A 57,671-nucleotide genomic window follows, 5' to 3' on the forward strand; every position below is an offset into this window, starting at 1 on the left:
GACTCTCCTATGCAGAGCCTGAGATAGAACTCTCAGCAGATTCCTGTTTTACGGCACAGGAACAGGAGTTTCTTGATCATCGGATAATCCGTCTTGAAGGGAAAACCCAAAAGCAGAAAAACCCATATCAGGCAAAAGACCTAAAGAGGTATGTATGGGCAATAGCCAGACTTGGGGGATGGAAAGGCTACGAAAGTAAAAGACACCCAGGAATTACAACCCTTTGGATAGGCATCAAGTATTTTAAAGCATCAATGCAGGGCTGGGATATCCACAGAGATGTGTCCACACGATAGGCGCAGGCGGGAATCTTAACGGGATAGACTTTTAGGATTATTCATAAGTGGTCCTTTTTTTCAAAGGCATTCATGAGCACTACGTGGTTCCCAATCGACCCGATAGCCATCGGGTTGAGAATGACGATCTCTAGCAACTTACTATTCTCAAATGGCGTAACTAAGATTGACCTGCTGCCTTATGCAAATTACTTAGATCTGTTCCCCTAAAAGTGCTTTCGGCATTTGGGTGCAGGTTTTCGGGGTCCAGTAAAAAAGTAGCTATCCCTAGTTCCAACCCAAATTTAATTTCCGATTCCGCATCATCACCTATAATTAAAATATCATCCGTGTTTAAGGCGTATTTATCAATCAGTAGTTTAAAAGCTTCCTTTTTATTGGTGGTTGAAACATCCACAACATGTACGGCTTCAAAATCATCGGCAATGCCCAACATCTTTACTTTTGAGGTTTGCTGTTTTGGGAAACCTGCTGTTACAATAAATTTCCGGCCTTTAAGACTTTTAATGTAATGATAATCATCACTTGGTTTTAATGGTTTCGTTACCTGGCGGTTTTGCAGGTAAGCAAGTATATCGGGCATTAATTCTTCGCTAAAGCCATATTTTTTGGCCACTTTTTGAAAAGGCGTTCTAAGCATGTCTTGTTTTGCAAGCTGAAAATCTTCTTTACTGATCCCTAAATCCAAACTTTCCAGGAAATTGTATAACTCACCCATTAACTGTTCTTCATTTGGTTTGGTAAAATAGATGGTATTGTCTAGATCGATAAAAAAAATATGCTTCATTTAAATGGAATGATTTATGTTGTAATAAAAGCAAAACAACAAGTGCTAATTAATGTTTAATTATTTAAAGAATAAAGTTATGACAAAGGAAACAAAAATTATTGTAGGCGTATTAGCTGGAGCAGCACTTGGTGCAACAATCGCATTGGCATTATCTTCAGATTCGACAAGCGATTTAAAAGGTAAAGTATCAGATTTTTTTGCTGATCTATTAGACGCTTCAAAAGATAAATTAGCGGGTTTAGCAGATAAAGCTACAGGTGTAGCCGATAAGGTGAAAGATAAAATAGCAGAAATAAATGCATAAAGAATTGGAAGTGCCGGAAATATCCGGCATTTTTATTCTATATATTTTCTAACCACCATCTCAATGAACATTGCTTTTCATGGTGCCGCCCGTACAGTTACGGGGAGTAAGCACCTTATTACCTTAAAAAACGGCACTCAGATTTTATTAGATTGTGGCTTATTCCAGGGAATGGGCCATGTTACCGATAAATTAAACGATTTTTTCGGCTTTGATGCCAAAAAGGTTACTTACCTGGTTTTATCACATGCACATATAGATCATTGTGGCTTATTGCCCAAATTGGTTGCGGAAGGATTTGAAGGTAAGATTTTCTGTACTTCGGCAACTATGGATCTGGCCCGCATTTTAATGATGGATTCTGCCAAAATCCAGATGCAGGATGCAGAATTTTCTAACCGCCATCTGCGTGAAGGCGAAGAAATGGAAGAACCGCTTTACACCGATGAAGACGTTACCAAAACGCTTGGTCAGATGAAGATTGTGGAGTATGAAGAAGATTTCGAGATTGAGGCGGGAATTCGGTTAAGGTTTACTGATGCAGGGCACATTTTAGGTAGTGCTGCGGTACATCTTACCATTGCAGAAGAAGGAAAACCTACACGGATTACCTTTTCTGGTGATGTTGGCCGTTATGGCGACCTGCTTTTAAAAAGTCCTCAGCAGTTTGATCAGGCCGATTATATCTTAATGGAATCTACCTACGGCGATTCGCTACATAAAGACCTCGATCCGATCGAAAACATGCTTTTAGAGATCATAAATAATACCTGCAAAATAAAAAAAGGCAAAGTAATTATTCCTGCCTTTGCCGTTGGCCGTACTCAGGAGTTACTTTATGCTTTAAATGGACTTGAGTTAAAAGGTAAACTGCCTGATGTATCTTATTATGTAGATAGTCCTTTATCATCAAAAGCGACTGAAATTCTTAAAAACCACCCTGAAGTATACAATAATGGGGTTAAAGAAACTTTAAAGGTAGATCATGATATATTTGGTTTTAAAGGGCTGCGTTTTATCGAAAGTGTAGAAGAATCGAAAGCTTTAAATGCCGATCCCAGGCCATGTGTAATTATCTCTGCATCAGGCATGGCAGAGGCTGGTCGTGTAAAACATCATATTAGGAACAATATTGGTAACCATAAAAATACCATTCTAATGGTGGGATATTGCGAACCTAACTCGCTTGGCGGTAAATTAATCGCCGGACAAAAAGTTGTAGAGATTTTCCGCGATGAATATGAAGTTAAAGCCGAAGTAAGATCGATAAAATCGATGAGCGCACATGGCGATTACGAAGATTTACTGCAATTTTTATCCGGTCAGGACCCAGCGAAAGTAAAACAGCTGTTTTTGGTGCATGGAGAATACGAAGTACAGCAACATTTCGCCAGCAAATTGAAAGATGCAGGTTTTAAACATGTAGCTATCCCCGAATATCATCAGGTATTTGAGATTGAGTAACGATTAAGCGTTGGTCTGGATTTGTATTCCAGACCTTCATTCTCCAGATTTGTAATCTAGTTTTTTTGATTCCTCATTTTCTTTAAGCTTTAGTCTTTCAGCTTTCCTCCCTATCTTTGCCCACATGGATGTTTTTGGTAAAGCGTTAACAGATATTTATAGAACCGGCGAGGCTGATACGCTTTGGTTGCACAATTCGTATGGCGAGCCAGAAGAAATGCCTTTAGAATTTTTCTTCCGTGATGATGAAGATATGCCCGTTCTAGAACTTCAGGCGTTACACATGTGCAGCGGAAAGGTATTGGATATTGGTGCCGGTGTAGGTAGTCATGCTTTACTTTTACAGGCTTTTAATATCGATGTAACGGCTATTGATATTTCGGAAGCAGCTGTTGATATTATGAAAGCGCGTGGTGTAAAAAAAGCATTCATACAGGATGTTTTTACCTATCAGGAAAAATTCGATACGATTATCATGCTCATGAACGGCATCGGTTTAACCGGAACTTTGCCCGGTTTTAAGGATTTCCTGATCAAGCTAAAAGACCTCATCAATCCCAATGGACAGGTTATTTTCGATTCTTCTGATATTGCTTATTTATACGAAGATATGCCGAAACCGCAAGACCAATATTATGGTGAGGTATCTTATCAGTATGAATATAAGGGCGAAAAAGGCAATTGGTTTAATTGGATTTATATAGATGAAGAAACCATTAAACAGATTGCTAAAGAGACAGGATGGAATGCTGAATTGATTTTTGATGATGGCGAAGATCAGTATTTAGTCAAATTGACTTTGATGCAATAATCTAAAAGTCATAAAGCTTTTCGAACTCACGTTTTAAATGAGCAGGCTCATAAATTTGTTAGGATACGAATATGAGCAATACGAAAATTAAACTAAGTGTGTTAGATCAATCACCCGTTCGCAAGGGTGTTACCGCCCGCCGTGCCATTGAAGAAACCACTATACTTGCACAAGAAACCGAAAGATTGGGATATCACCGTTTCTGGGTTTCAGAACATCATAATACCACCAGTTTAGCGGGGTCAACGCCCGAAATCTTAATTGCCCATTTGGCCAATCATACCAAAACTTTAAGGATAGGTTCTGGCGGTATTATGCTGCCTAACCATAGTGCGTTAAAGGTTGCAGAAAGTTTTCGCTTGCTGGAAGTGATGCACCCTAACCGGATCGATCTGGGAATGGGCCGCGCACCGGGTACCGACCGCATTACGGCTTCGATGCTTAATCCATCAAACAATTGGAGCGAGCAGGATTTTGTAGAACAATTGCGCGAGCTGCAACATTATTTGCATGATACCTCTGATGGGGGGATCCAGGCCAAAATAAAAGCCATTCCCATTGCTGAAACCGTTCCGCAACAGTGGCTTTTGAGCAGCAGCGGACAAAGTGCCTTATTTTCGGCGCACTTTGGAATGGGCTTTTCTTTTGCGCATTTCATCAATCCGCATGGAGGACCACAAGCTGTTCAATATTACAGGGAGCATTTTAAACCTTCGGTTGATTTGGTAAAACCAGTTGAAAACGTGGCGCTTTTTGTTTTCTGTTCGGAAGATGAAGAAAAGGTAAAACAGCAGGAGGCTTTAATGGTTTACCGTTTTCTTCAGCTAGAAAAGGGTGGAGGCTTAGCCTCCGTAGGTTGGAACGATATAAAAGACATCAATTATAACGCTGCGGAACAGGAACGGATTAAGGCCAATAAACCACGAATGATTTACGGTACCCCAGCGGTAATTAAAGAGCGGCTTACCAAATTGGCTGCCGATTATGATGTTGATGAACTGATGGCAGTTACCATTACCGAGCATTTTGAAGACCGGATAAAATCGTACGAATTGCTTGCGGAGATGTTCTTATAGGTAAAGTCGTCATTGCGAGGCACGAAGCAATCCTACAACTATGGTGGGATAACAAATAAAACTTAGCTAATGCATTAATATTATTCATTTTTACAGTTGTTTATGACTGCCGTGGTCTGTGTCTCCACAGACCACTATGAAAGTTTGAAAAGAAGAATAGTCGCCGAGGCCTGTGGAGACACAGACCCAGGATCAGATTTCTCTACTGCGGTCGAAATGATGATAACGCTCAATCAACCTAAAAACTAAAAAACGTTTGTCGGCCGCCAACTTTTTGACCAAAGTTTTGGATATTATAAGTGAGGGTAAGCATGCCATATCTACCCAGGTTATTACTCTGCGTATCGATAACGCTGTTGCCCGTAATCTGGATGTTCCTACGCACATTGCTCTGCAAAATATCATTCACCGAAAATTTTAACTGCGCCCTGTCGTTTTTCATGAATAGGTAAGTAAGAGCGGCATTCCAGAATTTGATGTTATTGTTATATCCCGCAATTTTTTGGTCATTGATGGTTAAAGAATAGCTGGTTTCGAAAACCAGTTTTTTGGGATAACGGATAATCAGTTCGGATGTGCTTTGGTGGGTATTGTAGCTAATGTTCGTATAATAGCTATCATCGTACCTACTGCGATTCAAATTTACAGAATACGACTGGTTAATTTCTAACTTGTCATTCAGGTTTAACCTTACACTTCCGTTTGGCCCTACATAAAACACATTTGCATCGCTCTCAATGTTGTTCACAATAACAGGTGTATGATCAAAATTGGCCCAGAAACCTAAACCTACTTTTAAACTGGTTTTATCTTTTTTGAAATCTTTCGAAATATTGGCTCCGCCACTAAAATTGTAAATACCGCTTTTGTTAACCGGATTGATCGTTTGAATGCCGTTATTTATGCTAATAGTGTTAACCACACCATTTTTTGTGAAACTACCGTAACCATATAAATTATAGTTGATGAGGCTTTTAGGATCATATTTGTACATATTCATGCTTAAATTTTGCGTACGGGCAGGCAACAGATTCGGATTGCCGTTTCTGATATAAAATGCATTGGTATTATCTGCAACTGGCTGAAGATAGCTAACATTGGGCTCTGTAAACCTGGCAGAATAGTTAAGTCGGAATATTTTGTACTTCAATTGAAATGTTGGCCACATGAAATTATAACGCTGATCAATATCTACGTTATCGGTAAAGCGGTTGTTTAACGAAATGTAATTGTGTACCAATCCTGGTTGAAGGTAGAGATCTTTAGTTACTTTATACCCTAGACTGATGTTTGTGTTTGTTTTGAAGCCAGCTTGTTTAACGGTTTGCGATAAATTGGGGATTGCAATATCGTACAGCTGGTTAGCCGGATTGCGGTAAAAAGTGCTTAATGCATTTTCGTTATTGATGATATTTCCGCTTACATCTGCTTTAAAATTCAGTTTTTTGCTAATTGGTTCGGTGTAGTTACCATATAAGTAAGACCTGAAATTATCAATGGTATTATTCCTTAACTGATCAATTTCCGAAGTAGATGGCGTGAGGTAAAAAACACTGCTGCTCCTGTTGTAATTGATAATTGGATTAGGGGTTGCAGAAATATCGGCTCCAAGATTGAAAGATCTTCCTGCCTTTTTAAAATCCTTACTAAAATCGGCCCTTAACTGGTACTTGTTGCTTGAAGTATTCAGGTCATTCAAATTATCGAGCGTATTAATGAGCTGATTATTCTCATTATTATTGCTTGAAGAAACCTTGCTTACTGAGTTGTTGGAGCTGAGCACAATTGCCGGCTCTATGGTTAGTTGTGTTAAAGAATCGATTTGCCAGTCTAATTTTCCACCAATATTGTGTTTTAGAATAAGAGAATTGGTATTTTCGCTAGCGTTGGTGATCAGTCTGTCGGTACCTAATGTTTGGTTGGTATTGGTGAGTTTCTCCAGAAGATTATCCGATCGGCCAAAGAAATATTGGGTATTAATTTTGATCCCTTTTTTGGTTAAAGTGTTAAAATTAAAACCACCACCCGACGAAGTCTGGACACCATTATAACTGCCTCCGAAATTAATGCCATTAAACTCGAAATAACCTCCAGAAGTCATCATCATAGAATTTACACCGCTCCTGCTAAATCCACCGATACGTTGTACATCATTGGGGTTAAAGCCCGGCTGATTGATGTTGTTGCCATAAGCCAATATACTTACCTGTGTGGTATCTCTAAAGAAGTTCATTAATCCACCTGCCTGATACAGGTCTTTTAAACCTCCACCAGCATATAGTTTGCCGAAAGCTCCTTTTTTAATCGCTTTTTTCAACTTTAAATTGATAATCTGCGGGATTTCTGCTGCCGTTAAATCCGGATCACGTCTTTTTGCCTGTTTATCATCAACCACCTGCACCTTATCTATGATATTAGCAGGTAGATTTTTGGTTGCAATCTGCTGGTCGCCACCAAAAAACTCTTTTCCATCCACTAAAATTTTACTAACTGCTTTACCGTTAACCTGTATAGAACCATCGGCTGCAATGGCAACGCCCGGAAGCTTTTTTAATAGATCTTCTACCACCGCCGATGGCAGGGTTTTAAAGGATTCTGCATTAAATTCAATGGTATCTTTACGTACAATTACGGGTGGCCTTTCTCCTGATATTACCACTTCGTTTAGGTCATTTGCCTTAACGGAAAGATAGAGGGTGCCCAAATTTAACGCGGGATTGGCTGCGGTTAGTTCAACCTCTTTTCGATATGTTCCATATTGCCATGCGGTTACCACTAAACGGTATTTTACGCCTATGGTTAAGCCATTGATTTTAAAAACGCCTTTGTCATCCGATAATTTATAAGTGCTTAATATACTATCGCCAACTTTATATACTGAAACTGTTGAGTAGTTTAAGGTAGTTTTGTGATTGGCGCTGTCAGCTAAAATTCCAGTAATGCTTCCGTTTTTTTGTGCAAATAAATTAAAAATAACTAAGGTAAGGGCGATTGAAAGTAAGAGTTTCTTCATGTATATTAAATAAGCAAACTAAAGTTAGGCGCTATGTTTTTACGGTACAGATAAATGTGATGAACGATAAAAAAAATGTGACAGATTAAAAATCTGGCTTGGTTCGTCATAAGGTGTATAAACTGATTAAACATTACACCCAATTAAAACAACTAATCTCTTAGGTAAAGGTAGCTGCCTGAAGGTATCTTTGCAAATACTAAACGAAAAAATTACATAGCGTTAAAGAGAAAGAGTCCCACTAAAATGTAATGAGGCTTAATCAAAGGCGCGTAATGTATTAATTTAATAAGAGCATACACACTTGGTTACTATTTAATTATCCCAATCGGAGAAATTGAGAATTAACGGTTTGTACATGATTTAAGGGTTTCGTCATAAAAAGGAAGTTATTCCATCAGTTTCTGGTTAAATCCAACGATCAGTTTAAACAGATCTTTATACTCGGTAAGCGGCAATGTTTCAGGTTTATCGAATACGTCGTGGTAGGCAGACGTACCACCCTGGGTGTAGATGAAGAATGCTGGAACACCTTTTTCGGTAAAGAAATAGTGATCGCTGTTGGCTGCTTTACCTCTGGAGTTTATTTTCGAGATGTAATGATTTTGGTTGTTAATTGCGTTTAGTAAAGCAAATGCTTTAGGATAAACGGATGCATTAACTACCGTTATGCCGGCTTCACCGGTGCCAACCAAATCTAAGTTGATAAGGAATTTAATCTTGTTCAAAGGAATTAAAGGGTTTTCTACAAAAAACCTTGATCCCAACAGCCCAGCTTCTTCGCCTGCGAAACAGATAAAACCAATGGAGTAGGGCTGGGGATTGGCGGCATAATATTTAGCCAAACTTAATAAAGTAGCTACTCCAGCAGCATTATCATTAGCGCCCGGGAAATAAGTGTCAGCACCCATTCCACCCAAATGATCGTAATGTGCTGTAATGATTAAGATGGAATCAGGAAATTTAGTGCCTTTAACTAGGCCGCAAACATTAGCGGCCTCAAAGTTCGGAATGAATTTGTTTTCAATATCAACATTAATTTCTTTTGGTATTGCTTTAATGTTCTTCTTATTGAGCTGGATCGTTGTTATATCGCCAACTTCTGTGGCTACAGACCAGGTTAATTTGTCTTTTAATAAAATCTTTAATGATGGAGAAGCCTGATAGTTAAGGCTATCAATCTCGGTTAAATCTGTCTTTTGTTTAACGCTGGGGCTTTCATTGTTTACAATGAAATCTTTACCGGGGATAAGTTTTTGACCGTTTACAGCCACCATCATTTTTCCTGGGAATGTATTTACAGGGAAATTAAAGGTTTGCTTATAACCAAGCCCCATTGGCAACAGACCAATTTTCTGATACGCTGCATCAAGGTAATCGGCAGACTTTTTCATCCCGTCTTTGGTATAACCTCTGCCCCAAAATTCTTTAGAAGTAAGGGTATTTATTATATTTCTGGTGTAGGTAGAATCTTGTGCGAAAGTGTTTTTTGCTAAAAACAGGAAGATGATGAAGCCAAATTTTTTCATCCCGAAATTTAATAAAATAAAATAGTTGTTGGTCGGGATTTGTAATCCCGATCTTTGAATTAAGGATTTTTAATTTTTGAGGTGGATTACAAATTCACAATTCACTCAGGCGAAATTGCAAATCTCAACTAACGTTGTGTGTGGTTTAGCACCAAGAACTACAGACCTAAGTTAAATAAACCTGATAAAGCGGAAAGCTCGGAACGAGGTACGAGTGAGGACTTGAAGCGATCAGGACTTTAGCGACCGAAGCGCTTCAAACTTTGATTTTCAAAATGTTATTGACCACCTAAGCCACTTTAGTACATCTAAGTGATGGGAGTATCGTATAGAAAAAAAATGGTTGACAGTTAACAAGCCATCGCCATTAACCATCAACCATTCATTATAAAACGATTGTTTTACTTTACCAAATAAGGCTGTAAAGCAGTTTTAATTTTTTCTTTGTTCTGGCTTGCTGTCCATTTTTCTTTGATAGATTGATCGCCAAGACTAAAAAGTGTTTCGTAAAGCAATTTACCATTTGCCATTGTTTGTACTTTGAATGTACTTTGCGAGCCAATAATGTCTGCCCAAACACCACGTACATCTGCCCAATAAGTTTGCTGGCTGGCCCACCATTTTTGCGCATATGCAAAAGTTTTAGGATCTATTTTCGTAAATTCCTCATAACCTTTTTCAACAGCTAAAAGTTTATCGCCGCTAGCGGAGCGCACAATTTTTTTATTGTCCTGCTCAAACATCCAACCATTTTTAGTGATGGTAATTCTGCTGCCACGGTTTAATACATTGTAATCTTTACGCACAGTAGATTCTCTTCTTGGTAATGGCGAATCAGTTTCGCTCGACCAAGAATCGTAACCGCCAACGTGGCTCCATGTTCCGTAACCCTGGTAACGTGGACTATCATCAACCTGATAAACTTTTTGCGTCCATTTTCCTTTTACATCGGCTGGCGTTAAATTGCCTTTTTTCCAGGCATTACCTTCGGTATAAAGCATAATGTTGGTGTCTTCATACGTCCAGTCCTGGCGCCAATGTTTAATAACCGTGGTATCGTTAATGGCCAACATGTGTTGAATTACAATTCTTTTAGGTTCATCAACAATAATCTCTGCCCATTCGTTACCATGGCTTTCGTAAGGCTTACTGAATTTGTAGTTAGGATCTGGAGCAGTAACTTCACCGTAGTTGAAATTCACTTCATAAAAACCAGCCAGTGATTTTATTGCTTTTCTATCCTTTTCTAGTTTTTCTTCTGGAGAGTCAACTTTTGTTTGTGCATTAGTATTAAGGGTAATTAAACCGGTTAATACTAAAATTAGGTTTAAAAATTTCATTTTTATTATTAATTAGGGTGTACTTAGCTTTCCGCTACTGCGGTATTTTTTTTCTTTTTTCCTTTCCCCCACCAGATAATGAATCCAGTTATGGGTAAGCTTGCTGCAATTAAACTGGCAAAAAAGGCCATTATTTTTCCGGTTAATCCTAAAATGGCCCCTACGTGAATATCGTAGTTCATGCCAATTACCGTTTCGCCGCCGTTTTTTTCTGATTGGTTTGTTCTATGTAATAACTTGCCCGAATACTGATCGAACTGAAGTACGTCGTAATTCCAAAACGTTTCTTTGCCCCGGTATCCTGTGGCGTAAATGGTTGCCGAACCACCATTGGCAGGCGACATGGCAATACGATCTTCATTTTTAAATATTTTTCTGGCCTGCTCAAAAGCAATATCGAACGGAATTGCAGGAATGGTTTTAGTCGAGTCTGATTTAACTTCTACCATTTTTGGGGGTGTGGTACTCCCCGAGGCAACTACGTAAACCGTGGTTTGGAACCATTGAAATGCCCAAACCAGACCGGTTAAGGCCAGCATTAGGCAGATCAGCATTACATAAAAACCCAGCACATTGTGCATGTCGTAATTAATGCGTTTAAACTTGGCCTTCCATTTTACTTTAAAGCTCTTATCAAAGTTTGATTTTTTGAGGTTTTTAGGCCACCACATCACCATTCCAGAAATGAGGAGAAATACAAAAATGAAGGTAGACCATCCGATAATCTGCTGGCCAATGGGGTGATTGATCAACAAACTCCAATGGATCATTTTAACTACACCAAAAAATTCATATTTATAATCGGCAACTAAATTTACTTTTCCGGTATAAGGGTTAATCAGCACAACATCGTAATAATCGATAGAATCAAAATACCAGAATGCATTGGGGTCGCCAGGTTTATAAACACCAAGCTCCCATGCCCTTTCCGGTGCTTTATAAGCAGAAATAAATGTGATTTTCTTTTTATTTCCCAGTGCTTTTTCGGCATTGGCCTGTAGTACACTTAATGGGAGGGTTTTAGGATTTGATGGAATTTCTACAAAAATCTCCTTGCGGCGAATGAGTTCGGTAATTTCTTTTTGAAAAACATAAATACAACCGGTAATGCCCAACATCAATACGATTAAACCAGATGCGATACCCAGCCATAGGTGCAGCCAGTCGCTTATCCGCCTTAAACGTGATTTCTTATTTTTTGATCTGGTTGATGTTTTTGTTAGTGCCATTAGCAAAGCTGTATTAATAAAAGAACCAATTGGCCTTTTTAAGACTAATTGGCTTTAAATTTTTATAAAATTTTCGACTATTTAACTTCTGTAGTATAAGTTACTAAGTGCCAAACTTTATCGTAATCTTTTCCATTTAATTTTCCTGGTGTTTTATCCTCTGTAAAGGCTTCTAGAAAATAATTTCCTTTTTGTTCTGGTTTGAAAGTGAATTTACCATCTACATCGGTTTCGGTAGGCTGTGCTTTTCGCTCAGCATTTACGAGGGTTAATTTTTGTTTTGCAAAAGGAGTTTTGTTGTAGATTACCTGATGAACCGAGGTTTCGCCTACTTTTAAAGCATGTTTATCCGGTCTGATGGTTAATGCTGCATTTGCAGGGAAAGCCGTGTTTATTTTTGAATTTCCTACAGCCACATCTGCAAAAGCATAATATTCAATTTTAGCTTTTTCATAAATGTCAGCAACTTCATGTACTACAGAAAGTTTATAAGTGCCTTCCTGATCTGGAGTGAAGTTTGCTTTAAAGAAACGTACATCAGCTGTGGTTTGTAAAACCTTAGTTGTTCCGTTTGGAGCAGTTAAAACCAGGCTGAATTCTTTTAAGTTGCTAAACCATTTTGCGGCAGAATCAGGTTCATTGCTTTCGTATTCTCCGAAGAAAACTTTTACTTCCTGTGCTTGTCCTTTTTTGCCTGTCGAGGCTGTTTCTATCCATAAAGCATGTGCAAATGCACTCGAAATGCTAAAGGCTAGAAAGAAAAATAATAATGAGATTTTAGTTTTCATGTTTTCTGGGTTGGGTTTTAAACCAAGAGAAGCTGATCTGATCCAGTTTCTCCTGATTGATTTGATTAAAATTTATATGCTATGCTTACTCTGTAATTTCTCGGTGCTTCGGCCTGCCATGAGTATGCCGGTTGATTGTAGGTTGGAGCATTCCAGTAGTTGGTGTAATACGCGCCACTGTATAAATACTTGTCTAAAACGTTAAATACATTTGCGGTTATTTTTATTTTTTTATGCGACCAGAATAAACCACCATCCAGTTTGAAATAATCAGGAAGATTTTCGTTTGCATTTTCACCACTGTAGGTGCCTACTGCCCTGTCGGCTAAATAGGTAAAGCCTCCAGAAATTCCTGCACCTTTAAGCGGGCCATTTTGTAATGAGTAGGTTAACCATGCATTAGTGGTATGTTTTGAAAAACCTGGTACTACCTGGCCAACAAAAACGCCTGAAACTCCATCGGCAACTTTTGTTACTTTACCATCGGTATATGCATAATTTGCAATTAGATTTAAGCCTTTTGCCAATTCACCGCGTAAATCGAACTCTATACCTTGTGCTCTTTTTTCGCCAATTACAATACTGAAAGTTTCTCCGGCCTTGTTAAGTGGGTCTGCGGTAAGTTCGTTTTGTTTGGTAATTCTATATATTGATAAGGTAGTGTTCCAACGGCCATCAAACCAATCTTTCTTTATACCAAATTCTTTGTTATTGCCAGTTATTGGCTTTGCCGTAGAACCATCGCGGAAAAACCCGGTTTGTGGTGTAAAGGCTTCGTCGTAAACAGCATACACAGAAGTGTTTTTATCAACCGATACACTTAAGCCAACCCTTGGCGTAACGTGTTTTGCTTTATCAGGAGAACCACCCCAGGCCGATTGACTTACATAAGTATAACGACCTGCAAGGGTTAAACGAACAATATTATTGAAAAAACCTAATTCATCCTGAACATAACCGCTTAGGTATTTTTGATCCATTAAACCTCCTGCTGCAATAGCCCTTTGTTCTAATGGGGTAACGCGGTCAAAGTTTGGATAACCGTTTGATGGGAAGCCATAATTAGGGTTGTATAGATTAAAAGGAGAACTGGCGAGATCTAAATCGTGAGACTGACCCCAATCGGCCATATAATTTTTCTTACCACCATCAAAACCAGCTAAAATGCGGTGTACAATACCGCCCGTTTTAACCGTTCCATTCACAAATAACTGAGCTAATTTCATACTGCTTTCAGCATCCCATATACCAACATTACGAATAATGGTGCCATTTGGATATACTGCCGATGGCCATGAGCTTGTGCCATTTTGTAAATATTTATAATAAGCTGCTTGTGCCGTTAATTTCCAATTCTGACCTAGTTGTTGGGTTAGGTTCAATGTTAAACTATGGTCGTTGATTCGGGTAGGCTGTACCCCAGGTTGTGTTAAGGTAAACGCTCTTGGTAAGCTAGCATACCCAGTGGTATTAAAAATGTAATAAGAACCTACTTCGGTCATTTTTGCATTTTGCAAAGTATACTCTGCTGTTAGCTTAGTGCCAGGTGTTATTTGATAACTTAACACGGGTGCAAAGCTGTAGCGATCATTTTGTTCGAATGGTCTAAACGATCCCTTATTTTGTGCAGCTGCGTTTAACCTGAACAAGAATTTACCATCAGCCGTTAGTTTGTGGTCAAGATCAATTGTTGTACGGTATAAATCGAAGCTTCCGGCAGTAAACGAAACCTCGCCCTGGTTTAAACCGGTGGGTTTTTTGGTCACCACGTTATACATCCCGCTTGGATCGCCATTGCCCAGCATAAATCCGGCAGGGCCTTTAACAAACTCAATATGGTCAACAAAGCTCATGTCTTCGGTTAATGGTCCCCAGTAAGAAGAAACTACATTAAAACCATTCCGCATGGCCTGAATTTGCGATCCGCGCATTAAAATATTGGTGTACATGTCTCCCCAGTGTTCAAGGCGAACTGCACCACTTACATTTCTAATCAACCCATCGCTCATGCTAATGATCTGCTGGTCTTTAAGGATTCCATTACTTACGATTTGAATGTTTTGTGGCGCCTCTAGTAATGGCTCGTTTAACCTAAGTGTAGCAGAAGGTAAGCTTACTTTGTATTTTTGATTAATACCTGCTATCGTAATTTCCTCCAGCGCCTGATCATTTTCTTTCAATACGAAATCAATAATCTTAGTCTCTCCTGCAGTGATTGTAATGTTTTTTTCTGAGGCATCGATACCAACTGCAGAAGCTTTAATTGTATAAGTACCGGCTTTAACACGGTTTATAGTGTATAAACCATTATCATCTGATGTAGTGCCTTGACCCTTGCCCTTTAAACCAATTGAAATAAAGGCCGCTGCTTTTCCATTAGAAGTGCTAATCTTTCCCTTTATTGTTCCAAATTGTTGCGCAAATGAAAATAAGCTAAAGAGAGAGAGTAAGAACGTTAAGCTAATGGGTTTAATTTTATTCATCTTTTAATATTTCTTGTTGTTTTTAATTAGAATTTGTAGGTAACACTTCCTGTGAAAGCTCTCAGATCCTGAGGGTTCATGGTGCTGTAACCTGTCCAGTATTTTTGATTGGTAAAGTTGTCAACTTTAGCCCCGATTCTGAATCTTGAATGGTCGTAAAATACTGAGGCATTGAAAACCTCATAAGCAGGTAATATAAATACGCCCTGGCTTACACTGTTTACAATTTTATTGTCGCTGGCATAATTACCGCCTGCACCCAATCCAAAACCTTTAAGTGTTCCTGTAGCGAATTTATAACTGATCCATAGATTTGCTGAATAAGGCGCTGCAGAATAAGCATCTCTTCTACCTTCTACATCTGGCGATGCATTTTCTAAATGGTTATCGTTATAAGCGAAACCTGCAATGATATTTAAACCGTCAATAGGGTTAGCTACAATTTCAGCTTCAATACCTTTGCTGATTTTATTGCCATCCTGAATTTGCGCATTAGGATTACTAGCATCTTGATTATAACCTCTGACGATATCTTTAACTTTAATATAATAGTAAGATACAGAACCTGTTAATTTGCCATTAAGGATGTTCGTTTTAACACCACCTTCAATTTGGTTTGCCTGTTCGGCTTTAAAAGTATCACCTTTATAATCTATACCGTTAACGTTGTTAAAGCCATTCTGGTAGTTGGCAAATAAGGATAACTGATCTTTAATCGGCTGAAATACCAAGCCGAATTTTGGAGAAAAAACAGTTTGTTTGTAAGCACCTTTTGGAGCCGAACCTGCACGGTCCGAATTACCTTTGTTATCGAACCTGTCTACTCTTAAGGCAGCTAAAGCAATGAACCTGTCTGTTAAGTTAATTACATCAGAAACATAAGCACTGTAGGTGTTTGATTTATAATTAACCGGATATTTAGGGACATTTGGAAGTGCCGCATAAAAAGCAGCTAGATTATGTTCAGTAAAATCATTATAGTTTGCACCTGTTCCGTTTTTATTGGTCAAATCAAAAGTATCGATCGAATAAAACAGTTGATCGGAGTTCTGACGTAAATAATCCAGGCCTAAAACCATTCTGTTTTTTACCGAACCTAAGTTAAAAGTGCCATTAAAATTTTGTTGTGCTTCGTAGGTGAAGATTTTACTATTATCAGTTGATTGATCTGCTCTTGATATCAAATCGGCACCTGGTGCAGCCGTTGTGTTGCCCAGTGGAGGATAGTTGTTTGGGACTAAGAATAAGTAAGTACCACGGCCGTTAGAAAAACTATAATTGCTTGAAAAGCTGGTGTGAGACGACCAATTATCATTAAACTTATAATTGGCCTGCCCAAAGAAGTTTGAGCTGTTGTATTTCTGCTTCATCGCATCAGCGGTGAAGGATTTGTCGTAAGGTATGCCAGATTGGTCCGCCCTATCAAAACCAAGGTCTTTTACAGGGAAATAGAAGAAAACGAAAGGTTTTAGGGTGCTTGTGCCGTTGGCAATTTCGGCATCGAAAACAAAGTCTAATTTATCGTTTACCTTATAAGATAAGCTTGGTGCAATGAAGAAACCTTTGTCGTAAACATTCTCCTGAAAAGAACCTTTATAATTATAAGAAGTATTTAATCGGGCATAAATGTGGTTATCTTTATCAACAGGGAAATTGAAATCGGTACTAACCCTGTTAAAATCGTAGCTGCCCGTCGAAAAGCTTACCGCACCTCCAATTCCTTCAAAAGGTTTTTTGGTAATACGGTTAATTAAACCACCATATGAGGTTAATGTACTGCCGAATAAAGTAGCCGATGGGCCTTTTATAAACTCTACATTTTCTAAGTTAGCAGCATCGTTGCGGCCGGTTACATTACCCGCGATTCCATTTCTCAGTTTAGCCTGTACAATAAAACCTCTTGATGCGTAATAAGCGCCACCATCGCCTCCACGGGAAGTTGCTTCCCACATTTTTTGAATACCAGTGGCATTACGGGCCGCATCATCAACCGAAAATACAAGCTGATCGGCCATTGTTTCTTTGGTAATCGTAGTATAAACCTGTGGATTTTCTAAGTTGTTAAGTGGCATTTTCGAAACAAATTCGCTTTTTTTAGCGATGTACTTATTTACCCCTTGATTAATATTTACTTCATTAAGTTGATTTGAATTTTGGTTGATTACAAAATCAACAGTTTTGTTTTCGCCAGCGGTAATAACCACTGGTTTTTCTATGTTTTGGATGCCAACAGCCGATACCCTTAAGATATATGATCCTGGTTTTACTCTTTGAATTTCGTAAATACCCTTTTCATTAGTTACATTCCCTAGCCCTTTTCCTTTTAAACCAACTGAAATATAGGCAGCTGGTTTACCGTCAGAAGTGGTAACCGTACCACTTATAGTCGAAAACTGCTGAGCAAAGGAAAGTATACTGGTAAAAGTTAAAAGAAATGTTAAACTGAAAAGTTTGATTTTAAGCATGATAAAATTTATTTGGATTAATTCTAAACAGCCACAAAATAACGGTACAAAATCGGATTATCCAAATTATTTTGAATTATTCTAAATAGAGGGCTGCAGATATACCAGCATATCCCTATAGTCGATTTTAACCAAACTAAAACGATATATCTTTATAGTTTTAACAATTATTTGACATTTTTAATTAAATTGAAATGCATAGCGTTATTAGGGAAGCAAATTATTTTGTTGGATTACAAAAAAAGCCCCACATTGCTCGAAACAATAATGTGGGGCTTTTATAAAAGAGTTTTGATTTACTATTTGATCAATATCACCTGTAAACTTAAAGGACGTTCAGTTTCATTTGCAGGTGTTACCAAACCGCCACAAATAATGTCATAATGATAACCTGCTGTAAAACTGGTGCTGGCGGAAGTAGCTTTAACTGTTCCAGATGAAGTTTCTTTTGCATCCAATGTATAAGTTCCTGCATCTACAGCAATAAAACTACTTGCACTTTTATAGGCTTTATTGGTAACCAGCATGGTAGTTGCGCTTGTTTTGGCCAGGTCTAAAGCTGGTGCATCAGGCGATAAATTGATAAAACGGATGTAAGCTTTATCTGTTGATGGAATAGAAAGATCATCACCAATGGTATAAACATCTAGCGCAGCCGGTTTATTAATTAAATAAGAAGAGTAATAGTTGCCTGCATTTAAAGTAATGGTTTTGGTTAACAAACTCTCTGCGCTACTGGCCGTCGTAAATTTTAAACTGTAAACACCTGCGGCATAAGAAAGATAGGCAGCAGAGCCTCCAAATGGTAAGGCTGCCGAATTAACCATGCTGCCATTGAAGTAAGCATTGTAGGTAGCCAAAGAAGGTGATGCATTGATTACCCTTAAATAAGATATGTTGGGATCGGCAGTTTCGGTTTTTTTACATGAAGTTAATGCTGTAAAAGCAATTAGAACAAATAAAGGGATCGATTTGAAATGAAATGGCGTAAAATTCTTCATACGGTTAAAATTTGATTTAATATTTAAGGAGTATCCATAAAACGATAGCCAGATCGCATTCGCTACAGACATACAAATATTGAGTTTAAACCGTATTACGGGATGTTAAATGATGTTAAGCAGATGTTAAAGTTTGTTGCGTTTTTTTAACAATGTTAAAATTGGCAAAAGAATCTATAACTGAAATGCACGATACTCGAATTTTTTATAAATTTATAAGTGGCCTCAATACTTGTTTAAGTCAGATTAGTTCAATAAAATTGAAAGCTTAACATAAAAAAATGATGATATTATTGTGTAACTCGATTTTTATTTAAACCTTTGCACCTCAATAGAGTTAAAGCCGTTTTAATACGCAAGAAATGATTAAACAAATTTTATATAAGCTTTCTGTTTCCTCAGCACAAAATGTGTCTGGAAAAGGTATGTTTATTAATCATTTTCAGCCCGTGTTTTATTATCCCACAAGCCGGCAAAATTTCACTCCACGTATTTAGTACCTACACTAAACGTAACGAGGAATTGATCCTCTCTAAAAACCCAATTAACAAGAATACTTATAATTTTTCGTTAGAAAACGAATGGATATTAACGAATTTATAGTGCAGGTTGCACTTCCTGAACATCGTGTATTTGCAGAAGAAATAGTAACCGAAATGGCAGAATCGGCAAAAGCTCGTGGAACAGGGATTGCTAAGCGTTCGCCAGAATATATTTCTAATAAAATGCAAGAAGGCAAATCGGTTATTGCTTTCCATAAGGATGGCTCTTGGGCAGGATTTTGCTATATAGAAACCTGGAGCCACGGACAGTTTGTGGCCAATAGTGGTTTAGTGGTAAGTCCTAAATACCGCAAAGCGGGATTAGCAAAAGCCATCAAAAATGAAATTTTCGGTTTATCGAGAAAGTTGTACCCAAAGGCAAAAATATTTGGTTTAACAACGGGCTTGGCCGTAATGAAAATCAATTCAGATTTAGGCTACGAGCCTGTAACCTACAGCGAACTTACCCAGGATGAAGAGTTTTGGAAAGGCTGTCAAAGTTGCGTAAACTTCGAAATTTTAAAAATGAAGGAACGCAAAAACTGCATGTGTACAGCTATGCTTTACGATCCTGCTGAGAAGAAACATGAGGTAGCCAAGCAATTTGCCGAGGAACTGCAAAAGAAACCCAAATTATACGAGCGTTTTATGCGCATTAAACAGCGTTTAGTTGTTAAACCTAAGCCAAAAAATGGCTTAAAAGCCCTTTTATTTTTATTTACCTTTTTATTTAAATAGCATGAAAAAAGTTGTTTTAGCATTTAGCGGAGGCTTAGATACCTCATTTTGTTGTATTTACCTGGCACAAGATCGTGGATTAGAAGTTCATTCAGTAATTGTAAATACTGGTGGTTTTTCTGATGAAGAGTTACAGGAAATTGAGAAAAGAGCGTATGCTTTAGGCGTAAAATCGCATGCTGTTGTAGATGAAACTGAAAGTTACTATGAAGGATGCATTAAGTACCTGGTTTTTGGTAACGTATTAAAAAATGCTACTTATCCATTATCGGTAAGTGCAGAGCGTGTTAGTCAGGCAACGGCTATTGCCAACTATGTGAAAAAAATTGGTGCAGATTATGTAGCTCATGGAAGTACCGGTGCAGGTAACGATCAGGTACGTTTCGATATGATCTTCAATATCCTTATCCCAGGGGTTGAAATCATTACTCCAATTAGAGATTTAAAATTATCCCGCGAAGCGGAAATAGAATATTTAGCACAACATGGTGTAGAATATAGTGCAGAAAAAGCAAGATACTCAATCAATAAAGGTTTATGGGGAACTTCGGTAGGAGGAAAGGAAACGTTAACTTCTCACGAAACCTTACCAGAAAGCGCCTGGCCAACCCAGGTTTCAGAAACCGAATCGCGGAAGGTAGAATTAACCTTCGAAAAAGGTGAACTGGTTGCTATTGATGGTGAAAAATTAGCACCTGTTAGGGCAATCCAAAAATTACAGGCAATCGCTCAGCCTTTTGGCATCGGTAGAGATATTCACGTTGGTGATACCATTATTGGTATTAAAGGTCGCGTAGGTTTTGAGGCAGCTGGGCCCATTATCATTATCAAAGCACACCATACGCTAGAAAAACACACCTTAACCAAATGGCAGTTAAGCTGGAAAGAACAATTATCATCTTTCTATGGCAATTGGTTGCATGAAGGTCAGTTCCACGATCCGATTATGCGGAATATTGAGGCTTTTTTAGCCGATACACAAAAATTTGTTAGTGGTAAAGTATTTGTAGAGTTGTTACCATACCGTTTCCAGATTATCGGAATTGAATCAAACCATGATTTAATGAGCAATAAATTTGGTAGCTATGGCGAAATGAATAACGCCTGGAGCGGAGAAGACGTTAAAGGTTTCTCTAAAATATTTGGTAACCAGGTAATGATCTGGCATAAAGTAAATAACGAGGCATAGCCTCTGAGGTTTGAGGTATAAGGTTGAAGGCGTAAGATTAAAGTGCCCAAACCTTAAGCCTTAAACCCCAAACCTTAAACCTTTTTAAATATGAAAATTAAAGCAGGAATAATTGGTGGTGCGGGTTACACTGGAGGCGAAATGTTACGTATTTTGGTTAACCACCCAAATGTTGAAATTGCTTTCGTAAATAGTACAAGTAATGCCGGAAACTTAATTTCTGATGTACATACTGACTTAATTGGTGATACGGATTTAAAATTCGTAAGCGATATTCCACAAGAAATCGATGTTTTGTTTTTATGCGTTGGTCATGGCGATGCCAAAAAGTTTTTGGCTGCAAATCCAATTAACGATAACATTAAAATCATCGATTTGTCGCAGGATTTCAGGTTGCATGCAAATGCCAGCTTTTCGACCAAAGACTTTGTTTACGGATTACCCGAGCTAAACCGCGATAAAATTAAAACAGCTAAAAATATTGCAAACCCTGGTTGTTTTGCAACTTGTATCCAGTTGGGTTTATTGCCTTTAGCATCGAAAGGTTTGATCAAAAATGAAGTTCATATTAATGCAACCACGGGATCAACAGGGGCGGGACAGAGTTTATCTACTACTTCACACTTTAGCTGGAGAAACAATAATCTTTCTATATATAAGGCATTTGAACACCAGCATTTGAACGAGATTAGCGAGAGTTTGTTGCAGTTGCAACCATCACTTTCTGAAACTCTAAGTTTTATCCCACAGCGTGGTGCATTTACAAGAGGTATTTTAGCTGCCATGTACCTGGAAAGTGATTTAAGTTTAGAAGAGGCGCAAAATATTTATGAAGCATATTACAGTGCCCATCCTTTTACGCATGTAAGCCGGAAAAACATCGACTTAAAACAGGTTGTGAACACCAACAAGGCATTGGTGCATATAGAAAAACACGGTGGTAAATTATTTATCATCAGTATTATTGATAACCTGTTAAAAGGTGCCAGCGGACAAGCGGTTCAGAATATGAATTTAATGTTCGGTTTGGAAGAAACAGCAGGACTTAAGTTAAAAGCAGCGAATTTTTAATGAAGGTAAAGGGTGTAAGGTTTAAGGCGTAAGGTAAAGCAATGAGAGACTACAAAAAACTTGACGTTTGGAAAAAGGCACATGAATTGAATATGTTCATCAAAAAGAATATTGCAACTCAATTTCCAAAAGAGGAGAGATTTGAATTGACCTCACAACTTACCCGAGCTTCCTTATCTATACCCTTGAATATTGTTGAAGGATGTGGAAGATTTACAGATAAAGATTTTGCGCACTTTCTTGATAATACTTTAGGTTCTGCCAACGAGATAGATTATTGTTGTTTATGTGCTTCTGAATTAAAGTATATAAGTGAAGATGATTATCTAAAAATATACCAATCAATTAACGAAGTTAGGGCAATGCTAATTTCATTTTTAAAATTTTTGAGAAGTGGAGGGAAAAAACCTTAAACCCTACACCTCAAACCTTATACCTCAAAAAATGCAACTATTCGACGTTTACCCACTTAACGATATAGAAATAACAAAAGCAGCAGGCAGTAGTGTTTGGGATGCTAATGATCAGCAATATTTAGATTTATATGGCGGCCATGCTGTGATTTCAATTGGTCACACCAATCCCCACTATGTAAAGCGTTTAACCGATCAATTAAATAAAGTTGGCTTTTACTCTAACTCAGTAAAAATTCCTTTGCAGGTTCAGCTTGCAGATTTGTTGGGAACCGTTTCTGGTAAAAAAGACTTTCAGTTATTCTTGTGTAATTCTGGAGCTGAGGCAAATGAAAATGCTTTAAAACTGGCTTCATTTTACAACGGAAGAAAAAAAGTAATTGCCTTTACAGGTGCTTTCCACGGACGTACATCTTTGGCAGTTGCTGTAACCGATAATCCTAAAATTGTAGCACCAGTTAACCAGACGGAAAATGTAATCTTTTTGCCTTTTAATAATGAAATTGCGTTAGAAGAAACTTTCAAAGCACAGGGTAATGATATTTCTGCCGTAATTATTGAAGGTATTCAGGGTGTTGGGGGCATTAAAGAAGCCTCGAAAAGTTTCTTGCAAAAAATCCGTTCACTTTGTGATGAATATAATGCTGTTTACATCGCTGATTCAGTTCAATGCGGCTATGGTAGAACAGGTACTTTTTACTCACACGATTACTCAGGGGTTGAAGCAGATGTTTATACCATGGCGAAAGGAATGGGTAACGGCTTTCCGGTAGCGGGGATTTCTATCGCGCCAAAATTTAAACCTTGGCATGGAGAGTTGGGTACAACTTTTGGTGGTAACCATTTGGCCTGTGCTGCGGCATTAGCTGTTTTAGAAGTGATGCAACAAGAAAATCTGATGAAAAATGCCGAAGAAGTGGGAAGCTACTTAATTGCTGAATTGAAGAAATTTGAGCAGGTGATAGAAGTACGTGGTCGTGGGTTAATGATCGGCATCGAACTACCTGCAGAACTGGCGCATGTTAAAAAAGAATTATTGTTTACACACCATATTTTTACGGGCGAAGCAAAACCGAATGTGATCCGTTTATTGCCGGCCTTAAATTTAACAAAAGCGCATGCTGACGAGTTTTTGGCAGCGTTTAGTAAATTGGTGAAATAATATAGAGCTATTCGTCATTGCGAGGTACGAAGCAATCCTAAAGCGGTAGAAAAACTTCCCATTGGAATAAGATTGACTCGCAACTCACAATGACGACAATGAATAAAATTAGTGCAAGCTTATTTTATTGAAATTTTTAAGAGCAGGTGGAAGGAAAAAACCTTAAACCCTACACCTTAAACCTTATACCTTAATATGAAACTTTTCACTTCCGTACACGATGTCCCGAGCATCAAACAGTTTGTAAATGATGCGCTAGCGTTAAAGGCTAATCCTTATGCACACCAAGATTTAGGTAAGAATAGAACCTTAGGTTTAGTTTTTATGAATCCAAGTTTACGTACCCGGTTAAGTACCCAAAAAGCGGCCTTAAACTTAGGGATGAATGTAATGGTGATGAACTTGGATAAAGAAGGCTGGGCTTTAGAAACACAGGATGGTGTAGTGATGAATGGCTCTACGGTTGAACATATTCGTGAAGCGGCTGCGGTGATGGGTCAATATTGCGACATTTTAGGCTTGCGTTCTTTTCCAAAGCTGAATAACCGTGAGGAGGATTATAGCGAAGATTTCTTCAATAAATTTGTGAAATATTGTGCGGTACCTGTGGTGAGTTTAGAGAGTGCAACACGTCACCCGCTACAGAGCTTTGCTGATATTATTACTATTCACGAAACCTGGACAAAGAAAACCGATGGCCGCAAACCAAAGGTAGTTTTGGCTTGGGCGCCTCATATAAAGGCTTTACCTCAGGCAGTACCAAATTCTTTTGCAGAGTGGATGTGCAAAGCTCAGGCAGAAGGAATGATCGATTTTACCATTGCGCAACCAGAAGGTTATGAGCTTTCGGAAGATTTTACGCCTAATGCCGATATTCAGTATAATTTAGAAGAAGCTTTAGCCGGTGCTGATTATGTGTATGTGAAGAACTGGAGTAGTTATAAAGAGTATGGGAAAGTATTAACTTATCCTGATGGCTGGATGATGAATAATGAGAAATTAAAATTTACAAACGATGCTAAAGTGATGCATTGCTTACCTGTACGCCGCGATCTGGAATTATCATCAGAGATTTTGGATGGACCAAATTCATTGGTTATTCACGAAGCCGGAAACCGTTTATGGGCGGCGCAGGCGGTAATCAAAGCGATGTTGGAGGAATTGTAAATCCTATGCCTCGGCTCGTGTCCTCACGAACCGAAATTATTGGTGAAACAAAACTATTAATGTGGTTCGTGGAGACACGAACCACGGTAAGAATAAATTATGAAACAACTCACTATCATAAAAATCGGCGGAAACGTAATCGATAACTCCGAAAACCTACACCAGTTTTTATTGGATTTTACTGCATTGCCAGGAGATAAAATCCTAGTTCATGGCGGGGGTAAAATTGCAACTGAACTGGGCGAATCGTTGGGCATTGAAGCCAAAATGGTTGAGGGAAGAAGAATTACCGATATCGAAACACTGCGTATTGTAACGATGGTTTACGCCGGATTGATCAATAAAAATATGGTTGCCCAACTACAGGCCAAAGGAAGTAATGCGATTGGTTTAACCGGCGCAGATGGTAATATCATTAAAGCGAAAAAAAGGCCTGTTAGTACCAAAACTTATGGTGCAGAGGTGGGTCCTATGGCAGGTGCAGTTATTGATTACGGCTTTGTGGGCGATTTAGATGAAAATTCTGTTTCAGCGAATACTTTAGGCGCTTTATTAAATGTGGGCTTTGTTCCGGTTTTATGTGCCATTACACATGATGGTGATACTCAGCTTCTAAATACCAATGCTGATACCATAGCTTCTTCTGTTGCGGTTGCTATGTCAAGTTTATATGAAACACGTTTGGTATATTGCTTTGAGAAAAAAGGGGTACTTAGGGATGTTAATGATGATTCTTCTGTTGTAAGAGAAATCAAAGCTGATGAGTTTGAAGGTTTAAAAGCCGATGGAACTGTGCAAGGTGGAATGATCCCTAAATTACACAACGCTTTTGAAGCGATTAAAAAAGGAGTTTCAGCAGTCTATATTGGCAAAGCTGATGAACTTGCCGAACTTGCTGAGGGAACTTTTGGTACTAAAATGCTGAAGTAAAGGTGGAAGGTTGAAGGCAAAGGTAGGCGGGAAACAGAAGAATTCCTGCTTTTGCCGACTAAACCTGATAGAAATGGAAATACTTTTTGTGCTCAAAACGAGAAAGATTGCCACGTCGCTCCTCCTCGCAATGACGATAAACAAGTGGAATGGCAGAAGTTAAAAAGATTGAAGTGGATAGCAGGACTAAACCTCAATAGAATTACTGACATTGCTTTCCCAATAAAATATAAATCAGTGTAATCAAATAATCTGTGCAATCAACCCGCAGGAAAATTAGTAATCATGAAAAAAAAAATAGCCATAATTGGTAGCGGAAATATCGGTTTATCTTTAGCGAAAGGTTTGGTAAAGGCCGATTTTGCTCAAGCAGGCGGCATTACGCTTACCCGTAGAAATATCGACCATTTAAAATCTTTTGCCGAAGCCGGTTTTAATGTAAGCAATAACAATAAACAGGCTGTAGTTGATGCTGATGTTGTGATTTTGGCTGTTCTGCCACAACAATTAAACACGGTTCTGGACGAAATCCAAACTTCAATCGTTGCAGCTAAACATTTGGTTATTTCGGTAATTTCTGGCGTGAGCTGTGCTGCGGTTAGAGAAAAATTAGGCGATAATGTTGAAGTGATCCGGGTAATGCCAAATACGGCCATTGCTATTGGTCAATCGATGACTTGTATGGCCAGCGATAACGCATCAGCAGAAAATATTGCAAGTGTGACTAAAATGTTCGAAACGGTTGGTTCTGTTGTGAAAATTAATGAAGATTTAATGACTTCAGCAACAGCGCTTTGTGCCTGCGGGATTGCGTTCTTTTTAAGGGCAATCAGAGCCGCATCGCAAGGTGGGGTAGAAATTGGTTTTCATGCCGATGAAGCTTTAAAAATGGCTGTTCAAACGGCCAAAGGAGCTGCCGATTTACTTTTATTACATGGAACACACCCAGAATCAGAAATAGATAAGGTAACTTCGCCGAAAGGGTGTACCATAGCAGGTTTAAATGAAATGGAACATAATGGTTTTAGCTCATCATTGATAAAAGGTATTAAACTTTCGGCTTTAAAAGCAGGGAATTTGTATACTAAAGAAGGTTAGAGGTGGAGGATTTAGGCTTAAGGTCTTAATCACAAAACATCAGAAGAATAAAGCTAAAAGCAAAATAAAAGGTAGAAAGTTTAAAGACGGGTTTAGCCTTGATACTTAATACTAATTACTTGATACTATGTCATTAGAAAATATACAAAAAGAGAGCCTGGATTTATTGCGACAGCTGATCCGCATCCAGTCTTTTAGTAAAGAAGAAGATCGGACGGCGAATTTAATTGCGCAGTTTTTGGAGGAGAGAGGGGTTAAGACTCAGCGTAAAATGAATAACGTTTGGGCTTACAACAAATATTTTGATCCTGCTAAGCCAACACTTTTGTTGAATTCACATCATGATACGGTAAAGCCTAATTCTGGTTACACCCGCGATCCTTATGATGCAGCAATTGAAGGTGATAAACTGTTTGGTTTGGGCAGTAATGATGCTGGTGGTTGTTTAGTGTCACTAATTGGTACATTTTTATACTACTACGAACAAGAAGATTTAAAATATAACATCTGTTTAGCGGCAACAGCCGAAGAAGAAATTTCTGGTAACAATGGCTTAGAACTGGTGCTTTCTGATTTGGGCGAACTGGAGTTTGGTATTGTTGGCGAGCCTACAGAGATGAATTTAGCCATTGCCGAGCGCGGTTTACTGGTGTTAGATTGTGTGTCTCATGGGAAAGCCGGTCATGCTGCTCGAGAAGAGGGAGAGAACGCCATTTACAAAGCTTTAAAAGATATCGAATGGTTTAGGAACTATCAGTTCCCAAAAGTATCAGAAGTTTTCGGACCATTAAAAATGACGGTTACGATTATAAATGCTGGTTCGCAACATAACGTTGTTCCGGCAAATTGTACTTTTACGGTTGATGTTCGTGTAACCGATGCTTACACTAATGAAGAGGTTTTAGAGATTATCAGGGCAAATGTTGATTGTGATGTTACCCCTCGGTCTATCCGCTTAAAACCATCGTCGATTGATAAAAACCACCCGGTTGTTCAGGCTGGTGTTGCCCTTGGAAAAACTACGTATGGTTCGCCTACTACTTCCGATCAGGCGTTATTAGATATCCCATCAGTAAAATGTGGCCCGGGTTTTTCTGGCCGCTCGCACATGGCCGATGAATTTTTATATGTTAGAGAAGTAGCCGAAGGAGTTGAGGGATATGTTAATATGTTAAAACCGGTGATCAACGGTAAATAGTAAGAAAGCCTCAGATCCACTAGATCTGAGGCTTTCTCAAAATAATTAATTCTCTTCTCCACCATCAAAGGCTCTCGCTTCTAAGTGTTTTTCCATATCTAATCGATTTACCCCTTTGCTCCACCATTCAGGAGCAGGTTTCCCTTTAAGCATATAGTCAAAGTATTCCATCATTCGTACGGCATAATCTTTACGGTTTGGTAATTTTGCAATTCCATGGTTTTCGCCACGATAGGTAATCATCACAACTGGTTTATTTAACCTTCTTAAACCATTGTAATATTCAATGCCTTGGGTAAAATCTACAGCCCCATCTTTATCATTGTGTAAAAGCAATAATGGTGTTTGTACTTTTTTAATATGATACACTGGAGAGTTGCGCGCAAAAGCATCCCAGTTATCCCAATAACCAGGCGTTAACCTACCTTGACTGGCTTCGAAAATAGCTTGGTTTGTACCACCGCTATTCCAGTAAATTAGGCTATACATACTGATCATGTTGGTTAAAGGTGCTCCTGCTGCGGCCGCTTTAAAAATATTGGTTTGGGTAATTAAAAATGAAGTTTGATAACCACCCCATGAGTGACCATGGATAGCCACATTTTTTTCGTCAACAATTCCGGTAGCAATGGCTGCCTTTACCGCAGGTACTACGCAGGCAACGGCCGACATGCCTGGATCATTCAACTTGTATTTAATATCGGGCATTAAAACAGCATATCCATTGCTGGTGTACATCGCTTTGTTGAAACCTCCACCAGGAAACGTAGGCATGGTATAGGTATTCAGGTCATCGGTTAATCTTTCATAAATATACGTGATGGTAGGATAAGCCTTTCCGGGAACATAATTGGCAGGTAAATAAATGGCCGCTTGCAGGCTATCTCCATTTGCACTCACATAGTCAATCAATTTAACACCCGAAGACCATGCATATTTAGCCTGATCTGGAGTATTTGTGGTTACTTTCTTGACAGCACTTAAATCAGCGCTTGTGCTTACATAATAATCTGGCGATTGCTGAAAATTACTTTTAGTATAAGTAAAAACTTTAGCTTGTTCTGCTTTTGCAAAACTTTGGTAAGCATTGTCATCGAGGAACAAAATGTTGATTTTAGATTTTCCTGCAGGTAAAATGCCAATGCCATTTTTCTTATTTTTGGTGTTGAACACTGCGAAATATTGGTCCTTGTTTAAATCAATACCTTTTTCATCAGCATCAATACGGAAACGGGTAGCCACTTCAGTTTTCTTGCTTTTCCAATTGTCGGACAATGCAGTAACACTATTTCCATCAGCAGAGATTTTCCATAAATCGTAATTGTCTTTAATCAATGCGTACTTTGAATCGGCCGACCAGCCAAGGTTTTGCGTTGCAGGTTTAACTACATTATGGTCATCTAATTCATCAACAAAAGAAGATTTGATCTTACCGGTAAGGTTAGCTGTTTTTCCGTTTTCTAAATTAATGCTATAAAATACTCCGTCTACATAATAGCTTGCTAAAGTTCCGTTTGGTGCAACCACGAGTCTTCCTCTATTAGAGGCATACATTTTCTCGAATAGTAATTTCTTGTTGAAGGTTTTTAAATCAATTAAATAAACATCAACGTAACTTTGACCATCCAGATTGCTCATCAGCTCATATTTCGAATTATCGTACCCAATCGCATATAAACTTTTCGGATTTACGCTAACTGAACGCATATTGCTGTCTGCAATTTGAATGAATTTTTTATCTGCAATGCGATAAGCACTTAAATAACTAAAGTTTTTATCACGCATTTCCTGCGTTTGTTGGGCCGACTGTAGTCTCTTGTCCTGCCAATTCCAGATAATCATATCAGGTTTCTCGATATCATCCTTTTTAACTTCTGGTTTGGCTTTAGCTAAAGTGTCTGATTTCTTAGCTTCCTTTTTTTCCTCTTTCTTTTCTTCTTTTTTGGTCAATGTATTAACGCCAAGGAACAAAACCGTTTGATCGTCAGACCAAAATGGAGTGGCGTTGGTATTGATACCCATATTGGCTGGGAATACTTTGTCGTCAATACCATTATATATTACCTTGTTTGTTAAATCTCCGTTGATTTTGTTAAAACCAAGCATGCTGTAAACATCATCTTTATATTTATCGTTTTTATTGGCCTTAAGTAAGGCAAATGCAGTTCCCTGTTCATTCCACCCAAGTTTCTGATAAACGGCTTTATCATTATCAAGCGCGGTGGTAATACCTGTTTTCATATCACGTAAAAAAATACCGTTTCCATTTTGCCCGGCAGCATCGATAACATAAGCAAACTGGTTTCCTGTTTTGTTGAAGGCAAATTCTGAAACATTGCCAAGGTTGTAACTTTTTTTGGAGGTAAGGTTGTAAAGCAGTACGTCGGTACCTTTTGGTGCATCTTTCTCTTTTGATGCATTTTCTGCCGGCGCAAATTGGATGGCAATCCACTCAGGTGATTTCTCAGAAAAGCTAAAACTTTTTACCTTTTCGAAAGTCGTCTGTTTATTATCACTCAATGAAACAAGCAAGAGTTTGTCATAAACAGGTTTGTTTGTTTTCTTTGCCACTTTAGCTTCCGCATCTTTAAGCGCAACTTTAAAGGCTGCAAATTTTGAATCGTTTGAAAATGAGATGCTATTGGCCGTTGCTCCAATTGGGTAATTGCGGCTTAAAGTATCATTGGTTTTTCTGATCGTCATCTTTAGATCGCCCTCAACCGGCCCACTGGCCAAAGCGATCCATTCGCCGTTGGGCGATAAAGTAGCAGGTCTATTAAAGGTCCATTTAGATACATCTTTCCAGCCTAATGCTGGTTTTTCCTGTGCCTGTAGATTGTGTAGTACAAGCATGAAAAAAACGGTGGAGAACAGTTTTAGGGATTTCATAATAAGTTTAAGTTTATACGAAAATAAGCTTTTAAACCAAGAATTATGAGTAGCCATATAAAATTGAGTTTATTGGCGTTCTAATGTGCATTGCAAATCAATCTCATTCCTGATTTCTAATGTATTTATTGTACTTTTGCGGGTATTTCGACTGCCTTTGTGCAGGTATAAAATAGAGCAATCATAAGAATGAAAATCTGGCAAAAAAATATAGATGTAAATCAGTTTGTAGAAAGTTTTACTGTTGGGAAAGACCGTGAACTGGACCTGAAAATGGCAAAGTTTGATGTATTGGGCTCTTTGGCGCATACCCAAATGTTAGAAACCATTAATTTGCTAACAGCTGACGAACTGAAAACTGTTCAGCAAGAATTGAAAAATATTTACGCTGAAATTGAAGATGGAAATTTCACCATCGAAGATAGTGTAGAAGATGTACACTCACAGGTAGAGTGGTTGCTTACACAACGTATTGGCGAAGCAGGTAAGAAAATCCATAGTGGCCGGTCACGTAATGATCAGGTTTTAGTTGATTTAAAGCTGTTCTTCAGGGCTTGCATCGAGGATATGGTTAATCAAACCTCAACCTTATTTAACCAGTTAATTGAGTTAAGCAATACGCACAAGGATAAATTAGTCCCTGGTTATACACATTTGCAGATTGCCATGCCATCATCTTTTGGATTATGGTTTGGTGCTTATGCCGAAAGCTTGGCAGATGATATGGAACTCATGTTGGCTGCATGGAAAATCTGTAATAAAAATCCATTAGGATCAGCTGCTGGTTACGGTTCTTCATTCCCTTTAAATAGAACTTTAACAACCAATTTACTTGGCTTTGAAAGTTTAAACTATAATGTGGTTTACGCGCAAATGGGACGTGGCAAAACCGAAAGGATTTTAGCACAGGCAATGAGTGCTGTTGCGGCAACTTTAGCTAAAATGGCTATGGATGTGTGTTTGTTCATCAATCAAAATTTCGGATTTATTAGTTTCCCGGCAGAGCTTACCACAGGTTCGAGTATTATGCCACACAAGAAAAACCCTGATGTTTTTGAGTTGATCCGTTCGCGTTGCAATAAAATTCAGGCTTTGCCGAATGAAATTGCCATGATGATTACCAATCTGCCATCAGGTTATCACCGCGATTTGCAATTGCTAAAAGAAAATTTATTTCCGGCGATTACTTCTTTAAACGAATGTTTGGAGATCGCTACTTTTATGTTCCAGAACATCACGATAAAGGATGATATTTTGAAAGATAAAAAATACGATTACTTGTTTAGCGTTGAAGTAGTGAATGATCTGGCGCTCCAAGGTGTTCCATTTAGAGAGGCTTATAAAATTGTTGGCGAACAGATAGAAAATGGTAGTTTTGCACCATCTGGCCAAATACATCATACGCATGAGGGAAGCATCGGCAACCTTTGTAACGAGCAGATTGCAGCAGCAATGCATGGGGTATTATCTCAGTTTGGCTTCGGAAAAGTGAATAAAGCAATAGAAGATTTAATTCGCTAATTATAAAGGCGATAATAAATAATAATATATGAAAGTTTCAGTATTAGCCAGTTCATTAATTGGCTCAGAAATTATAAAAATCGGTAATGAAGTTAACGAAATGAAGCGTAAAGGTGCTTCAATCGCTAATTTAACCATAGGCGATTTTGACGCAAACATTTACCCAATCCCAACTGAATTAAAAGCTGGAATTGTTGATGCGTACAATGCCAACCAAACCAATTATCCGCCTGCTGATGGTGTTTTGCCTTTGCGCGAAACAGTTTCGGAATTATTAAAGGATAGATTTGGGTTGGAGTACAACACCAATAGCATTTTAGTTTCTGGCGGTTCACGTCCGTTAATTTATGCTACTTACCTGGCTTTGATCGATCCTGGAGATACTGTGGTTTTCCCTGCTCCATCTTGGAACAATAACCACTATTCTCACTTAACTTCGGCAAAAACAATTGCGGTAGAAACCGATGCTGCACATAATTTTATGCCAACAGCAGCGCAATTAAAACCGCATTTAAAAGGAGCAACTTTATTGGCCTTGTGTTCGCCATTAAACCCAACAGGAACCATGTTTGATGCAGATTCCTTAGCTGAAATCTGTGATGCCGTTTTAGAAGAAAATGCCTCACGTGGAGCTGATGAAAAACCGTTATACATGATGTATGATCAGATTTATTCGCTTTTAACTTTCGGAAAAGCGCATGTAAATCCGGTTTCTTTGCGCCCTGCAATGCGTCCGTTTACCGTTTTTGTTGATGGTAGTTCGAAATGTTTGGCTGCAACGGGTGTACGTGTAGGCTGGGGTTTCGGTCCGGAGGATATTATCAATAGAATGAAAGCATTGGTTGGCCACATGGGTGCTTGGGCTCCAAAGGCCGAGCAGGTGGCCATGTCTAACTATTTTAACGATAAAACACAGGTTAATGCTTTTTTAACCAGCTTTAAAGGCCAGATCCAGGATAGTTTAAATGCACTTTACAATGGTTTTAATGAATTGAAAAATGAAGGTTTTAATGTTGATGCTGTTGAACCAATGGGTGCAATTTATTTAACAATCAAAATCGATTATATCGGGAAAACTACTGAAGATGGTCAGCTTTTAAAAGACAGTGCAGATGTGAATTTTTACCTGATTAAAGAAGCCGGAGCGGCTTTGGTTCCATTCTCTGCGTTTGGAAATGAAGACAGTATGCCTTGGTTCAGGGCTTCGGTTGGGGCTTGTACCCTGCAGGATATTAAAGATATGTTACCAAGGATTAAAGCGGCTTTGAGTAAGTTGAAATAGTATTATAAGCATATAAAAAACCTCTTCAATTAATTTTGAAGAGGTTTTTTATATTTATTTTTTTTTGCTAGACACCATTTAAGTTTGAAGGTTTTATTTAATAATCTTTAAATTTGTATATTAGTTTAAAATCACATTTATGGAAACTTACCTTGTACATCCTGATAAAATACAAGAAAAAGCTTTAAAGGCATTTCTTAAGGCTTTAGAAGTTCCTTATGAAATAAAAAAAGATAATCCCTTACCAGCACATGTTGTGTCAGGAATAAAACAAGGAAAAGAGGACATCAAAGCAGGCAAAAGCCTTTCTTTAGAAGAATTTAAAGAGAAAATATCGGCAATCTGATGGACTTGCCCGTAGTCATATCAGAAACAGCATTTAAAACTTTTGAGTCAATCTGTGCTCAAATACATGAAAGACTAGGGTCAAAAGCAGTAAGTGATTTTAAAAAGAATACAATTAAAACGTTAGCGTTAATCAGTAATTCGCCATTCATTTATAAAGAAACTGAATTTGATCCTAATATTAGACAAGGATTAATTAAAAAGCTTTCTTCTGTGTTTTATGAGATTAAGTCCGATAGGATAGAAATTCTTTTGGGATAATCGGCAAGAGCCCATGTTTTTATGACTTTTTATTTGAAATAAGATAAAAAACCTCGCAGGTTTTAAAAACCTGCGAGGTTAATCTGTTTTTAGATTTCCGACTAAGGACTAAGGACTAAGGATTAGTCTTCACGACTTCCATCATCAGCCATTCTCACTATTTTTGGTTCAAATTTGGCCACTACATCAACCAATTCGGTTTGTGCTGCCATCACTTTGTTAATGTCTTTATAAGCCATTGGCGCCTCATCCAAGCCTGCACCAATTAAGGTAACGTTATGATCTTTCAAAATGGCTTTCATATCCGATTTGGTAATTGATTGAATCGCTTTGGTTCGGCTCATTTGACGTCCTGCTCCATGTGAAGCTGAATTGATCGCGCTCATTTCTCCTTTTCCCCTAACCAGAAATCCTGGTGCGGTCATACTTCCTGGAATAATCCCCATCACGCCTTTACCAGCTGGTGTAGCACCTTTTCGGTGCACAATCACTTCTTCTCCATCAAGCATTTCTTTCCATGCAAAATTATGGTGGTTTTCCACCTTGGCCAAAACTTTAGCGCCTATGGCTTTGGTTAACCTTTTATGGATCACCTCATGACAGGCTGAAGCATAATCGCCAGCTAAATTCATGGCAATCCAATACTCTTGTCCTTCGGCAGAATTTAGATCCAAATAAGCCAGGTTTACAGCCTCTTTAGGGAGTTTGCAGATGTCTTTAGCCAGTTTGGTGTAATGACCTGCTATGGTTGCGCCAAAACCACGGGAACCTGAATGGGTCAACAATGCTACGTAACGGCCTTTATCGATATTTAAAATCTCGTCGCGTTCGGCAAAATCAATAATCCCCCATTCCACAAAGTGATTTCCCCCACCCGAGGTTCCCAATTGTGCCCAAGCCTTTCCGTGTAAATTTTTAAGAAAAGGAGTAGAATTAAATGCTTCGTTTTCTAAAACATCATGGTCAGCTCTTTCATTGCCTTTAAAATTTTGTCCTGCACCAAATTTGGTGAAAGCAATTAATTCGCGTTTGTACATTGCATCTTTCCCGAAATAATGTTTCTCTGGAATATCGAAAATACTCAAAGCCATTCGGCAACCAATATCTACACCCACACCATAAGGGATGATCGCATTTCTGGTTGCCAATACACCGCCAATCGGCAAGCCATATCCTTGGTGGGCATCGGGCATTAATGCACCAGCAACCGAAACAGGTAATTTCATGGCGATATTCATTTGGTTTCTGGCACCCTCTTCTATATAATCGGCACCGAAAATTGAATAATCTTTAGCGTTGTTGATCAGTTCAATGGTTCCATCTGATTTTGGATTTGCTTCCTCGATCATTGCAGTTGCCAATACATTTAATACTTCGTCATCCAAAAAACTTTCCGGATAATCTTTTATTTTTTTAAATAAGGCCAGTAATTCTTTTTCCTCGATATCCGCAAAATTTTCTTTCAGGATATCTAATGCCAAGCCTACTGTTTTTCCTTCGGAATAACCTATTTCGATCAGGTTATTACCTGTTATGTTGTTGTTCATTTTATTTCTTGTTCAATCCCCGGCAGGTAATACTCACCTGACCGAGGGGTTTCTAAATTTAATTTATTTTACGAAGATTTGTTTCAATTGATCTACAATTTGTCCACTGCCCGATAAGCTGATGTTGTTGATTTTTTCTGCGATTTTCTCTACATATTCCATCTCTTTTAACTTATACAACATAGCGTTGTCTTCCATCAATTTAGCCGTATTCAACAAACTTCTGGTCGATGCTGTTTCTTCTCTCCGGGTAATGATATTGGCTTGGGCTCTTTTTTCGGCAACTAAAACCTGATTCATAATTTCTTTAACATCACCAGGTAAAACGATGTCTTTAACACCACAGTTGGTTAATTTTACACCCAAGTTTTCAACCTTATCCAAGGTGATGGCCATTACCATTTCGGCAATTTTTTCTTTGCTTTCCATCAATTCGTCAAAAGTCATTAAGCCAATACATTCCCTTAACGCCAATTGCATGGTGATGTATAATTGTTTTTCAAATTCTTTGTTCTCCAATAAGGCCTTGATGATGTCATCAACTTTATATTGAATGCTGAAATTTACCCTCAATTGTGCTTTATCTTTGGTTAAGATTTCTTGACCGATAATTTCCATATTCAATTGCCTCATATCGGTTTTCAAAACTTGAACAGTAGTACTGTTTTTCCAGTAAACATAGTTTCCTGCTTCCAATACGTTTTCAAATTTACCATCAATAAACAATAAAGCTTTTTCGAAAGATTCTATTTTATAAGCCCTGATATAATTCAATAATGGTGCTTTCTCCAATAAGTTTTTATCAATGGTTTCATCAATTTTGATGTTACTGATATCTACTTTAATAAAGTTATATGTCGACAAACCTTTCCAGATGGCGTGTCTGCCAGCCGTTAAAACGTTCTTGAAATTTTTGTTTTGATAAACCAAGGCCAATTCATTATCAGCAACACTTACCAAGTGAATCAAATTCACAAAATCTGTGTTTTCCAATAAGATATCCAATTCGGCAACTGTGTAATAGTACTCTTTTGCCATATCATACAAAGTCATGTCTTCACCGAAACCTAACCAATAAGTTCCAGCTGTTAAAACGTTTTTTAATTTTCCTTTTTTAAACACCAATCCAACATAATTGGTGTTAATTGTTACTCTTTTCATGTTTTCTGATGTTAGCCCCTCCTAAATCCTCCCCTAAAAGGGAGGACTTAAATGGGTATGATTAATTATTTTATTCTTTTAAAAGCGTTGCGGGAAGAACATTTACCTGTTTTCTGCGGAAGTAAAAGTTTATCAAGCTTGTTTAAAAATGAAACCAATTTTTCTAATTGGGTTTGTGCTCCTTCGAACATTTTGCCTTTTAGATTTAACCTTTTTGATTTTTAAATCTCTTCTTGCTGCAATGATACTTACTGAGCAAAACACAAATTTGCTTTTTGGATTCCGAAAAATCTTGAAGCCAAATGCGGTTTCGCAACGCTTATTCTGGTGAGCGATTTGAAAAGTTGCTCTTCTTTAAGATGGAACCTAAATCCATTGCATTACCATTTTGCTATTCCAAGTGATGGTTGGAAGCAGGATTCGAACCTGCATTGGTGGTTGTTACTCTAACCCCTGAGTTATTCCGATATATCGGAAGTGGGATTCGAACCCACGACACACAACGTGTTTAGACAGTCTATCATAATTCTTCTCAGGATATTCTAAGCAATTTGCCCGAATACTTTGGGGCTATTCCGAAACCCGCAATATTGGATAAGTTTTATTTAGTATTGCCATCCCTTTCGGGATCTCTTTATATTAATCTGATTGTGATAACCACTACTAATGTAACCCTGTCCGGCGTATCCCGAACAGGGGCTTCAAAAACGAGAGCGCATATCATTTAGAACAGTAAACTGTTTCTTATCAATCAGATTGTTATTATTAATATTTCTCAAAGAACTTTATCGACTGGCGACATTACAAAGATGCCACCACCACTGCGCGGCCGATTTGCGCAGTAAAATTTATTTTGAAATGAATGGGTTAATTGATTGATAGTTAGATTAATAAATTTAATTTTTCTATTATATTTTTCCTTTTATCCTCCAATTACGCAGTTGTATTGCGTAGATGATAAATGCTTTGCTATATTTAGTTAAGCTTTTCGATCAGATTTTTAGCTTGAAACTCAAATTGATTAAAAATGGCAGTAAATAAATTAGCGCTTATCCGGTATAAAACCATCGACGATTGTTTGAAGAACCGTTACCGTAAATGGACACTAGAAGATCTTATCGAAAAGGTGTCGGCAACCCTGTACGAATTAGAAGGGATTACCACAGGGGTAAGCAAACGAACCATTCAGGCAGATATCCAACTTATGCGGAGTGACAAGCTTGGCTACAATGCGCCGATTGTGGTGAAGGATAAACGCTTTTATGCCTACGAAGATGCTGGTTTCAGTATTACCAAAGCGCCGATCAATAACGCTGATGTAGATAAGATGAAGGAAATTGTTGGCGTACTGAAACAATTTAATGCTTTTAATTATTTCGATGAAATGAGCGATATGATTGCCCGATTGGAAAATAACCTCTACAAATCGACCAAACAGAGTGGTAATAATATTCAATTGGAAAGTAACAAGCTGGTCAAAGGTTTAGAATGCATCCCGCCCTTATATCAAGCAGTTTTAAATAAACGATCTTTATTAATAGAATATAAATCTTTCAAGGCGCAACAATCACAACAGGGAATTTACTATCCGTATCTGTTAAAAGAATACCGCAACAGATGGTTTTTGATCTGTAAAGCGAAAAAGCGACCAGGGATCTTAAATTTGGCATTGGATAGGATAGTAGAATTTCAGGAATTGCCTAACGAAGAATTTGTAAGTTATCAAGGCGTAGATTTCGATCGATATTACGATGATTTAATTGGTGTAACAAAAAACGAACGTGACCGTGCACAGAAAGTGATCCTCGAATTTACAAATGATCATGCGCCTTACGTGGTAACGAAACCGATGCATCAATCGCAGGTAGTATTAAGTAAGAACGAGAAAACAACAACTTTTAGGATCGATGTGGTACTAAACTATGAACTGGAGCGCGAAATTTTAGGCTTTGGAGAGTGTGTTAAAGTGCTTTCGCCAAGATTGTTGATTTCAAAAATTAAAAGGCGTTTGGAACAAACTTATAGTCAATACGAAACTAAAGAGGAATCGATATTAAGTAATTGAATTTTGAATGAGAGAATATTGGCAACTCCGCTAATAAATTCTCTCATTAATCACCCTGTCATTCAATATTAGCTTTTAAACTCGCTCGTTTTATGGAAGTCGATATCAGGATAATCCTGTTTTGTTAAATTGATCATATATTCACTATCCGCCAGATAAACAGGATTGGCTTCTTTATCGAAACCGATGTGCTGTTGTTTACGTTTTACAAATTCATCCAGTTTTTTTCTATCGGTAGAAGTTACCCAGCTCGAACGGGTATAACTCAAGGTACGAAAACGACATTTTGCACCATATTCGTGCTCTAACCTGAAGTTGATTACCTCGAACTGAAGCTCACCAACTGCACCGATCACTTTCCTGTTTCCAGGTTGCATCACGAATAACTGTGCAACTCCTTCGTCGGTTAACTGCTCAATACCTTTTTCCAGTTGTTTGGTACGCATAGGATCCATATTTTCAACCTCTTTGAAGATAGATGGAGAAAAACTGGGGATGCCTTTAAACTGCAGTTTTTCACCTTCGGTTAAGGTATCGCCAATTTTAAAGTTGCCACTATCGTATAAACCTACTACATCACCTGGCCATGCCTCTTCAACAATACTTTTTTCGTTAGCCATAAAGTCCATCGGGTTGGAGAATTTCAGTTTCTTATCCTGACGGGTATGGTAATAGAATTTATTGCGCTCAAACTTGCCAGAACAGATCCTTAAAAAGGCAATTCTATCGCGGTGTTTTGGGTCTAAATTGGCGTGAATCTTAAATACAAAGCCACTGAAATTTTTCTCTTCAACCAATACGTCACGCTCTTCAGCTTCACGGTGACGAGGGCTTGGAGCGATATCGATAAACGTATCTAAAAGCTCTTTTATCCCGAAGTTGTTAATCGCACTGCCAAAAAACACTGGTGCAACCAAACCATCGGTATATAAATCCTTATCTATCTTACCGTAGATACCATCAACCAATTCGACATCATCTTTCAATGTATTGATTTCGTTTTCTTTAAGGTAGTTTAATAAAGATGGATCATTTAAATCACTTGCCGCCACTACCGAATCGGTTACTTTTGTTTTATCCGAGTTGAATAAATTTAAATGTTTGTTGTAAATGCTGTAAACACCTTTAAAAGTATGCCCTTGGCCTATAGGCCAGGAAAGTGGACAAAGGCTGATATTTAATTTTTCTTCAATTTCATCCAATAAATCGTAAGCCTCTTTACCTTCACGGTCCATTTTGTTGATGAAGATAATCACAGGGGTGTTACGCATACGGCAAACCGACATTAGTTTCTCGGTCTGTTCCTCCACACCCTTTACGCAATCTACCACTAAAATAACACTATCTACCGCTGATAAGGTTCTATAGGTATCTTCCGCGAAATCTTTGTGCCCAGGCGTATCGAGAATATTGATGCGTTTACCACTGTATTCAAATCCCATAACCGAAGTCGCAACCGAGATACCACGTTGCTTTTCAATCTCCATAAAATCGGAGGTATTACTCTGGTTCGCTTTGTTCCTTTTTACCGCGCCAGCAGTATTAATAGCGCCACCAAAAAGCAGAAATTTTTCTGTCAGTGTGGTTTTGCCCGCATCAGGGTGGCTAATAATGGCAAAGGTTTTACGTTTTTCTATTTCAGGGTTAAGCATAATAAAATTTTGGGTGTAAAGAGTGATGAAACCTTGTTAAAGGAATTTAACAGCGATAAGATTTGAATATTGTTGTTTCATCAGGCCGCAAAGATAAGGAATTTGCTTAAAGTTTGAATAGGTTAATTGTTTAATTGAAAATAGGTTGCGCGTTTATTGTTTTTGAAAAGCAGCGGCAATGGTTCTTTTGTTAATGTGGTGATGTCATTATGGAAAATTTCAAGAAGTCAAGTTTTTAAAATTTGACTTCTTTGATGAAGCTGTTGGCTTAAATTAAAATTATCGGCCAAAATTTAAAATTTCTCACCAATCATTGTTTAGTTTTGTACTAAAATGTTTAGCTTTATTCATCCCTCCGTTTATTGTTGACTAAAATTTTACTGCCGATGCCTACTTTGGAAGAAACTTCTATGCCCGCAGAAATTGCGGCTAAATTTGTTAATTACACCTCAAAACACGTTTTCTTGACCGGAAAAGCAGGAACAGGTAAAACAACTTTTCTACGGAAACTCATCCAGCTTACGCATAAAAAAGCCTTAATTGTGGCACCAACGGGTATTGCTGCAATCAATGCAGCTGGAGTAACTATCCACTCGCTTTTTCAACTTCCTTTTGGGGCTTTTTTCCCTGATGCCGCCGGCGCTCTGATCAATGAGAATATCAATTTCAACTTCAATACGCCCAAAACTTTAGTAAAACACTTAAACATGCAGGGCAATAAGCGGCGCATGCTGCAGGAACTGGAGTTACTTGTTATCGATGAGGTAAGTATGTTGCGCGCCGATATGCTCGATGCCATAGATTTCGCCTTGCGTTATGTACGGAGGAACAGAAACCTTCCATTCGGCGGGGTACAGTTATTGTTTATAGGCGACCTGCACCAGTTACCACCAGTGGTAAAAAATGACGAGTGGCGCATTATGGCCAAGTTTTACAAGAGCATTTATTTTTTCGATGCACTAGCCTTGCAGGATAATCCACCGGTTTATATCGAACTGGATAAAATTTACCGTCAGGATGATGCTGTTTTTATCGACTTGCTCAACAACCTACGGAACAACAAAATTACTGCTGAAGATACCGCATTATTAAGGCAGCATTTCAAACAGGATTTCAAACCCTCGGCAGATGAAAATTATATTACTTTAACCACCCATAACAATAAAGCTGACAGCATTAACCGTGAAAGGTTAACCCAACTGAAAACCAAATCTTACTTTTTTGATGCGAAGATTCAGGGTGAATTTAATGAATATGCTTACCCGAATGATAAAAGTTTAGAATTAAAAGTTGGTGCACAGGTAATGTTCATTAAAAATGACATGACTGCCGAAAAGCGGTATTACAATGGTAAGATCGGTGTGGTACATCATATCGAAAAGGACATAATCGAAATTGAGCTTCCTGAAGATAGGACAGTCATTGAGATTTCGCGTTATACTTGGGAAAATGTTAAATATAAATTGGATGAAGCGACCAACGAAATCAAAGAAAATGTAGCAGGTTCGTTTATCCAATACCCTATTAAACTGGCCTGGGCCATCACCGTGCATAAAAGTCAAGGTTTAACCTTTGATAAGGCCATTATTGATGTGGGTGATGCATTTGCTCCTGGGCAGGCCTATGTGGCCTTATCGCGTTTACGCTCATTAAAGGGTTTGGTTTTAACGTCTCATCTGCGCGATAGTGGTTTGCAACAGGATCAAAATGTACATTACTTCTCTAAAACAAAACAACCTTCCGAAGTGCTAAACGAGCAGATCAGTATAGAGAGTTATACTTTTATCCGCAGTTATTTGCTTGCCGCATTTGATCTGAACCTGATCCGCTATTACTTAAAGGAACACCGTCAGACTTTTGATAAAAGTGAAAAATCGGCCAAGCAAAGGCACGAAGATTGGACTGATACCGTTTATACCGACTTTCAAAAAATCACGGCTACGGCCGATACGTTTGTTAATCAGCTTAAAAACCTGTTCGCACAGCAAACCGAACATACTTTATTTAATGTATCGAAAAGGGTAGAGGCTGCCTTAAAATATTTTAATCCTTTAGTTAAGGAGATTTCTGATCGTTTTCTGGCCCAAATTGAAGTGATAAAAGAAGAAAAGCAGATTAAAACTTATGTTACAGAATTGTTAGAACTCGAAATTTTGGTATATGAGCAATTGAAAAAAATGCATAAAAGTAAAGCATTGTTGCAAGCGCTTATTGCTGGGAAAGAGTTTAGCAAAGCCGATACCGATGCACTGTTGAATACGGTCGAAAGAAACAATCAGCTCCAAAAAGCCATTCAGCTAAAAGGAGAAACACTTAAAGTAAAATCTGCAGCAGAGAAAAAGAAAAAAGAGCCAAAGATTGATACCAAGTTAGTGAGCTTCGAGCTTTATGAGCAGGGCAAAACCATCGACGAAATTGCAAAAGAACGTGGCTTCTCTACCGGTACCATTGAGGGACATTTGGCCTATTATGTTTCTACACAACAATTGGATGTAACCAAACTGGTAAAAGCGAATAAAATCAAAAATATTACCGATGCAGTAGAAAGTCAGAAAACAAAATCTATGGCCACGATAAGGGAGTTTTTAGGTAAAGATTATTCTTTCGGGGAGATCAAGCTAGTATTGGCATCGTTGTTTCCATCAGAGGAATAACCTTAGGTTTAATCACAAAGAAATTCGAGGAATTTTTTACCACAGAGAGAACAGAGTAAGGCACGGAGAACACAAAGTATTCTGAAAGAGGATCTATTAACAAGGACCATTATTGGTTTGGCTATAGATGTTCATACAGGTCTTGGTCCGGGTTTGCTTGAAAGTGCTTACAAAGAATGTTTGTTTTATAAAATTGATAAAGCAGGTTTTCAGGTTGAAAAAGAAAAAATAATGCCTTTGCATTTTGAAGATGTAAGATTGGATTGTGGTTATCGAATCGATATCTTGGTAGAAGACAGACTAGTTTTAGAATTGAAAAGTATTGAAAGATTAACTGACATTCATTTAGCACAAACCCTAACTTACATAAAATTAGGTGGATTTAGATTAGGGTTATTAATGAATTTTAATGTTTTAAGATTAAAAGATGGAATTAAGCGTGTAGTAAATGGTTATTAGAATTGCCTCTGTTTTCTCTGTGCAAACTCAGTGAATCTCTGTGGTAAAACTAATATTAATTCTGTTTTCTACGTAAATACTTTTGCCCTTTGTGGTTAAACCTTAAAATTTTTTATCTTAGCATCCGTGGAAAAGGTTAAAGTTTTAGCGCAGTACATGCCCGAACCAGCGGCACCGCTAATTGCAAAGTGGATTGATTATTTTCAATGTGAATTTAAGATTGCCAAAACCCGCTCTACAAAACTGGGCGATTACCGCCATCCTTATCAGGGCAAAGGGCATCGCATTTCTGTTAATTTTAATCTCAACCATTACGCTTTTTTGGTTACCACAGTACATGAGTTTGCACATTTGCTCACCTGGAACGATTTCAAGAATAAAGTAAAACCACATGGCACTGAATGGAAGAAGAACTTTCAGCGGATGATGGTTCCCTTTTTTGAACTGAATATCTTTCCAGCCGATATCCACAAAGCGATTGATAATTATATGTCTAATCCAGCGGCATCAAGCTGTTCTGATCTGCATTTATCGCGGGCCTTAAAAAAATACGATAGCAATAAAACAGAGACCTTACATTTAGAGCAATTGCCGATTAATACCACTTTTAAAATTAAAGATGGCCGGCGTTTTACCAAAGGCGAACGGATCAGGAAGCGGTACCGATGTATCTGTTTGGATGATAAAAGGTTATATCTGTTTAATCCTTTGGCAGAGGTTTTTGTGATGGAATAAGATTAATTTGCTGTCATTCTGAATGCAATGAAGAATCTTTTGCAAATCGCTCTGCAATTACATTTTGCGTTTGAAGATACTTTAGATTAATGTCATTTGAAGTGTCAATAGTAAACAGATTCTTCGCTGCGCTCAGAATGACAAATCAGCTACACAAACTTAAACTCATCCCCATCAAATAAACCTTTATCGCTTAGTTTTAAGTGCGGAATCACTAATAAGGCCATAAAAGAAAGCGTCATGAAGGGGGCGAGTAGAGTAGAACCCAAATCCTTTGCAAATTGATCTATTGAAGTATAACTTTCTGCAACCTGATAACCGTTATGGTTACTCATTAAACCTGCTACCGGTAAAGCTAAAACTTCTTTTTTCCCACTGCCCACTGCCACTACACCACCGGTTTCATTAATTACCAGATTTACGGCTTCACAGATGCTTTTGTCATCTACACCAACAGCAATAATGTTATGACTATCATGTGCAACACTTGATGCAATGGCACCCAGTTTTAAGCCAAAGTTTTTTACAAATGAAACAGCAATAGGTGCATCATGATAACGGTTTACCACTACCATTTTCAAAATATCGTTTTCCAGATCACTAATAACATTCTGATTTAAAACTTTCGGTTTTGCGGATATTCTGTTCGTAATCAATTGTCCATCCAATGCTTCAATAACTGGAATTTCTTTTTGTCCGCTGAATGGATAAATAAAATCTTCTTCCTTTTTCAAACTGCAATCGAAATGGTTTACCGATTCGCGATCTTCGACATGTTTTACCCAATCGCCTACCACCGTGCCATTTTCAGCAAGCAACAATCCATCAATATAGGTTTGTTTAACCCTGAAGTTTTTTAAATCTTCTATTATAATAAAATCTGCATCATCATTGATCTGAAGTGAGCCAACATCTAATTTATAGTGAAGGATAGGGTTGATGCAGGCTGCCCGCAGTATATTGAATATATTGATCCCTTTTTCTACTGCCCTTGCACAGAGCTGATTAATATGGTTTTCGACTAAACTATCAGGATGTTTATCATCGCTGCAGAACATCATCATTTCGGGCCAGTCATTCAATAGATCGATCAACGCCTCAAAATTTTTGGCTGCGCTTCCTTCTCGGATAAGGATTTTCATGCCACGCTGTAATTTATCCAGCGCTTCATCTGCGGTAAAACATTCGTGATCAGTAGAAATTCCGGCATTGATGTATTGTTGAACAGCATCGCCACGTAAGCCCGGGGCATGTCCATCAACAGGTTTACCGAGGTCATGAGCGGCAGCAATCTTTTTTAAAACCTCTTCATCTTTATAAAGTACGCCAGGGAAATTCATCATTTCACTCAGGTATTTTATTTCCGGACGTTCTAAAAGTGATTTTACATCATCATGATCCAATTCAGCGCCAGCCGTCTCAAAAATGGTAGCTGGAACACAGCTTGGGGCACCAAAATTAAATTTAAAAGGGACGGTATTGCCATTTTTAATCATAAATTCTACACCTTCCATACCACAAACGTTGGCAATTTCGTGTGGATCGCTAATGGTTGATACCGTTCCATGAACAACCGCCAGTCGCGCAAATTCACTTGGAATTAACATGCTGCTTTCGATATGCACATGGCTATCGATAAAGCCTGGTGAGATAAAATGAGCACCTTCTTGCTGTTCAGAAATTTTAGAGATTGATTTTATTTTTCCATCCTCAACGGCTACTTCGCCAAAGAAAATATTTCGCTTTGTGATGTTGATGATATTCCCTTCGACTTTAAAATTGCTCATGCTGTTTATATAAATTAGCCACGGAAACACGGATTGGCACAGCATTAATAATTAATGTTCTCCGTGATTTCTGTGTCTCCGTGGCAAAACTATTTAATATTTCAATAATTTATCAATCGTTTCTGCTAATCTTGCTTTAGCTAAAAAATCTTCTTCCAATACTTTGCTCATTGGAATTGCCGTATCTAAGCTTGCACAACGCATTACAGGCGCATCGAGGTAAGAGAAACAATGCTCTCCAATCCAGGCAGATAGTTCGGCGCCAAAACCGTTTGTTAAAGTATCCTCATGCAAAATTAAAACCCTTCCTGTTACTTTAACCGCTGCGTTTACAGCTTCTTTATCCCAGGGCTGAAGCGTGCGCAGATCAATTAACGTGGCATCGCTTTCTGGATATTGCTTCAGGTAATCTAAAGCCCAGTGCACACCAAGCCCATAAGTAATGATAGCGAATTTACTTCCTTCGGCAAGCCTAACTGCTTTGCCAATTTCTGTTGTGTAATAACCATCTGGAACAGGAGCAGTTAAACTTCTGTATAAGTATTTGTGTTCGAAATAAAGTACTGGATTTGGATCTTCGATTGAAGCCAGCAATAAGCCTTTCGCATCTTCAGGGAAAGCCGGATAAACAATTTTTAAACCCGGTGTTTTGGTAAACCAGGCTTCATTGCTTTGTGAATGGAATGGTCCAGCCCCTGTTCCGGCACCTGTGGGCATACGTACCACCACATCGGCCATTTCGCCCCAACGATAATGTGTTTTGGCGAGATTATTCACAATCTGATTAAATCCTACAGTTACGAAATCTGCAAACTGCATTTCTACAACAGCTTTATAGCCATTTATGGATAGGCCTAAACCTGCCCCCACAATGGCCGATTCGCAAATAGGGGTATTGCGGACTCTGCTTTTGCCATATTTAGCAGTAAAACCATCTGTAATTTTAAAAGCCCCGCCATAATCTGCAATATCCTGCCCCATTAAAACCAGGTTAGGATACTTTTGCATGGCTAAGTCTAATCCATCGGTTATTGCATCTAAATACCTTTTTTCTGTTGATGAAGTTTGACTAGGTTGGACAACATCTTGTTGATAAGGAAAATACATATCTGCCTGTTCCTGGTCGGCATTAGCAATGGGCTCATCCTCGTTAAAAGCTTCTTCAACTTCCAGCTCGATGTCTCTTTTAACCTGGATTTTAATATCGACAATTGAATCTGAGGTTAAAACACCTTGCTCAATTAAATAGGCTTCGTAATTACTTAACGGATCTTTCTTTTCCCACTCGTCAAACAGTTCTTGCGGAACATATTTAGTGCCCGATGCTTCTTCATGTCCACGCATCCTGAAAGTAAGGCACTCTACCAAAACCGGTCTTGGATCTTTTCGAATTTCCATGGTCAACTGGTTAATGGTATTATAAACTTCTAGAATATTATTTCCATCTATCTGAATACCTTCCACGCCATAACCAATGGCCTTATCAACCAGATTTTTGCACCTGAACTGCTCTGACTTTGGAGTGGAGAGACCATATCCATTATTTTCGATTAAAAAAATAACAGGAAGGTTCCAAACTGCAGCAACATTTACGGCTTCGTGGAAATCGCCTTCACTGGTTGCCCCCTCTCCGGTGTAAACTAATGTGGCGTGCTGTTTATTGGCTAAAACATCGGCAAGAGCAATACCATCTGCTAAAGCCATTTGTGGCCCCAAGTGGGATATCATCCCAATTATTTTATATTCTTGTGTGCCGAAATGGAAAGAGCGGTCGCGGCCTTTGGTGAAGCCGGTAATTTTGCCTTGCCATTGGGCCATTAATTTTTTTAAAGGAATATCACGCGAGGTAAAAACGCCTAAATTACGGTGCATGGGTAAAATGTACTCATCGCTTTGCATGGCTAAGGTGCTACCAACAGCTATTGCTTCCTGGCCAATGCCCGAAAACCATTTGCCAATCCTACCCTGACGCAGCAGCTTGAGCATTTTGTCTTCAACCATCCGAGGGTAAAGCAATCTTCTGTATAAGTTCAATAAGAACTTGTCGTCTTTATCACCTCTGTTAAATTGCATATCTGGTTATTTTGACTAATGAGCCCTGATTTAAGACTCCTTATTTTTTTTCAATTCTTCCCATTGTTTAGCAAAAGATTTATCGGCAACTTTAGGCATCTCCCGGTATTTGCCCCAGCTCTTCTTGAAGAAGCTTTTGAGCATAAAGTTTTTAAACTTTCCACCAAAGAAATCCATCCATTTGCGTTTTTGCATCATTCTGCTGAACATGCTCCAGCCAATTTCTTCTTTTTTGCCATTTTCGTGCCCTGCAGCGGCATCTCTACGGTTAAGTAAGAGCATTTTGTGAATATCGATTTTTACCGGGCACACTTCCGAACATTTTCCGCAAAGGCTTGAGGCATAGCTTAAATGTTTAAACTCTTCCATGCCCTTTAAATGCGGGGTAATAACCGAACCGATTGGGCCACTATAGGTTGTATTATAAGTATGGCCACCAATATTTTTATAAACCGGGCAAGCATTTAAACAGGCACCACAACGGATGCAGTACAAACCCTGCCTTTGATCTTTTTGAGCCAATAAGTTGGTACGGCCATTGTCTAACAAGATTACATACATTTCCTCTGGTCCATCTGTTTCATTGGGTTGGCGTGGACCACTTAAAATGGTATTATAAACCGTTAAGTTTTGCCCCGTTCCATGCGATGCCAGTAGAGGCCAGAACAGATCAAGATCAGCCATAGAGGGAATCACCTTTTCGATACCTACTATAGCAATATGGATTTTAGGGAAAGTGGTGCTTAAACGTGCATTTCCTTCGTTCTCCGTTAGGGCAATACTTCCAGTATCGGCAATTAAAAAATTTCCGCCACTAATACCAATATCAGCTGTAAGGTATTTATCGCGGAGTAATTCTCTTGCTTTTTGTACCAGCTGTGGAGGAGTAGCATCGATAGGTGTATCAAATTTATCGTGAAATAACTGCGCGATATCTGTTGCGCTTAGGTGCATGGCCGGTGTAACAATATGGTACGGAGCCTGCCCAAGCAATTGAACAATATATTCGCCCAGATCACTTTCTAAAGATTCGATGTTGTTCTTTTCCAGGAAATCGTTTAAGTGGATTTCTTCGGTAGTCATCGATTTTGATTTGATAACCGTTTTGCCGTTGTTTCTTTTGATGATGTTGAGGATTTCCTGTTGGGCTTCTTCGGCATCATTGGCCCAGATTACCTTACCACCACGGCGTTGGAAATTTGATTCGAATTCTGGTAAGAATTTATCAAGGTTTTCCATCACACGCCATTTGATTACATGTGCCTTTTTTTTGGATGCCTCTAAATTTTCGAATTTTGATAAGCCCCGTTCAACGGCTGCATTGTATTTCCCAATATTATAATTTATGGTTTTACGATGCGGTAGATCGAAAGCTTTCTCGTCTGATTTCTCTAAAAATTCCTCGGCAATATTCATCAATAGTTATTTTGTAATAGGGTAACGAATATTAACTGATTTTAGTTTTTAGCCACTTCGTTATAACATCAAAGATAGGAATTTATGCAGGCGCGAAAAGGTATTGTGCATAAAAAAGCCCCGACATTTTATCGGGGCTAAGTATTTTGAATTATTATTTCTTTGGATTTCCTTTTCCGTCCATGTCTACTGCCGGGCGTTTTGCTCTGTTGGCAAGCTCCCATGCGGTATAGTAGGTTAGCTTAGCTCTTTTCGTTAAAAGCGGGAAATTAATTTTGCTTACTTCATCACCAGGTTTGTGGTAGTCTTGTTGTAACATGCCATCATAATAGAAGATAATTGGAATACCCAATTTAGCAAAGTTATAATGATCTGAACGGTAATAAATCTGCTCAGGATCTTTTGGATCATCGTATTTATAATCCAGTTTCATTTTGGTATAGGTTGCATTAACCTGCTCACTTAAGTTAGCCAAATCACTACTCAACATTCTTGAACCTACAGAGTAGATATAATTTGCCGAATCTGGCGTACCTAGATATTCTTCGCCAGTACGGCCAATCATATCGGTATTTAAATCAGCAATGGTATTTTCGATAGGGAAAACAGGGTGCTCCGAGTACCATTCAGAACCCCAAAGTCCTTTTTCTTCGCCAACAACAGTCATGAAAAGGATGCTGCGTTTAGCGCCTTTTCCAGCTTTTTTAGCATCTGTAAATGCTTTTGCCATTAATAAAACGCCTGTAGTTCCCGATCCATCATCATCTGCTCCGTTGTTCACTTTGTCTTTTGCATTTGGATCTGTTTCCAGTCCAATATGGTCATAGTGACCTGTAAGGATTAAAACTTCTTTTTTAAGTACCGGATCAGAACCTTCTAAATAACCCAGAACGTTCTCGCATCTAACTGGTGTTTCTGTTTTTGCAGCACTTGCAGAAAAAGGCACATTTAATACTTGTGAGGAAGGGGCCTGACTATCTACTATTTTCTTTTGCAGATCAGCCACGGTAGTGTTCGATGCCTTTAACAGCTCGTTTGCCAAAGCAACAGATATCGAAATGCGTGGAATATCGTTTTGCTTTTGAGCTTCGATAGCAGCATTGGTTTTCACCATTACCTTGCCTTTTTTAAGGGTTTCCTTAGTGTTTTCAGTTATTCTATCAACTGCTGGGTCGATCAGGATAATTGCTTTCACATTATTTTCTGCAAAATACTTTGCCCTTGCTTCAAGCGTAGCACGATAAGCTGCTCTATCAATTCTTGTACCCGGTTTTACGGTTGGATCGCCACCATTGAACATGATAACCACTTTCCCTTTAATATCGGTACCTGTAAAATCGTTATAGTTGTCTTTCTTTAAACCATAACCAATAAATACAAGTTCGTCGGCTGAGAAAGTAAAACCTTGATCGCTGATTAGGCTAGGAGATACTAAATAATCTTTCTGGTATTCTTTAGGCTGACCGTTAACCGTTAAATGGCTTTCTTTTAAGGTAACGTTAACCAAATCGATTTTTTGGAAATAACTACCATTTACAGGGGCTTTTAAGCCTAAAGATTTGAAATAATCGCGGATATAATCAGCAGCCATCCAAGCGCCTTTCGTTCCTGTTTCGCGACCTTCGTATTCATCAGAAGCCAATACAGAAAGGTGTTTGTAGGCATTTTCAGGATTAACGGCCTTGCTGAATTTTATTGCATCCTTATTTGGTATAAGGGGCTTTACCTGGCTAAAGCAACTTGCGGTAACAAATGATACTAAACCAAGGGTTAAAAACTTTTTGTTCATTATGATAATAGTTAGTTAAGTTTCTTGTTAGCACGAAATCTTTTCAACCCTGTTCTGGTGGCGCCCGCCCTCAAATTCAGTTGTTAAAAAGGTTGTGGTAATCTCTTTAGCCAGTTCTTCCGAAACAAATCTGGCAGGTATACACAAAACGTTTGCGTTATTGTGCTTGCGGACTAAAGAAGCAACTTCATTCTCCCAACATAAACCTGCTCTGATGTGCTGATGTTTGTTCGCGGTGATGGCTACACCGTTTGCCGATCCACAAAGTAAAATCCCGTAGGTAAATTCTCCATTTTCTACAGCAGCAGCAACCGGATGGGCGAAATCTGGATAATCAACAGAGTTTTCTGAGTAAGTGCCAAAATCTTTTACTTCATAATCCTGTAAAAAATCTTTTAATATTTCTTTGTATTCAAACCCAGCGTGATCCGCTCCAATAGCAATTTTAATTTTTGTATCAGACATTGTCAAATTTATAGAGAATTATAAAATCTATTCGTAATGTTTTTGTTAGTTAGCGTAAAAAGCAGCATCAGCCTTTTTCTTCTTTTTTTCTATATAGGCCGAAACAAAAATACTCAGCTCATAAAGTAAGAACAATGGCGTAGCTACAATTAGCATCGTCATAATATCAGGCGTTGGCGTAACTATAGCAGCAATAATTAGAATAATAACCGCGGCATACCTTCTGCTTGATCTCATTAGTTTTGGTGTCATCAACCCAAGTTTCGAAAGCACGAAAATAATAACCGGAAGTTCGAAGATAATCCCTGTGCCTAAAGTTAAAGTTGCAACAGATGATAGATACGAATCAACTGTGAATGTATTTTTGATTTCGGCACTAACGGTATAACCTGTTAAAAAGTTAACCGATAACGGACAAACTATAAAGTAGCCAAAAAAGATACCGACAACGAAAAGTACCGAAGCGAAGAACACGAAACCACTTGCCGATTTACGCTCATTTTCGTGTAATGCTGGTTTAATAAAACGCCAGATTTCCCACAACAAATACGGGAAACCAACCACAATACCACACATTACGCAAACATTTAACTGAAGGTTAAACTGACCGGCCATTTCGGTGTTAATAATCTCTCCATTAATTTTGGTGATACACATATCTGCACCAAGTGAAGGAAATTTTTCTACCAGTTTGCACATCATCCTGTAAGTCCAGAAATCGGGCTTTTTTGGGCCAAATATGATTTTGTCTAAAATGAATTCGTTGAAGTAAAAAGCAATACCGGTAAAAACGGCAATGGCAATTACGGCCCTGATTAAATGTTTACGGAGAACATCCAGGTGATCAAAAAAAGACATTTCTGCTTCTAATGTGGTGCTCTTTTGTCCGATAGCTTTTGTAAGTGAAGTTTTTTTAGTGTCGCTCATGTTGAAAACAAAAATACCATTCTATTTGAATAGAATGGTATTTACGTGTTAAATATAGAAATAGTTTATATTATTATGAGAAATGACTGCAAAAATAGAAAGAAGCTATAACAGTAGTTTTAACGGTGCCCTTTAATTATACTCAGTTGCTTTAAATTTGCAGCATTGTTATAATTAAATTGATATACACCATCTTCTCCTGTTACGATTAAAGATTTAGGGCCAGCAATAACATCAAAGCTTTTAATATTACTCAAATGCTGCAACATGTTGTCGCCTATTTTGGTTTTATCGGTAATATTGAAGCTCTTTATTCCATAATTGCCTTCGCAGAGAAACAAATTATTGCCACTGGTGCTTAGGCCGTGTGGGTTTTGCATAGGGTAAACTGCAATCTGTTTCGGCTTGGTGGGATCTTCTATATCTACAATTTCCAACTGATTGCTTGCTTGCCTGCACATATTGCCTGTGCGTAAGGTAACGTAAGCATATTTGCCTTGTACAACAACAGGGTCGCAGGCAAAAATATGGCTGTAAGTAGATAGTTGTACGGGATTAGCCGGATCGGTAGCACTAAAAATGTGCATACCCCTATTGGTACCTATAAATAATTTATTTTCGTATGGAAAGATGGTCTCGACACCCCAACCTAAAGGGATAGCCTTTAAAAAAGTTGGGTTCGATGCAGTCTTAACGTCAAACAGGCTTAAATTATTCATGCCAACAGTATACAAATAGTCATTCATTAAGGTAAATCTGGCCATCGAACCACCTTGCCCAGAAGAAGAGTTGTTGCTGTAAGCGGCGGCATCGTAATATTTCTTTTCCTTGTAAGTTTCTTTCTTTACCAGGGTATCTTTATAGGTGTAAAGATACTTTTGAGCACCTGGCAAATAGAACTGATTGAAAACATCGGTTACTCTCTTAACTTGTTTGATATTGCTGATATTTGAGATGTCAAAAGCCAGCAAATCGATAAAATTGTCGGCGTAAAGGATATTGTTGTGGATCGCTAAATCCACATTTCCCGGAATTTGTAGAAAACCCACGTTAACAGGAGCACCCGGATTAGCATTGTTGTAAATATGAATACCTTCATTTGGTTCATTAATAAAAAGATAATCGTTATAAATGTATATTTTTCCGGTTTTTTTGGCAGGAATAGCTTTTGTCATACCTACAGGTAAAGCCCTCATTTGCTGAACCGAAATCATTTTTACAATCTTTATCATTTCATACTCGTCTTTTTTGCATCCTGTAAATACAGCGAAAACAAGTAGGAGGAGTAGTGCGTTAATTAGATTTTTTTTCATAATTTGGAGTGTTTAAATATTAAACGTATGTGGTTAATTAAACGCTACACTGTTCGGTAAATATTAATTATCAGGTACTTATATCACGGTAACTGAAATCTAAAACAATAAAAAGGCTATCCAAATTATTTGAATAGCCTTCTTGTATTATTAAGTATAGAAATACTTTTATTATTCCGAAAATTCGAACGTTTCCATAAATTTCGTAGTGAAATTTCCTGCCCTGAAATTAGGATCTTTCATCAACTGCAGATGGAAAGGAATGGTTGTTTTTACACCTTCAATTACAAATTCGCCTAATGCACGTTCCATGGTACAGATTGCTTCTTCACGTGTTTGTGCCACACAGATTAATTTTGCAATCATTGAATCATAGTTGGAAGGAATTGAATATCCTGCATAAACATGTGTATCAACACGAACACCATGGCCACCCGGAGAGTGGAAATTGGTGATTCTTCCTGGTGATGGACGGAAATTATTTGCTGGATCTTCTGCATTGATACGGCACTCGATTGCGTGCATATCAGGGAAGTAGTTTTTACCCGAAATTGGAATTCCCGCAGCAACTTTAATCTGTTCTTTGATTAAATCGAAGTTGATTACTTCTTCCGTAACCGGATGCTCTACCTGGATACGGGTGTTCATTTCCATAAAGTAGAAGTTACGGTGTTTATCAACCAAAAATTCGATTGTACCAGCACCTTCGTAATTTACGGCCATTGCACCTTTAATAGCTGCTTCGCCCATTCTTACACGGAGTTCATCTGTCATAAAAGGAGAAGGAGATTCCTCTACCAGTTTCTGGTGACGGCGTTGGATTGAACAATCGCGTTCTGATAAGTGACAGGCTTTGCCAAACTGATCTCCGATAATCTGGATCTCGATGTGACGTGGATCTTCAATATATTTTTCTAAATATAAACCATCGTTACCAAAAGCTGCACCAGATTCCTGACGGGCACTATCCCATGCATTTTCGAAATCTTCGTCTTTCCAAACTACCCGCATGCCACGGCCACCACCACCGGCGGTTGCTTTTAGAATAACAGGGTAGCCCATTTCATTCGCAATTGCAATACCTTCTTTAACACTGGTAAGCAAACCTTCAGATCCTGGAATAGTTGGTACACCGGCAATTTTCATGGTTTCTTTGGCAGAGGCTTTATCGCCCATTCCATTGATCTGCTCTGGAGTTGCACCAATAAATTTGATGTTGTATTCGCGGCAGATGTTAGAAAACTTAGCATTTTCTGATAGGAAACCATAACCAGGGTGTATGGCATCGGCATTAGTTAATTCTGCAGCCGAGATAATATTTGGAATATTTAAATAAGAATCTTTACTAGGAGGGGGACCAATACAAACAGCCTCATCAGCAAAACGTACGTGTAAACTTTCGCGATCTGCGGTAGAGTAAACAGCAACCGTTTTGATGCCCATTTCCTTACAGGTACGGATAATACGCAAAGCGATTTCACCCCTGTTGGCAATTAGTATTTTTTTAAACATAATTTTTTTAATTGATGATTACACCGATTATATGATTACACCGATTTTAGTGGCCTCATCAATAATCTGTAAATCAAATTAATCTGTGAAATCAGCTTCTAAATAGGTTCTACTAAAAATAACGGTTGATCGTATTCTACCGGTGATGCATTATCAACCAAGATTTTAACGATACGGCCAGAAACTTCACTTTCGATTTCGTTGAAAAGCTTCATTGCCTCGATAATACAAACTACTTTACCAGTGCTAATTTCATCGCCAACATTAACAAACATTGGTTTGTCTGGACTAGCTGAACGGTAGAATGTACCAATCATTGGCGATTTAATAGTAATGTATTTTGAGGTGTCTTCTGCAGCCGGTACAGCAGGTGTTGCTGCATTTGGAGCAGTAGGAGCTGTAGCAACGGGGGCAGCAGCCTGTACAAGCGGAGCCTGTGGTACGGTAGCATGCACAACTGTTGGTGCTTGGTTTGTTTTGATCGTGATTTTGAAGTTTTCCTGCTCAATAGCAACTTCATTTACTCCAGAACGAGAAACAAATTTAATCAGTTCCTGTATTTGTTTGATATCCATTTTTTAGGCTAGTTATGTAAAAAATAGTGTTTATTGAATTAACTAAATTATACTTTTTTTGTTTTATTTTTTTAAAGCGAACCCCGACTTCGGACTCCCGACTAAAGACTTCTGACTAATTAGCGTCGTAAGCCCATTTAAGGTATACCGAACCCCAGGTAAAACCACCACCGAATGCAGCTAGAACGATGTTATCGCCTTTTTTTAACCTGCTTTCCCATTCCCATAAACATAAAGGAATTGTTCCGTTGGTTGTATTTCCGTAACGTTCGATATTGATCATTACTTTATCGGTGGTAACGCCCATGCGGTTTGCAGTAGCATCGATAATGCGTTTGTTGGCTTGGTGAGGTACTAACCATGCAACATCATCAGCAGTTAAGCTGTTGCGTTCCATAATTTCAGCAGCAACATCGGCCATATTGGTTACGGCGAATTTGAATACCGTTGGGCCTTCCTGGTGTGCAAAATGTAATCTTGCGTCAACAGTTTCGTGTGTTGCCGGCATAACCGAACCACCTGCTTTCATGCCTAAGAAATCTCTTCCAGAGCCATCTGTTCTCAGGATAGAATCCTGAATGCCGAAACCTTCCTCATTAGGCTCTAATAAAGCACAACCGCAACCATCACCAAAAATGATACAGGTTGTACGGTCTTCGTAATTGATGATTGACGACATTTTATCGCCGCCAACAACTAAAACTTTTTTATGTCTTCCAGACTCAATAAATGATGCGCCGGTAGAAAGCCCGAAAATAAAGCCCGAGCAAGCTGCCTGTAAATCGTAACCCCAGGCATTTGTAGCACCGATTTTATCAGCTAAAACGTTTGCTGTTGCGGGGAAAGTAAAATCTGGAGTAGTGGTGCAAAAGATAATCAGTTCAATTTCTTTTGCATCAATTCCCCTCTTTTTAAGTAACCCATTTACGGCATGAACAGCCATATCGGAAGTACCTAAACCTTCTCCCTTTAAAATTCTACGTTCTTTAATTCCCGTTCTGCTGGTAATCCATTCATCCGAAGTGTCAACAATGGTTTCTAACTCTGCGTTTGTAAGCACATAGTCGGGAACATAACCATTTACTGCTGTAATAGCAGCGTGAATTTTACTCATTTTAAGAATTTTAATAAATTATTTAAATGCCA

Annotated in this window: 45 protein-coding genes, 1 tRNA gene and 1 pseudogene (1 of these 47 running past the window's edge); 22 read left to right on the top strand and 25 right to left on the bottom strand. The window is 38.4% G+C overall.

Translation table 11 applies throughout. The annotated features are described in order from the left end of the window. A pseudogene (locus EYS08_RS25885) lies at nt 1-296 on the top strand (hypothetical protein); the annotation flags it as partial. A 160-nt stretch (nt 297-456) separates the two neighbouring features. On the opposite strand, the gene EYS08_RS21830 reads toward EYS08_RS25885, so the two are convergent. Further along, nucleotides 457-1,083 (bottom strand): HAD family hydrolase, encoded by a 627-nt coding sequence (locus tag EYS08_RS21830; RefSeq protein WP_131032097.1) that lies wholly within the window; start codon nt 1,081-1,083, stop codon nt 457-459. A 52-nt stretch (nt 1,084-1,135) separates the two neighbouring features. Between EYS08_RS21830 and EYS08_RS21835 the strand changes: the two genes are divergently transcribed. The 4 genes from EYS08_RS21835 (at nt 1,136) to EYS08_RS21850 (ending at nt 4,741) form a co-directional block, all read left to right on the top strand. Beyond that, nucleotides 1,136-1,390 (top strand): YtxH domain-containing protein, encoded by a 255-nt coding sequence (locus tag EYS08_RS21835; protein ID WP_244216015.1) that lies wholly within the window; start codon nt 1,136-1,138, stop codon nt 1,388-1,390. Nucleotides 1,391-1,453: 63 nt separating this feature from the next. Continuing rightward, nucleotides 1,454-2,854 carry an MBL fold metallo-hydrolase RNA specificity domain-containing protein gene (locus tag EYS08_RS21840; protein ID WP_131032098.1) on the top strand — a complete coding sequence of 467 codons (1,401 nt, stop codon included), beginning with the start codon at nt 1,454-1,456 and terminating at the stop codon, nt 2,852-2,854. Between the two features lie 124 nt (nt 2,855-2,978). Further along, a complete protein-coding gene (locus tag EYS08_RS21845; RefSeq protein WP_131032099.1) occupies nt 2,979-3,665 on the top strand; it encodes a methyltransferase domain-containing protein in 687 nt (228 codons plus the stop codon). Nucleotides 3,666-3,736: 71 nt separating this feature from the next. Beyond that, a complete protein-coding gene (locus tag EYS08_RS21850; RefSeq protein WP_131032100.1) occupies nt 3,737-4,741 on the top strand; it encodes an LLM class flavin-dependent oxidoreductase in 1,005 nt (334 codons plus the stop codon). A gap of 238 nt (nt 4,742-4,979) precedes the next feature. On the opposite strand, the gene EYS08_RS21855 is transcribed toward EYS08_RS21850, so the two are convergent. From EYS08_RS21855 to EYS08_RS21890, 8 genes are all read right to left on the bottom strand, one after another. Continuing rightward, nucleotides 4,980-7,754: an outer membrane beta-barrel protein gene (locus EYS08_RS21855; RefSeq protein ID WP_131032101.1), complete on the bottom strand. Its 2,775-nt coding sequence runs from the start codon at nt 7,752-7,754 to the stop codon at nt 4,980-4,982. Between the two features lie 389 nt (nt 7,755-8,143). After that, on the bottom strand, nt 8,144-9,283 hold the full coding sequence (locus EYS08_RS21860) for a M28 family metallopeptidase (protein WP_131032102.1): 1,140 nt from the start codon (nt 9,281-9,283) through the stop codon (nt 8,144-8,146). 401 nt (nt 9,284-9,684) lie between these two features. Then, the gene (locus EYS08_RS21865; protein ID WP_131032103.1) at nt 9,685-10,623 is read right to left on the bottom strand and encodes a DUF6607 family protein; all 939 of its coding nucleotides are present in this window, start codon (nt 10,621-10,623) and stop codon (nt 9,685-9,687) included. 23 nt (nt 10,624-10,646) lie between these two features. After that, nucleotides 10,647-11,852 (bottom strand): PepSY-associated TM helix domain-containing protein, encoded by a 1,206-nt coding sequence (locus tag EYS08_RS21870; RefSeq protein ID WP_131032104.1) that lies wholly within the window; start codon nt 11,850-11,852, stop codon nt 10,647-10,649. Nucleotides 11,853-11,929: 77 nt separating this feature from the next. Further along, the gene (locus EYS08_RS21875; RefSeq protein ID WP_131032105.1) at nt 11,930-12,640 is read right to left on the bottom strand and encodes a DUF4198 domain-containing protein; all 711 of its coding nucleotides are present in this window, start codon (nt 12,638-12,640) and stop codon (nt 11,930-11,932) included. 65 nt (nt 12,641-12,705) lie between these two features. Next, a complete protein-coding gene (locus tag EYS08_RS21880) occupies nt 12,706-15,123 on the bottom strand; it encodes a TonB-dependent receptor (protein ID WP_131032106.1) in 2,418 nt (805 codons plus the stop codon). Nucleotides 15,124-15,149: 26 nt separating this feature from the next. Further along, nucleotides 15,150-17,588, bottom strand: coding sequence for a TonB-dependent receptor (locus tag EYS08_RS21885; protein ID WP_131032107.1), 2,439 nt, complete (start codon nt 17,586-17,588; stop codon nt 15,150-15,152). A gap of 299 nt (nt 17,589-17,887) precedes the next feature. Then, on the bottom strand, nt 17,888-18,661 hold the full coding sequence (locus tag EYS08_RS21890) for a DUF4397 domain-containing protein (protein WP_131032108.1): 774 nt from the start codon (nt 18,659-18,661) through the stop codon (nt 17,888-17,890). A 509-nt stretch (nt 18,662-19,170) separates the two neighbouring features. Here EYS08_RS21890 and EYS08_RS21895 point away from each other — a divergent pair. From EYS08_RS21895 to EYS08_RS21935, 9 genes are all read left to right on the top strand, one after another. Continuing rightward, nucleotides 19,171-19,869, top strand: coding sequence for an N-acetyltransferase (locus tag EYS08_RS21895; protein ID WP_057931816.1), 699 nt, complete (start codon nt 19,171-19,173; stop codon nt 19,867-19,869). 1 nt (nt 19,870) lies between these two features. Next, nucleotides 19,871-21,058, top strand: coding sequence for an argininosuccinate synthase (gene argG, locus EYS08_RS21900; RefSeq protein ID WP_131032109.1), 1,188 nt, complete (start codon nt 19,871-19,873; stop codon nt 21,056-21,058). A 90-nt stretch (nt 21,059-21,148) separates the two neighbouring features. Continuing rightward, a complete protein-coding gene (gene argC / locus EYS08_RS21905) occupies nt 21,149-22,129 on the top strand; it encodes an N-acetyl-gamma-glutamyl-phosphate reductase (protein ID WP_131032110.1) in 981 nt (326 codons plus the stop codon). A gap of 41 nt (nt 22,130-22,170) precedes the next feature. Beyond that, nucleotides 22,171-22,542, top strand: coding sequence for a four helix bundle protein (locus EYS08_RS21910; RefSeq protein WP_131032111.1), 372 nt, complete (start codon nt 22,171-22,173; stop codon nt 22,540-22,542). Between the two features lie 31 nt (nt 22,543-22,573). Continuing rightward, nucleotides 22,574-23,704 carry an aspartate aminotransferase family protein gene (locus tag EYS08_RS21915; RefSeq protein ID WP_131032112.1) on the top strand — a complete coding sequence of 377 codons (1,131 nt, stop codon included), beginning with the start codon at nt 22,574-22,576 and terminating at the stop codon, nt 23,702-23,704. Nucleotides 23,705-23,899: 195 nt separating this feature from the next. After that, the gene (locus EYS08_RS21920; protein ID WP_131032113.1) at nt 23,900-24,871 is read left to right on the top strand and encodes a Rossmann-fold NAD(P)-binding domain-containing protein; all 972 of its coding nucleotides are present in this window, start codon (nt 23,900-23,902) and stop codon (nt 24,869-24,871) included. 99 nt (nt 24,872-24,970) lie between these two features. Beyond that, nucleotides 24,971-25,801: an acetylglutamate kinase gene (gene argB, locus EYS08_RS21925; protein ID WP_131032114.1), complete on the top strand. Its 831-nt coding sequence runs from the start codon at nt 24,971-24,973 to the stop codon at nt 25,799-25,801. A 285-nt stretch (nt 25,802-26,086) separates the two neighbouring features. Further along, nucleotides 26,087-26,899, top strand: coding sequence for a pyrroline-5-carboxylate reductase (gene proC, locus EYS08_RS21930; RefSeq protein WP_131032115.1), 813 nt, complete (start codon nt 26,087-26,089; stop codon nt 26,897-26,899). A gap of 127 nt (nt 26,900-27,026) precedes the next feature. Next, nucleotides 27,027-28,097, top strand: a complete 1,071-nt coding sequence (locus EYS08_RS21935; RefSeq protein ID WP_131032116.1) for a M20 family metallo-hydrolase — start codon at nt 27,027-27,029, stop codon at nt 28,095-28,097. Nucleotides 28,098-28,142: 45 nt separating this feature from the next. On the opposite strand, the gene EYS08_RS21940 is transcribed toward EYS08_RS21935, so the two are convergent. Next, nucleotides 28,143-30,986, bottom strand: coding sequence for an alpha/beta hydrolase family protein (locus EYS08_RS21940; RefSeq protein WP_131032117.1), 2,844 nt, complete (start codon nt 30,984-30,986; stop codon nt 28,143-28,145). Nucleotides 30,987-31,175: 189 nt separating this feature from the next. Between EYS08_RS21940 and argH the strand changes: the two genes are divergently transcribed. The 4 genes from argH to EYS08_RS21960 all read left to right on the top strand — a co-directional run bounded on the left by argH (nt 31,176) and on the right by EYS08_RS21960 (nt 34,395). Further along, complete coding sequence (argH, locus tag EYS08_RS21945; protein WP_131032118.1) at nt 31,176-32,507, top strand: argininosuccinate lyase; 1,332 nt, start codon at nt 31,176-31,178, stop codon at nt 32,505-32,507. A gap of 28 nt (nt 32,508-32,535) precedes the next feature. Further along, on the top strand, nt 32,536-33,789 hold the full coding sequence (locus tag EYS08_RS21950) for a pyridoxal phosphate-dependent aminotransferase (RefSeq protein WP_131032119.1): 1,254 nt from the start codon (nt 32,536-32,538) through the stop codon (nt 33,787-33,789). Between the two features lie 139 nt (nt 33,790-33,928). Further along, nucleotides 33,929-34,135: a DUF2683 family protein gene (locus EYS08_RS21955; RefSeq protein WP_131032120.1), complete on the top strand. Its 207-nt coding sequence runs from the start codon at nt 33,929-33,931 to the stop codon at nt 34,133-34,135. Further along, the gene (locus EYS08_RS21960) at nt 34,135-34,395 is read left to right on the top strand and encodes a type II toxin-antitoxin system RelE/ParE family toxin (protein ID WP_131032121.1); all 261 of its coding nucleotides are present in this window, start codon (nt 34,135-34,137) and stop codon (nt 34,393-34,395) included. Before EYS08_RS21955 ends, EYS08_RS21960 begins: the two co-directional genes overlap by 1 nt. Before the next feature lie 122 nt (nt 34,396-34,517). Here the strand turns inward: EYS08_RS21960 and EYS08_RS21965 are convergent, their stop codons facing one another. The 3 genes from EYS08_RS21965 to EYS08_RS25890 form a co-directional block, all read right to left on the bottom strand. Beyond that, on the bottom strand, nt 34,518-35,942 hold the full coding sequence (locus EYS08_RS21965) for an RtcB family protein (protein ID WP_131032122.1): 1,425 nt from the start codon (nt 35,940-35,942) through the stop codon (nt 34,518-34,520). Between the two features lie 63 nt (nt 35,943-36,005). Continuing rightward, the gene (locus EYS08_RS21970) at nt 36,006-37,103 is read right to left on the bottom strand and encodes a slipin family protein (protein WP_131032123.1); all 1,098 of its coding nucleotides are present in this window, start codon (nt 37,101-37,103) and stop codon (nt 36,006-36,008) included. 404 nt (nt 37,104-37,507) lie between these two features. Continuing rightward, a tRNA-OTHER gene (locus EYS08_RS25890) sits at nt 37,508-37,569 on the bottom strand. 561 nt (nt 37,570-38,130) lie between these two features. On the opposite strand from EYS08_RS25890, the gene EYS08_RS21975 reads away from it, so the two are divergent. Next, the gene (locus EYS08_RS21975; protein WP_131032124.1) at nt 38,131-39,168 is read left to right on the top strand and encodes a helix-turn-helix transcriptional regulator; all 1,038 of its coding nucleotides are present in this window, start codon (nt 38,131-38,133) and stop codon (nt 39,166-39,168) included. A 68-nt stretch (nt 39,169-39,236) separates the two neighbouring features. Here EYS08_RS21975 and EYS08_RS21980 read toward each other — a convergent pair whose 3' ends face one another. Next, nucleotides 39,237-40,820 (bottom strand): peptide chain release factor 3, encoded by a 1,584-nt coding sequence (locus EYS08_RS21980; protein WP_029274134.1) that lies wholly within the window; start codon nt 40,818-40,820, stop codon nt 39,237-39,239. Nucleotides 40,821-41,206: 386 nt separating this feature from the next. Here EYS08_RS21980 and EYS08_RS26540 point away from each other — a divergent pair, with 386 nt between their 5' ends. The 3 genes from EYS08_RS26540 to EYS08_RS21995 all read left to right on the top strand — a co-directional run bounded on the left by EYS08_RS26540 (nt 41,207) and on the right by EYS08_RS21995 (nt 44,668). Continuing rightward, the gene (locus EYS08_RS26540) at nt 41,207-43,474 is read left to right on the top strand and encodes a helix-turn-helix domain-containing protein (protein WP_131032125.1); all 2,268 of its coding nucleotides are present in this window, start codon (nt 41,207-41,209) and stop codon (nt 43,472-43,474) included. Nucleotides 43,475-43,555: 81 nt separating this feature from the next. Then, on the top strand, nt 43,556-43,933 hold the full coding sequence (locus EYS08_RS21990) for a GxxExxY protein (protein WP_131032126.1): 378 nt from the start codon (nt 43,556-43,558) through the stop codon (nt 43,931-43,933). A gap of 126 nt (nt 43,934-44,059) precedes the next feature. Next, nucleotides 44,060-44,668 (top strand): SprT-like domain-containing protein, encoded by a 609-nt coding sequence (locus EYS08_RS21995; protein ID WP_244216017.1) that lies wholly within the window; start codon nt 44,060-44,062, stop codon nt 44,666-44,668. Nucleotides 44,669-44,817: 149 nt separating this feature from the next. On the opposite strand, the gene ade is transcribed toward EYS08_RS21995, so the two are convergent. The 11 genes from ade to plsX form a co-directional block, all read right to left on the bottom strand. After that, nucleotides 44,818-46,455 (bottom strand): adenine deaminase, encoded by a 1,638-nt coding sequence (ade, locus tag EYS08_RS22000; protein ID WP_131032127.1) that lies wholly within the window; start codon nt 46,453-46,455, stop codon nt 44,818-44,820. A 93-nt stretch (nt 46,456-46,548) separates the two neighbouring features. Then, nucleotides 46,549-48,528 carry an alpha-ketoacid dehydrogenase subunit alpha/beta gene (locus EYS08_RS22005; RefSeq protein ID WP_131032128.1) on the bottom strand — a complete coding sequence of 660 codons (1,980 nt, stop codon included), beginning with the start codon at nt 48,526-48,528 and terminating at the stop codon, nt 46,549-46,551. Nucleotides 48,529-48,558: 30 nt separating this feature from the next. Continuing rightward, nucleotides 48,559-49,944 (bottom strand): LutB/LldF family L-lactate oxidation iron-sulfur protein, encoded by a 1,386-nt coding sequence (locus tag EYS08_RS22010; protein ID WP_131032129.1) that lies wholly within the window; start codon nt 49,942-49,944, stop codon nt 48,559-48,561. A gap of 154 nt (nt 49,945-50,098) precedes the next feature. Further along, nucleotides 50,099-51,733, bottom strand: coding sequence for a M28 family peptidase (locus EYS08_RS22015; RefSeq protein ID WP_131032130.1), 1,635 nt, complete (start codon nt 51,731-51,733; stop codon nt 50,099-50,101). A 27-nt stretch (nt 51,734-51,760) separates the two neighbouring features. Further along, nucleotides 51,761-52,198, bottom strand: a complete 438-nt coding sequence (rpiB, locus tag EYS08_RS22020) for a ribose 5-phosphate isomerase B (RefSeq protein ID WP_057931793.1) — start codon at nt 52,196-52,198, stop codon at nt 51,761-51,763. A gap of 45 nt (nt 52,199-52,243) precedes the next feature. Continuing rightward, nucleotides 52,244-53,125, bottom strand: a complete 882-nt coding sequence (gene tatC, locus EYS08_RS22025; RefSeq protein WP_131032131.1) for a twin-arginine translocase subunit TatC — start codon at nt 53,123-53,125, stop codon at nt 52,244-52,246. 119 nt (nt 53,126-53,244) lie between these two features. Then, nucleotides 53,245-54,438 carry an LVIVD repeat-containing protein gene (locus EYS08_RS22030; RefSeq protein ID WP_131032132.1) on the bottom strand — a complete coding sequence of 398 codons (1,194 nt, stop codon included), beginning with the start codon at nt 54,436-54,438 and terminating at the stop codon, nt 53,245-53,247. A 171-nt stretch (nt 54,439-54,609) separates the two neighbouring features. Further along, entirely contained in the window at nt 54,610-55,950 is a 1,341-nt protein-coding gene (gene accC / locus EYS08_RS22035) for an acetyl-CoA carboxylase biotin carboxylase subunit (protein ID WP_029274147.1), read from the bottom strand. Between the two features lie 98 nt (nt 55,951-56,048). Continuing rightward, nucleotides 56,049-56,525: an acetyl-CoA carboxylase biotin carboxyl carrier protein gene (gene accB, locus EYS08_RS22040; RefSeq protein ID WP_029274148.1), complete on the bottom strand. Its 477-nt coding sequence runs from the start codon at nt 56,523-56,525 to the stop codon at nt 56,049-56,051. Between the two features lie 115 nt (nt 56,526-56,640). Next, a complete protein-coding gene (locus EYS08_RS22045; protein ID WP_131032133.1) occupies nt 56,641-57,639 on the bottom strand; it encodes a beta-ketoacyl-ACP synthase III in 999 nt (332 codons plus the stop codon). Nucleotides 57,640-57,657: 18 nt separating this feature from the next. After that, nucleotides 57,658-57,671: the 3' end of a phosphate acyltransferase PlsX gene (plsX, locus tag EYS08_RS22050; protein WP_029274150.1), read on the bottom strand. 925 nt of this gene lie beyond the right edge of the window; the window shows 14 of its 939 coding nt (coding positions 926-939); its start codon lies beyond the right edge, outside the window; its stop codon occupies nt 57,658-57,660.

The organism is Pedobacter kyonggii (genome assembly GCF_004310665.1).
In the GTDB taxonomy this organism is placed as follows: Bacteria; Bacteroidota; Bacteroidia; order Sphingobacteriales; family Sphingobacteriaceae; genus Pedobacter; species Pedobacter kyonggii.

Bases quoted from the DNA above. Each gene is read 5' to 3' on its own strand.
- argH (WP_131032118.1), top strand. From the start codon at position 31,176: ATGAAAATCTGGCAAAAAAATATAGATGTAAATCAGTTTGTAGAAAGT.
- EYS08_RS21850 (WP_131032100.1), top strand. From the start codon at position 3,737: ATGAGCAATACGAAAATTAAACTAAGTGTGTTAGATCAATCACCCGTT.
- accB (WP_029274148.1), bottom strand. From the start codon at position 56,525: ATGGATATCAAACAAATACAGGAACTGATTAAATTTGTTTCTCGTTCT.
- EYS08_RS21830 (WP_131032097.1), bottom strand. From the start codon at position 1,083: ATGAAGCATATTTTTTTTATCGATCTAGACAATACCATCTATTTTACC.
- EYS08_RS21965 (WP_131032122.1), bottom strand. From the start codon at position 35,942: ATGAACAACAACATAACAGGTAATAACCTGATCGAAATAGGTTATTCC.
- EYS08_RS21835 (WP_244216015.1), top strand. From the start codon at position 1,136: ATGTTTAATTATTTAAAGAATAAAGTTATGACAAAGGAAACAAAAATT.
- EYS08_RS26540 (WP_131032125.1), top strand. From the start codon at position 41,207: ATGCCTACTTTGGAAGAAACTTCTATGCCCGCAGAAATTGCGGCTAAA.
- EYS08_RS22015 (WP_131032130.1), bottom strand. From the start codon at position 51,733: ATGAACAAAAAGTTTTTAACCCTTGGTTTAGTATCATTTGTTACCGCA.
- EYS08_RS21940 (WP_131032117.1), bottom strand. From the start codon at position 30,986: ATGAAATCCCTAAAACTGTTCTCCACCGTTTTTTTCATGCTTGTACTA.
- accC (WP_029274147.1), bottom strand. From the start codon at position 55,950: ATGTTTAAAAAAATACTAATTGCCAACAGGGGTGAAATCGCTTTGCGT.
- EYS08_RS21975 (WP_131032124.1), top strand. From the start codon at position 38,131: ATGGCAGTAAATAAATTAGCGCTTATCCGGTATAAAACCATCGACGAT.
- EYS08_RS21895 (WP_057931816.1), top strand. From the start codon at position 19,171: ATGGATATTAACGAATTTATAGTGCAGGTTGCACTTCCTGAACATCGT.
- EYS08_RS21880 (WP_131032106.1), bottom strand. From the start codon at position 15,123: ATGAATAAAATTAAACCCATTAGCTTAACGTTCTTACTCTCTCTCTTT.
- tatC (WP_131032131.1), bottom strand. From the start codon at position 53,125: ATGAGCGACACTAAAAAAACTTCACTTACAAAAGCTATCGGACAAAAG.
- EYS08_RS21845 (WP_131032099.1), top strand. From the start codon at position 2,979: ATGGATGTTTTTGGTAAAGCGTTAACAGATATTTATAGAACCGGCGAG.
- EYS08_RS21865 (WP_131032103.1), bottom strand. From the start codon at position 10,623: ATGAAATTTTTAAACCTAATTTTAGTATTAACCGGTTTAATTACCCTT.
- EYS08_RS21875 (WP_131032105.1), bottom strand. From the start codon at position 12,640: ATGAAAACTAAAATCTCATTATTATTTTTCTTTCTAGCCTTTAGCATT.
- EYS08_RS22030 (WP_131032132.1), bottom strand. From the start codon at position 54,438: ATGAAAAAAAATCTAATTAACGCACTACTCCTCCTACTTGTTTTCGCT.
- rpiB (WP_057931793.1), bottom strand. From the start codon at position 52,198: ATGTCTGATACAAAAATTAAAATTGCTATTGGAGCGGATCACGCTGGG.
- ade (WP_131032127.1), bottom strand. From the start codon at position 46,455: ATGAGCAATTTTAAAGTCGAAGGGAATATCATCAACATCACAAAGCGA.
- proC (WP_131032115.1), top strand. From the start codon at position 26,087: ATGAAAAAAAAAATAGCCATAATTGGTAGCGGAAATATCGGTTTATCT.
- EYS08_RS21950 (WP_131032119.1), top strand. From the start codon at position 32,536: ATGAAAGTTTCAGTATTAGCCAGTTCATTAATTGGCTCAGAAATTATA.
- EYS08_RS21860 (WP_131032102.1), bottom strand. From the start codon at position 9,283: ATGAAAAAATTTGGCTTCATCATCTTCCTGTTTTTAGCAAAAAACACT.
- EYS08_RS21960 (WP_131032121.1), top strand. From the start codon at position 34,135: ATGGACTTGCCCGTAGTCATATCAGAAACAGCATTTAAAACTTTTGAG.
- EYS08_RS21885 (WP_131032107.1), bottom strand. From the start codon at position 17,588: ATGCTTAAAATCAAACTTTTCAGTTTAACATTTCTTTTAACTTTTACC.
- EYS08_RS21910 (WP_131032111.1), top strand. From the start codon at position 22,171: ATGAGAGACTACAAAAAACTTGACGTTTGGAAAAAGGCACATGAATTG.
- EYS08_RS21890 (WP_131032108.1), bottom strand. From the start codon at position 18,661: ATGTCTGTAGCGAATGCGATCTGGCTATCGTTTTATGGATACTCCTTA.
- argB (WP_131032114.1), top strand. From the start codon at position 24,971: ATGAAACAACTCACTATCATAAAAATCGGCGGAAACGTAATCGATAAC.
- EYS08_RS22005 (WP_131032128.1), bottom strand. From the start codon at position 48,528: ATGCAATTTAACAGAGGTGATAAAGACGACAAGTTCTTATTGAACTTA.
- argC (WP_131032110.1), top strand. From the start codon at position 21,149: ATGAAAATTAAAGCAGGAATAATTGGTGGTGCGGGTTACACTGGAGGC.
- EYS08_RS21955 (WP_131032120.1), top strand. From the start codon at position 33,929: ATGGAAACTTACCTTGTACATCCTGATAAAATACAAGAAAAAGCTTTA.
- EYS08_RS21970 (WP_131032123.1), bottom strand. From the start codon at position 37,103: ATGAAAAGAGTAACAATTAACACCAATTATGTTGGATTGGTGTTTAAA.
- EYS08_RS21870 (WP_131032104.1), bottom strand. From the start codon at position 11,852: ATGGCACTAACAAAAACATCAACCAGATCAAAAAATAAGAAATCACGT.
- EYS08_RS21855 (WP_131032101.1), bottom strand. From the start codon at position 7,754: ATGAAGAAACTCTTACTTTCAATCGCCCTTACCTTAGTTATTTTTAAT.
- EYS08_RS22010 (WP_131032129.1), bottom strand. From the start codon at position 49,944: ATGAATATTGCCGAGGAATTTTTAGAGAAATCAGACGAGAAAGCTTTC.
- EYS08_RS22045 (WP_131032133.1), bottom strand. From the start codon at position 57,639: ATGAGTAAAATTCACGCTGCTATTACAGCAGTAAATGGTTATGTTCCC.
- EYS08_RS21915 (WP_131032112.1), top strand. From the start codon at position 22,574: ATGCAACTATTCGACGTTTACCCACTTAACGATATAGAAATAACAAAA.
- argG (WP_131032109.1), top strand. From the start codon at position 19,871: ATGAAAAAAGTTGTTTTAGCATTTAGCGGAGGCTTAGATACCTCATTT.
- EYS08_RS21980 (WP_029274134.1), bottom strand. From the start codon at position 40,820: ATGCTTAACCCTGAAATAGAAAAACGTAAAACCTTTGCCATTATTAGC.
- EYS08_RS21935 (WP_131032116.1), top strand. From the start codon at position 27,027: ATGTCATTAGAAAATATACAAAAAGAGAGCCTGGATTTATTGCGACAG.
- EYS08_RS21920 (WP_131032113.1), top strand. From the start codon at position 23,900: ATGAAACTTTTCACTTCCGTACACGATGTCCCGAGCATCAAACAGTTT.
- EYS08_RS21840 (WP_131032098.1), top strand. From the start codon at position 1,454: ATGAACATTGCTTTTCATGGTGCCGCCCGTACAGTTACGGGGAGTAAG.